Raw genomic sequence first — 54,928 nt, 5'->3', positions numbered from 1 at the left:
CGCGGGATCGACGGCGTCCTCGTGCGGTGTGCCGATGATCCGGGTGCGGCCGGTCGCGGTGTCCAGTTCGACGACCTCGTAGGCGCTGTACGGGCCGGCGGCGATACCGATGACGCGGCTGCCGTGCACGGCGAGCGACTCGGCCCATTCGGTCCAGGGACCGGCGACGTCGACGAGTTCGCCGGTCTCCGGATCGAGGATGCCGAGCGTGGTGGTGCCCCGGCCGTGGACGGTGGCGATCAGACCGTTCTCCAGGGGCCTGAACCAGCTGAGGCCGATCTTCCAGAGCGGTCCGGCGAACTCCTGTTCCCGGGGGCAGAGCTCCACCGCGCCCCGGTGCGGGTCGGCGCGGTACAGGTTCCACCAGCCGCTTCGGTCACTGGCGAAGAGCAGTTGTCCGTCGGCACCCCACTCGATCTGCGGCACCGACTCCTCGGGGCCGCCGCCGAAACTCCGGGCCTGCTGGAACGTACCGTCCTCGGCGACGTCCGCGAGCATCACCTCGGTGCCGTCCCACGGCATGCGCGGGTGGTCCCAGGCGACCCAGGCCGCCCGCCGGCCGTCGGGCGAGAGCTTCGGTCCGGTGACGAACCGGTGACTGTCGTCCGAGAGTTCACGCACCGCCGAACGGTCGTCGGCCGCGGAGCCGTCCAGGGGCACGGCGGCGAGCACCCGGCGCAGTTCGGTGGGTGCCTCGCCGGTGAACTCCTCCAGGACGCACCAGACCTCGCCCCGGTCGAGGTGGAGCTGCGGGTCGACCCAGCGCAGCCCCCCGCCGACGGACGAGACCGGCGTCAGTGGCCGCGGTTCGCCGGATCCGTCGGGGGCGTAGGCGTACAGCCGCTGGTCGGCGAAGTCGACGAAGACGATCAGCGGGCCCTCCTCGGCGCGTTCGGCCCCGGCCCAGGGCTGTCCGCCGTACTCGACGACGCGGCTCCGTACGTTCCATGGAGCGGGCAGCGCGGTGGCGGTGGTCCCGTCCGCCCGGCGGCGGATCAGGGCGCGGCGGCCCGCCTCGGCAGGGCGCGGCTCCGTCCACCACACCTCGTCGCCGACCACGCCGACATACTCGGGGCGGCCGTCGTGCGACGCCGCGAGCCGTGCGTCGATCGGTGACGGCCATGTTCCGTAGGCCCCTGTGGACACCATGATGAATTCCCCCCGTAGTGGGTCAGGCCGTGCGCAGATAGTGATCGAGGACGCGGACGCCGAAGTGCAGCGCTTCGACGGGGACGCGTTCGTCGACGCCGTGGAACAGCGCCTGGTAGTCGAAGCCGACGGGCAGCTTCAGCGGCGAGAAGCCGTAGCCCGCGATGCCGAGCCGGGAGAACTGCTTGGCGTCCGTGCCGCCCGACATGCAGTACGGCACGACATGGCCGTCCGGATCGAAGCGCTCGATCGCGGCACGCAGCTTCGCGAAGGTCGGCGAGTCGACCGGCGCCTCCAGCGGGACCTCGCGGTGGTGGAACTCCCAGTCGACATCGGGTCCGGTCAGCCGGTCCAGAGTGGCGTGGAACTCGTCCTCGCCGCCGGGCACCATCCGGCCGTCGATGTACGCGGTGGCGTGGCCCGGGATCACGTTGACCTTGTACCCGGCCTCCAGCATGGTCGGGTTGGAGCTGTTGCGGACGGTCGGCTCGACCAGGGCGGCGGCCGGGCCCAGCTTGTCGAGCAGTTCGTCGACGTCGAAACCGGGGGCGTCGAGGTCGGGGTGGATGCCGTGCAGCGCGGCGATCTCGGTGAGCGCGGCGCGGACCGTCGGGGTGAGCCTGACCGGCCATGCGTGCTGGCCGATCCGGGCGACGGCGGAGGCGAGTGCGCTGACCGCGTTGGCCTTGTTGACCTTGGAGCCGTGCCCCGCCTTGCCGTGTGCGGTGAGCTTCAGCCAGGCGGTGCCGCGCTCGCCCGCGGCGATCGGGTAGAGCGGCATGGAGGGTCCGGCGTGGAAGGTGAAGGCACCGGACTCGCTGATCCCCTCCGTGCACCCTTCGAAGAGTCCGGCGTGCTGGTCGGCGAGGAAGCCGGAGCCGTCCTCGGCGCTGGCCTCCTCGTCGGCGGTGTACGCGATCACGATGTCGCGACGGGGCCGGACACCGGCCCGCGCCCAGGCCCGGACGACGGCCAGGACCATCGCGTCCATGTTCTTCATGTCGATGGCGCCGCGCCCCCAGACGACGCCGTCGCGCACCTCTCCGGAGAAGGGGTGCACGGTCCAGTCGTCGGCCTCGGCCGGGACGACATCGAGATGGCCGTGTACGAGCAGGGCGTCGGCGGACGGATCGGTGCCAGCGATCCGGGCCACCACGTTGGTGCGTCCCGGGGTGCGCTCCAGGAGGGTGGGTTCGAGTCCGGCGTCGGCCAGCCGCTCGGCGACGTACTCGGCGGCCGGGCGTTCCCGGCAGTCGCCGCCGCCGCGGTTGGTGGTGTCGATCCGGATCAGCTCGGAGGTGAACGTCACCGATTCCTCGAGCGCCCTGTCGTCGACGCCCTGTCGGGGGTCGGTCGCCTCAGCCATACTGTTCCTCCACGGCGGACGACACGATGGTCGTCACGGCCTTGAACGTGCGGATAGCTTCGTACATCGTCCCGCTGGTGTAGGCGACGCGCCGTTCGCCTCCGGGTGCCACGCCGGGGACGACGGTGGCCGCGCCGGCCAGGTGCTCGGCGTCGAACTCCAGCTCGACGGTGAAGGGACCGCCCTCCACCGGGGTGTGACGTACCGCCAGCGCGGTCGCTTCCTTGGCCGCCGCACGGATGTCGGCGGCGGTACGGGCCGGGGTGCGGCACACCGCGGCGTAGCGCGACACATAGTCCTTCACGGCGACCTTGCGGGCCTGCGGGGCGTACCCCTGCGCGTCCGCACAGGTCAGGTCGTCGCCCGTGACGAGGACGACGGGAACGCCGTACTCGGCCACGACATGCGCGTTGAGCAGCCCCTCGCTCGCCCGGACGCCGTTGAGCCAGACCCCGGTGAGGGAGTTCGCGAGATAGGTGTGGGCGAGCACCCCCTCCGTACCGGCGCCCGTGTGGTAGCCCACGAAGGCGATGGCGTCGACGTCGCCGTGCTGGACGCCTTCCACCATGGAGAGGGACTTGTGCCTGCCGGTGAGCATCTGGACCCGGTCGTCGAGCCGCTCCAGCAGAAGGTTGCGCATGGACCAGTGGGCCTCGTTGACGAGCACCTCGTCGGCGCCGCCGTCGTAGAAGCCGAGCGCCGCCGCGTTCACGTCGGAGGTGAACATGGCGCGGCATCGCTCCCACTGCGGGGTGCCCGGCAGCACATCGGCCGGCCAGGTCACGCCGGTGGCGCCTTCCATGTCCGCGCTGATCAGGATCTTCATGCGGGGTCACGCTACGCGCCGAAGAACCTCCAGGCCAGAGCCACAGAGACGTTCAATGGTCCAGTCCTCCGAAGAGAGCGCGACCCACACCCCCATCAGGAGCATTCCGGACACGTCACGTCCGGCCGCCGGCCGGGTCGGCCCTCTTCGCCTTGACAGCCTTCCCGCGCCAAGACCATGATTCCATTAATTGACTAATGGAATTGAGGCGAAGTGCATGGCAGACGTATTCACTCCGGACGGCGCGTCCGGCGCATGGGCCCTGGAGGCCCGCGGCCTGGGTAAGCGCTACCGGCGCGGCTGGGCGCTGCAGGACATCTCGTTCCGGCTGCCGGCCGGCCGGATCTGCGGCCTCGTCGGCCCCAACGGAGCCGGGAAGAGCACCCTGCTGAGGATCGCGACCCGTCAGGTGCAGCCCACGGAAGGCGATCTCAGGGTCTTCGGCGTGCCCGTGGACGACCCCGAGGTGATGCCCAAGTTCGCGTTCCTCGGGCAGGACAAGCCGCTGTTCAAGCGGTTCACCGTGGCCGAGACGCTGCGCATGGGCGCCGAGCTCAACCCCGGCTGGGACATGGCCGCGGCGGAGCGGATCGTGCGGTCGGGCCAGGTGGCGATGGACGCCCGCGTGGGCACTCTCTCCGGTGGGCAGCGCACCCGCGTCGCCTTCGCGCTGGCCTTCGGCAAGCGGCCCGACCTGCTGCTGCTCGACGAGCCGATGTCCGACCTCGACCCGCTGGCCCGCCACGACATGAGCACCCTGCTGATGTCGGAGGCCGTCGAGCGCGGCACCACGGTGGTGATGTCCTCCCACATGCTCACCGAGCTGGAGGACATGTGCGACTACCTGCTCGTCCTCGCGGGCGGCAGGATCCGGATGGCGGGCGACGCGGACGCGCTCGTCCCGGCCCACGCGCTGGTGACCGGGCTCGCCACGGACGGGGACCCGGCCGCCGCGCTGGCCCCGCACACCGTGATCGAGTGCCGCGTCCAAGGCCGGCAGTTCCACGCGCTGGTACGGACGAACGGCCCCCTGTCGGGTGACTGGGTGGTCTCCGAACCCAGCCTGGAGGAGGTGCTGCTGGCGCATCTCCGCTCGCCGGACGCGCCCTCGTTGTTCACACCCGGTGCCCGTACCGAGGCCGAAGGGAGCCACACCTCATGAGCACCACCCTGACCGACGCCCCCCGGACCGAGCGCACCCCGGGGCCCCGCATGCTGCACGGGCTGAGCTGGCTCGTGGTGCGCCAGCACCGGGCCGCGCTGCTCAGCCTGCTCGCCGTGGCGGTCCTCGGCTCGATCTGGATCGTCTACGAGCGCAGCCGCATGAAGGACCTCCTGGACGCCGCGGGCTGGCCGGGGAAGGAACTGGCGCAGCCGGCGTTCGACTCGGGCAGTGTGAGTCTCGTCATCACCGCACTGGGCGGGCTGCCGATGATCCTCGCCGTCTTCGTCGGCGCCCCGCTGATCGCGGGAGATCAGGAACAGGGCACCGCGCAGCTGGTCACCACCCAGTCGGTGTCACGCCGCCGCTGGATGGCGACGAAGTTCGCCTGGTGCTACGCGGCGGTGACCGTGACCGCCGCGTTGCTCTCGGCGCTGTTCACCTGGTGGTGGAAGCCCTACCGTTCGGTGTTCCCCGGCGAGTGGTGGGAGGGATCGGTCTTCGACAGCACCGGCCCGATGCTCCCCGCGTTGTGTCTCTTCACGACCGCCGCCGGCATCACCATCGGTGTGCTGGTCCGCCGCGTCGTCGCCTCCATGGCGATCACGTTCGTCTTCGCCGCGGCGGTCGGGGTCTTCTGGGACGAGATGCTCGTCCACCTCGCCCCGACCCGCACGATCGTCTACCCGCTCGACGCGGACATGCCCTCGCGGGTGAACGGGTCGTTCGAGGTGGACCGCTGGATCGGCTCCGCCGACGGCCGTCTCTACGGCTGGGGCCTGTGCGCCAAGCCCACCGAGGAGGCCTCGGACGCGTGCGTCAAGGAGCACGGCATCGTCAACAATGTGTACGAGTACCTCGGCTTCGACCAGATGCCGGCCATGCAGTGGACCGGGGCGGCCATCCTGCTCGCGGGTGCCGCCGTACTGACCGCGTTCGTCCTGTGGCGGGTGTCCCGTCGCCCCCTCTAGGACCTGCCGCCGCAGGTACATAGGGTTTCGGCAGTCGAACGGGAGGTGAAGGCAGTGGTCGTGTTCCGTATCGACCGGCGCAGCGGGGTGGCGACGTATCTCCAGATCGTGCGACAGGTCGAACAGGCACTGCGCATGGGCGCCCTGGAGGAGGGGGACCGCTTGCCCACGGCCGCTCAGGTCGCGGCCGAGACCAAGGTCAACCCGAACACCACCCTCAAGGCGTACCGGGAGCTGGAGCGCGCGGGCCTCGCCGAGGTCCGGCAGGGAGCGGGCACCTTCATCACCCGCTCCCTCGTCCCGCCCCAGGCGGGTGCCGACTCCCCGTTGCGCACATCGCTCGCCGAATGGCTGGACCAGGCAAGGGCGCAGGGGCTCAGCGGCCCGGAGGCCGACGCCCTGTTCCGGTCGGTCCACGCGGCCGTCTATCCGCCCGAGGCGGACACCGGCTGAGGCACGGCGCCGTACGCCTCGTCGACGAGGAGTGACCGGCCCCCGGTGGGGGCCGGTCACCGTCATGCCGGTGCGGGGTAGTCACCCGTGGCGCCGTCGGTCCGCTCGCGCAGCAGGTCCGCGTGACCGTTGTGGCGGGCGTACTCCTGGATCATCACCAGGTACACCCAGCGCAGGCTGACGGTGCGGCCGCGGGGGGCGTACACGAAGGTCTCGTCGAGGCCGCGCCCCGCCACGGCGGCCTCGCACGCCTCGATCTCGGCGCGGAAGGCGGCGAAGTCGCGCTCGGCGTGCGCGGCGTCGACGCCTTCGATCCCCTCGTCGCCGTCGCCCGGAGCGGTGAAGACATCACCGATCCGCTCGCCCGCGAAACCCCGGCGGAACCACCAGCGTTCGATCTCCGCCATGTGCCGCACCAGGCCGAGGAGGGTGAGGCCGGAGGGCGCGGCGGCGGTACGGGCGAGCTGTGCCGGAGTCAGCCCGGCGCACTTGGTGAGCAGCGTCTCGCGGTGCCACCGGAGCCATCCTTCCAGCATGACCCGCTCGTCCGCGGTGCTCGGGACGTTCAGCTGGTCCCCGTCGACCGTCGTACGTTCGATGTGAGGTGCCGTCCATGTCATGCAGGCCATCCTCACACCACCGGGCTCCCCGCTCAGATCAGTTCCCGCAGGAGCGGCTCCGGGTCCGCGAGCAGGAACAGGTGACCGCCGTCGGGGACGGTGCGCAGCTCGGCGCCCGGGATCTGCGCATGCGCCCAGCGCGCCACCTCGACGGGAACGTTGCCGTCCGCCTCGCCGTGGAGGAACAGGGTCGGTACGGAGACCGAGCCCAGGGGGTCCGGCAGCGGGCGCCCGTAGCCGGCGAGGTCGGTGACGACCGCGTCCATGCCCTGACGCCCGCCCTCGGTGGTGTCCACGTCGGACAGTGCCCGGAAGGCGGGAGTGCTCATGATCAGCCGATCGGAGCGGGGCCAGGCGTCGAGGTTCGGCTCGCGCCTCGCCTTCTTGAAGATCCCCTTCCCGGCGAGCATCGGCCGGGCGATCGCCGGGGCCCGGACGACGATCCGGTTCATCCACTTGACCAGCGGGATCCGGCGCGCGTAGGTCTCGCGGGGGGCTCCGGGGACGGCGGCGCACGCGAGGATCAGTCGTGTGACCCGCCCCGGGTGCTTCTGGGCCGCCGAGAGCGCGTACCCGCCGCCACCCGAGATCGCCACGAGTGTGGCCCGCTCGCGGCCGAGGTGGTCGAGCAGGGCCACGAAGTCGTCGTTCCAGCGGTGGAAGCCGCGACCGGGTACGGGATCGGTCTCGCCGTAGCCCGGACGGTCCGGGAAGACCAGATGCAGGCCCACGTCCGTCGCCGCCTGCCGCAGCGCGAGGCCCTCGTACCGGCTGCCGGGGGTGCCGTGGAGCACGATCACGGGCGGGGCGGCGGGGTCGCCGTACGAGCAGTACGCGATGCGACGCCCGCCCGGCGCCGTCAGGCGGTGCGTCTTCGGCAGTTCCGTCTCCGGCGTCTTCGGCTGGTCCCGGGGGGAGGGGGTCATCTCTGCTCCTCGTGGGATACGGGGGTGGCGGCAGCGGCGGCGATCCCGCCGATGACGAAGTCGAGGCCGAAGCTGAACCGGCGGTCGTAGTCGTGGTGGTCCGCGAACACCGACGCGGCCCGTCGCTCCGGCGGAAGATGGTGCAGTTCCAGATCGCCGCGGCCGAGGCGGATCGCCACATGGCCGGTGACGAAGTCGTGCAGGGTGCCGTACGCGTACGCGGCGGCCTCCTCGTCGAGCCCCGCGCTGCGCAGCGCCGCCACGACCCGGTACGCGACATCGTCCGCGCCGGGTCCGACGAGTGAGGCGCGGCGGTGCGCCTCCAGGATGACCGGGTGGCGCATGAGCAGGTCGTGCAGCGTGTCCGCGAACAGCCGGACGACGTCGCGCCACTCGTCCGGCCAGTCCACGGAGCGGGTCACCCCGCCGACGATCCGGGACACCAACGCGTGCTGGAGCGCGTCGATGCCGCCCGTCGTGCGGTGGATCGCCATCGGTGACACGTCCAGCCGCTCCGCCAGCGCCCGCAAGCTCACGGCATCGAGCCCCTGGTCGTCGGCCAGTTCGGTCGCCGCGTCCAGGATCGCGTCGAGCGTCACCGCCCGGGGACGGCCGTTCCTCGGAGTGCTTGTCTTCTCGACCACCATGCCCACACCATATCGATACGCGTAACGAAACAGCAATGGGAGCGCTCATGACGGAGTTGCACGACCTCACCGCTCTTCAACTGGCCGCCGCCTACCGGCGCGGTGAGACGAGCCCGACCGAGGTGGTGGACCACCTGCTGGCCCGGATCGGGCACGGCGACCGGGTGGGGGCGTTCACCACCGTGTCGGCCGACCTGGCCCGCACCGCGGCGGCCGAAGCCGAACGCGTCCTGCGCTCGGCGGACCGCACCGAACTGCCGCGCCTGTTCGGCGTACCCACCGCGATCAAGGACCTGGAGGCCACCGCGGGGGTGCGCACCACGCTGGGCTCCGCGCTGTTCCGCGACTGGATTCCCGGGCACAACGACGAGATCGTCGACGTCATGGCCGATGCAGGGCTGATCAGCCTCGGCAAGACCACCGTTCCCGAGTTCGGGGCGGCCTGCTACACCGAGCCCGAGGTCTCCGCCCCGGCGCGCAGCCCCTTCGACCTGAGCCGCAGCGCGGCCGGCAGCAGTGGCGGCGCGGCCGCGGCGGTCGGCGCACTGCTGGTGCCGATCGCGCAGGGCAGCGACACCGCCGGCTCGGTGCGCTCCCCCGCGAGCGCCTGCGGGGTGGTCGGGCTCAAACCCAGCCGCGGGCTCGTCACCGCGGGCCCGGCCGGCCATGACGGGATGGGGCTCTCCGTGCGGGGCCCGCTGGCCCGCACCGTCCGCGACACCGCCGCGTTCCTGGACGCACTGACCACCCGTACCGGGGCCGGTACGGTGCATCCGCCCCGCGCCGTCAGCCACGAGCGCGCCTGCGAGGCGCCGCTCCCCCGGCTCCGGGTGGCGCTCGCGCAGGGCTCGGTCTCGGGAGGACCCGTGGACGCCGAGGTCGCCGCCGCCGCCGAACTCACCGCGCGTGCGCTGGCCGGTCTCGGCCATGACGTCTTCACCCGTGACCAGGCGGCGGACCCCGAGTTCACCGAGAGCTTCCAGACGATGTTCACCGCACTGGTCGGGGCCAGGGCGATGGCGTTCGACGAGGCGGCATTGCGCCCGATAGTCCGCCATCTCCTTTGTCGGTCAAAGGAGTTGACCTCGGGCGAGCTGGCCGCCTCGATCGGTGTCGTCCAGGCCAGGGCGCGGGCCTGGACGTTCGGTTACGCGGACGCCGACATCGTGATCACCCCGACCGTAACGACCCCGCCGACGCTCATCGGTCAGCTGCGCGACGACACGGATCCGGCGGCCGAACTGGCCGCGATGACCGCCTTCACCGGCAACACCGTCCTCGGGAACGCCACCGGGTTCCCCGTCATCAGCCTTCCGCTGGGCTGGAGTTCCGGCGGCCTGCCGCTCGGGGTCTCCCTCACGGCCGGCTGGGGACGCGAGGACCTGTTGTTCGGAGTATCGGCGGCCCTGGAGGAGGCCATGCCGTGGGCCCACCGCTACACCGACCTCAGCGGCTGTCCGTGCCCTTGAGGATCTCCTCGATCCGGGTCAGTTCCTCGTCGCCGAACTCCAGATTGCGTACCGCCCCGACACTGTTCTCCAACTGGGTCACGCTGCTCGCCCCGACCACTGCGGAGGTGACCCGGCCGCCCCGCAGCACCCACGCCAGGGCCATCTGCGCAAGGGACTGCCCGCGTGCGGAAGCCACCTCGTCCAGCGCCCGCAGCCGGTCCACCAGCTCGGGGGTGACCGAATCGGGCGTCAGGAAGGGGCTGTTGCCCGCCGCGCGGGAGCCTTCCGGGATGCCGCGCAGATAGCGGTCGGAGAGGATGCCCTGCTCCAGCGGCGAGAAGGCGATCGAGCCGGTGCCCAGTTCGTCCAGCGTCGCGAGCAGACCGTCCTCCACCCAGCGGTCCAGCATCGAATAGCGCGGCTGGTGGATCAGGAGCGGGGTGCCCAGCTCCTGGAGGATCCGGGCTGCCTGTCGGGTCTGCTCCGGCGAGTAGTTGGAGACGCCGACGTAGAGCGCCTTGCCCTGTCGTACCGCCGAGTCGAGTGCGCCCATCGTCTCTTCGAGCGGGGTGTCCGGGTCGAAGCGGTGGGAGTAGAAGATGTCGACGTGGTCGAGCCCGAGCCGGGTCAGGCTCTGGTCCAGCGAGGAGAGCAGGCTCTTCCTGGACCCCGACTCCCCGTACGGGCCGTCCCACATCCGGTTGCCCGCCTTCGTCGAGATGACGAGTTCGTCCCGGAGCCGGGCGAAGTCCGTTCCCAGCGCGCGTCCCATCGCGATCTCGGCGGCGCCGGGCGGCGGTCCGTAGTTGTTGGCGAGATCGAAGTGGGTGATGCCGAGATCGAAGGCCCGGCGCAGGATCCGGCCCTGGCTCTCCGGCGTCCGGTCGCCGCCGAAGTTGTGCCACAGGCCGAGGGAGACCGCGGGAAGCAGCAGACCGCTGCGTCCGGTGCGCCGGTAGGGCATGGAGTGGTAGCGGTCGGCGGACGGCAGGTACATGCAGGCTCCACGGAAGAGGGGCGGTCGCGGTGGGCAGGGGTCCAGGTTCACCGACAACGATCCAGCAGTCCAACAGGAGATTCCGCTGGGATTCATCGACTACATTTCTCAATCGTGGAATTGCGCCAGCTGGAACATTTCGTCGCCGTCGCCGAGGAGCAGCACTTCACCCGTGCCGCCGAACGCCTCGCCGTGTCGCAGTCCGGCCTCTCCGCCTCCGTCCGGGCCCTGGAACAGGAGCTGAGGACCCCGCTCTTCAGCCGCACCACGCGCAGCGTTCGGCTGACCGAGGCGGGGCGCGCGCTGCTGGTCGAGGCCGAGCGCACACTGGCGGGCGCGCGGGCGGCCAAGGACGCCGTCGACGCGGTACGCGGACTGCTGCGCGGCACCTTGTCGGTGGGCGTCGAGCAGTGTGTGCCGGGGGTGCATCTTCCGCGTCTGCTGGCGGCGTTCCACCGCAGGCATCCGCTGATGGAGATCCGGCTCCGTCAGGAGGGCACCACGAGCCTGGTGGACGGGGTGGCCGGCGGACGGCTCGACGCCGCCTTCGCCGCGACCGTCAGCTCCGTCGAGTGGCGCGGTGAACTCCACCCGCTGGCACGTGAGCCCATGGTCGTGCTCTGCGCCCCCGGCCACCGGTTCACGGCGGCGGACCGCGTCGCGTGGGACGAGCTGACCGGTGAGTCCTTCATCGACTTCCATCCGGACTGGGGGCCGCGGCGAGCGGCGGACGGGGCGTTCGCCCAGGCGCGGGTGCGGCGCACGGTGGGTCTGGAGGTCAACGACGTGCACAGTTTGCTGGAGCTGGTCCACGAGGGGCTGGGGATCGCTCTGGTGCCCCATCACTTCTCCCGCAAGCCCGAGGCGCGGGGGCTGACGGCGGTCGGGCTCGAAGGGCCTCGGCAGCCTTGCTACGAGAGCGCCGTGGTGCTCCCGGCGGCCCGGGCCATGAGCCCGGGTGCACGGGAGTTGATGGCGCTGCTGCGGAGCGGCGAGGGGGTGTGACGGCGGTTCCGCCCGGCCCTCGGCCGACGGCGGTCGTGGCGGCCAGTACGAACCGGTGCGCGGGCAGGTCGAGACGGGTTCCGTCGGGCAGGTACGCGGTCTGGGCCAGGGCGGTGTCACCGTCGGCCAGCGTGGTCGGTCCGGCCGCCCGCAGCAGCCGGGGCACCTCCTCCACGGTGGCACTCGCCGGATTCAGCCCGTGGTCCAGCTCCCGCCGCAGCTTCTCCGGCGGACCGTCCGGGCCCTGCGCGATCCGCTGGAGCACCGCCTTGGAGTCCGGGGTCGGCTCGGCGACGAACGCCCGGCCCCGCTCCCCCAGCAGCGTCGTGACCGCCGCGGCGACGGCGGGCCTGGCCTCGGCATCGCTCTGGTGGATCACCGCACGCATGTAGACGTTCGCGTCGCCGATCCGCTCGTGCAGGGCCGCCACGGCCTCGGCGTCGGCCAGGTCGAGCTGGGCGAACTCGGCCACCCCCTCGGTGTCCGCGCGGCGTGCGTGCGCGATCGCCGCGTGCGAGAGGTCCACCCCTGTCCCGCGCGCGAAGCGGGTGGCGAGACAGCGGGTCTGGGTGCCGTTTCCGCAGCCGAGGTCGACGACGGGCAGCGAGGTGTCGGCGTACGGCAGGAGCAGTGCGCTGTGGGGGACTGAGCTGAGGGCCGGGTCGACGTCCCAGATCGCCTCGCCCGGCGTGTCCGAGGTGGCGGACCAGTAGCCCTCCCACGCATCGCGGTACCGCTCCGACACGCCCATGGGCACTCCCGAGTCCGTTGGTTGCGAGGGATGTTGCTCAGGTCCGGGCCACCCTCCCGGAGCCGTGGCGGCAAGACCACGCACACCGTCCACCCCGAAAACGGCATCCTTCACCAGAGGTGCGGCCTGCGATGTCCCGGCCGCGCACGGACCGGTCCGGATACGGGTGCCGGTCCGGCCGGTCGGGTTCCCGGCCGGCCGGCTGTTCCCCGGTCAGTCCTCGTGCCCCAGTTGGAGGTCGCGTTCGGTGCGTCCGCCGCCGGCCACCTGGAGGACGGTGGCCACGGGCGGATACCCGGCCGCGATCACCGTGTACTCACCGGTGGAGAGGTCCACGAACCGGAACGCCCCGTCGGGCCCGGTGGTGAGCGTGTCGACCACATTGCCCGCCGCGTCCAGCAGCGTGACCCGGGCGTCCTCGACGGGCCGGCCACCACTTGCCCGCACGATGCCGCGCAGCACCGCGCCCCCGGCGAGCTCGATGTCCTGCCGGGTCTCCCTGGCGGCCTGCACGCTCACCGGCAGTGCGGCGGGCCGGAAGGCGGGGGCGCTGGCGGCGAGGGTGTACTCGCCGGCCACCAACTCCGAGATCACATACCCTCCTTCGCGACCGCTGCGGGTGGAAGCGACCACTTCGCCGCGCACGTCGGTGAGGGTGACGGCGGCATCGCGCACGGGGATGCCGTCGGCGGTGACGACGGACCCGGCGAGGCGCCCGGCACCGCCGAGCATCACATCGAGCTCGACGGGCCGTTCGCCCACGGTGACGCTGACGGCCTGCGGCTGGTGCCCGCCCGCCGCGGCGATGAGGACGTACGCACCGGCGCCGGGCACGCTCAGCGCGTACCTCCCGTCCTCGCCGCTCGCGCCACGCCCGACCTGCTGCCCCTGGGCGTCGATGAGGGTGAGGGCGGCGCTCGGGACCTTGGTGCCGTCGGGGTGCTGGACGCTGCCGCTCACCGGCACGCCCGACAGGTACACGGGCGGCGGGGCGGCGGTGACGCGGGCTGCGGGGATCGGTGCGGACCCGGTGCTGGACTCGGCGTCGGTTTCGGGGCTGTGGTGGGACACCAGCGGTTTCTCCTTGAGGAAGAAGGCGAGGAACAGGCCGAGCACGAGCACCGGCACGAGGTAGAGGAAGATCCGCGGCATCGCGTCGGCGTACGCCCGGATATAGCTGTCGCGCAGCGCCGGCTCCATGGCATGGACCAGCTGCGGGGTGATCGACTCGGGGTCGGGGAGGTCGGCGCCGGACGGCAGGCGGGCGGCGAGCGCGTCCGCGAGGCGGCCCGCGAAGAGCGTCCCGAAGACGGCGGCGCCGACGCTGCCGCCGATCTGCCGGAAGTAGTTGTTGGCACTGGTGGCGGCGCCGAGGTCGGTGGGCTGAACGGAGTTCTGGACCGCGAGCACCAGCACCGGCATGATCAGACCGATCCCGATGCCGAGCACCGCCTGAGCGAAGCTGTATTCGAGGCGCGGGGTGTCCGTTTCCAGCCGGGAGAGCAGCCACATCCCGAGGACCGAGAACGCGCCGCCGAGGATCGGGTGGATGCGGTACCGGCCGGTGCGCGAGATCAACTGGCCGGAGACGATGGACGCCACGACGATGCCGCCCATCATCGGGAGCATCAGGAGGCCGGATTCGGTGGCCGACGCTCCGTCGACCATCTGCAGGAAGGTCGGCAGATAGCTCGCGGCGCCGAACAGCGCGACTCCGACCACCGCGCCGACGAGGGCGGTGACGTTGAAGACGGAGTCACGGAACAGCCGCAGCGGAATGATCGGTTCGGCTGCCCGGTGCTCGACGACGAGGAAGAGCAGGGCTGTTCCGGCGGCTCCGGCGGCGAGCCCCAGGATGGTGCGTGACCCCCAGGCGTACTCCGTCCCGCCCCAGCTGGTCAGCAGCACGAGACAGGTGGAGGCCGCCGCGAGCAGCAGGGCGCCCAGGATGTCGAGGCGGGGCCGGACGGTGGGCCGGGGGAGTTTGAGGACGACGGTGATGACGGCGAGGGTGATCAGGCCGAACGGCACATTGATGTAGAAGCACCAGCGCCAGGAGGCGTGGTCGGTGAAGAACCCGCCCAGCAGCGGCCCCGCGACCGAGGCGAGGCCGAAGGCGGCGCCGATCAGCCCCATGAACCGGCCGCGTTCCCGCGGCGGTACGACATCCGCGATGATCGCCTGGACACCGATCATGAGTCCGCCGCCGCCGATGCCCTGGACCGCCCGGAAGGCGATCAGCTCGTCCATCGTGCGGGACCAGCCGGCCAGCGCGGAACCGATGACGAAGACGACGATGGCGAACTGGAAGACGCCCTTGCGCCCGAAGAGATCGCCGAGCTTTCCGTAGATCGGCAGGCCGATGGTGGAGGCGAGGAGGTAGGCGGTGACGGCCCAGGACATCTTCTCCAGGCCGTGCAGCTCACCGACGATCTTCGGCAGTGCCGTGGCGACGATCATCTGGTCGAGCGCCGCGAGCAGCAGCGTCAGCATCAGTCCGAGGAAGACCAGCCGGATGTGGCGGGGACTGGTCGCCGGCTCGGCGGACGGGGCGGGGACGGCCTCCTCCCCGGCGGGCGGCGACGAGGGCGGCGGAATCGGCAGCGTCGTCGCCGCCTCGGTGGCGCCCGTACCGTTCGGCTCGTCCTCCAACAGAGTGATCCCACCCACCACGTGCCGCTCCCCTCGTCGCGTCTGCGCCGCCCATTTCTCGCATTGCGCGATAAGGGAGGGCAAACGCGAACGGGGGGCGCCGGCGGCGCACTCGGGGGGCTTAGCCCCCGGTCGGAGCCACTACGGCGCACCACCGGCGGGCCGAGAAGACCACCCGAACCGGTGAGGCCGGTCAAGCGCGCGTGGAGCTACTTCTCCACCTCGGCGGCGAGGTTGCGCAGCAGCTCGTCGTAGATCCGCCCAAGTCCCTTGGGCGCGAAGGTCTTCTCGAAGAATCCGCCGATGCCTCCGGCACCGTTCCAGACGGTCGACACGACCGCCTTCGACTTGCCCTCACCGGCCGGGGTGACGGTCCAGGTGGTGACCATCGAGGAGTTGCGGTCCTTCTCCACGAGCTGTCCGTCGGTGGGCTCGGTGACCTCCAGCAGGCAGTCGCGCACCCGCTTGCTGGTGGCCTGAAGCTTCCAGTGGACCAGCGTGCCCTCGCCGTCGCCGCCCTCGCGCACCTCGTACTCGCTGAACTGTCCGGGCATCACCTTGCGCCGGGCCTCCTGGTAGTCGGCCAGCGCGTCGAACACCGTCTCCGCGTCCGCCGCGATGACTCGCTCCGTCGTTGCCTCGACCTGCGCCATGGCTGTTCCTCCAGCACTCGGTTGTTCGGGGGTGTGCTGAGCCAACCACCTCGGGGAACCTCGTTCAAAATCCGGGCCGGGACGAAGGGGAGAAAACGATCAAGGGAACAAGTGTTCTATTCTCTGTCCAGTGCTACCGAGGAGGCGCCCATGCGCGCACCGTGGAGCCCGGCACCCCCTCCCCCGGGCGCCGCCTCGACGTCGTCCGCACCTTGAGCGAGAACGGCATCGACTGCGGCGTCCTGATGGCGCCCGTCGTCCCGTTCCTCGGCGACCATCCGGACCAGTTGCGCGCCACGGTCCGGGCGATCGCCGCGGCCGGGGCGACCTCGGTGACCCCGCTCGTGCTCCACCTGCGACCCGGCGCCCGGGAGTGGTACATGCGGTGGCTCGGGCAGCACCACCCCCGGCTGGTGCGGCGGTACGAGCGGCTGTACACCGAGGGCGCCTACGCGCCCAAGTGGTACCAGCGCCGCATCACCCGGTACGTCCACGAGCTGGCGACCGAGTTCGGCATCGGACCCTCGCATCGGGGCTCGGCCCGCCGGCTCCCCGTACGCCGGGAGCAGCGGCCGTCGCTCGACGACCCCGGGTCCACTCAGCTGACCCTCCTGTGACCCGCTGCCTCCGGCACGGGCGAGCCCGGCGCATCGGAGTCAGGCATATGGGTCAACTCTCAACGGAACATGTCCTCCCGGGCACGAATGCGGGGAGCATGCGGCGGGGGCTGCGCCACGCGCGGCCGTCTTTCCCCCACCACGGGAGGCCATATGACGAAACGTCCAGGAATTCTGTTCGCCGTCGGGGCGACGGTCGCCGGTCTGGTGACCGCCGCCCCTTCCCCGGCTACCGCCGACACCGGCGCGCGGCGCGACGCCGCCCAGCTCCGGTGGACCGACTGCGGCAGCGCGTCGTATCCGACGCTGCAGTGCTCATCGGTCAGCACACCGCTCGATCATGACGATCCGTCGGGCCGACGGATCACGCTCGCCCTGTCCCGGGTCCCGCACACCGCGAAGACCTTCCAGGGACCGCTGCTGGTCAACCCGGGCGGCCCCGGGGGCAGCGGCCTCTCGATGGCCGGCTTCGTCGCGTCCTCGCTGCCGAAAAAGGTGGCCGCGCAGTACGACGTGATCGGGTTCGACCCGCGCGGCGTCGGGAAGAGCGAGCCCGCGCTGGACTGCGTACCCAAGTACTTCGATCCGCTGCGTCCCGAATCGACCCCGGACTCGCCCGTGGTCGAGCAGGCCAACCGGAACCGGGCCGCCTCGTTCGCGAGGGCGTGCGGGGAGAAGTACCCGGATCTGCTGCCCCACATGGACACGGTCAGCGCCGCCAAGGACCTCGATGTGATCCGGGAGGCGACCGGCTCCCGGCAGCTCAACTACTTCGGCTACTCGTACGGGACCTACCTCGGCGCCGTGTACGCCAAGCTGTTCCCGGAGCGGGTGCGGCGCCTGGCGCTCGACTCGAACGTCGACCCCGAGGGCGTCTGGTACGACGACAACATCGGCCAGGACTACGCCTTCGACGCCCGCCACAAGGCGTTCGCCGCCTGGGTGGCGAAGCACGACACCACGTACGGGCTCGGCAGCGACCCGGCGAAGGTCGAGGAAGCCTGGTACGCGATGCGCGAAGCCGTCAAAACCCACCCCGCGGGCGGGAGGGTCGGAACGAGCGAGCTGGAGGACACCTTCCTGCCGGGCAGCTACTACAACGGCTACTGGCCCTACCTGGCCGACGCGTTCGCCGCGTACGTGCACGAGCATGACGAGGAAGCGCTCGTGAAGGCGTACAAGCGGTTCGGCGCGGTCGACGCGAAGGGCGACAACGGGTACTCCGTGTACTCGGCCGTGCAGTGCCGCGACACCCCGTGGCCCCGCGAGTGGAACACCTGGCGCAACGACAGCTGGAGGGTGCACGGGAAGGCACCCTTCTTCACCTGGAACAACACCTGGTACAACGCGCCGTGCGCCGACTGGCCGGTGGCACCGCTGAACCCGGTACGGGTCTCCAACAGCGACCTGCCGCCGGTACTGCTCTTCCAGGCCACCGAGGACGCGGCCACGCCGTACGAGGGCGGGGTCACCCTGCACCGCAAGCTGCGCGGCTCCAGCCTGGTCGTCGAGCAGGGCGGCGGAAATCATGGCATCACGCTGAGCGGCAACGACTGCCTGGACACCTATCTGGCCGACTATCTCGCCAAGGGCACCGTCCCGCGCGGCAGGGGCGGCCGGGACGACGCAGACGCGGTCTGCGCCAAGTCCGCCGACCCGCAGCCGCTGACCGGCAGGGCCGCGGCGAAGGCGGCCCGGGGAACGGGTTCCGGCAGCAGCGGCAGCACCCTGCACGGCCTGCTCGGCTTCCGCGGCTGACGGTCCGGGGACCGGGCCGATATTCGGTCGGGGTCATCCTGGCGCATGCGTCAGGATGACCCGCATGACGATACGGAACGCGCCCGACGTGCTCGTACGGGACATGACGGTCGACGACTGCGAGTCCGTCGCAAAGGTCCGGGTGCGGGGCTGGCAGGCCGCGTACGCCGGGCTGATGCCGCGGTCGTATCTGGACTCCATGAACGTCGCCGAGGACGCGGAACGGCGCCGTGGATTCTTCGACGAGGGCAGCACGGTGGTGAATGTGGTGGCCGAACGGGCGGGCCTCGGCGTGATCGACTGGGGCTGCTACGGCCCGTACCGCGAGGACGGCGGGCGACTGGACCGCGGTGAGCTGTACGCGATCTACGTGCTGCCCGAGCAGATCGGGACCGGGGCCGGGCACGCCCTGATGGCGAAGCTGCTCGCTCGCGCCGCCGCGGACGGCTTCCCGGACCTGGCGCTCTGGGTGCTGAGGGAGAACGCCCCGGCCCGCCGCTTCTACGAGCGCGCCGGCTTCCTTCCCGACGGCGCCGAGGAGTCCTTCGAGGTGGACGGTGTGCTCGTGCCCGAGCTGCGGTACGTACGCGCCCTCGGGCTCCCCGGCACCGACTGAACCCGTCCGCGCCGGTCCGGCACACGGGGACGGGCCCCGCCGGGGGACGACAAGGCATCCGCCCCCCGTCAGGCCCCCCGCAGTCGGCTGAGCGCGTCGCGGGCCGCGCCCCCCAGTCGCGGGTGCGGCAGCGCCGCCTCCAGGAGGGGACGGGCCCGCTCGTCCGCCAGCTGTCCGAGCCCTTCCACGCAGGCCAGCGCCACCCGCCAGTGCGGTTCCCCCGGAGCGAGGAGCCGCTCCAGGGTGGCCATCAACGCCGGCACGGACTCCGGGGCACGAAGCGTGGTCAGCAGCCGCACCGGGTGCAGGGCGTACGCGGTGCGCAGGGTGTTGGTCGCGAGGGCGGCGGCGGCCCTGGGGGTGCGTGGGTCGCCGAGGCGCTCCAGGGCGTGTGCGGCGCAGACACAGCGCTCCGGGTCGCGGTGGTTGAGCAGCAGGACCAGCGCCTCGAAGGCCCGCCGGTCACCGGCACAGCCGAGCCGGAACGCGGCGATCTCCCTTGCCCAGAGCGGGCGTTCGGCTTCCACCAGGACGCCGGCCAGTTCCTCGTCGTCGTCGGTGGCGAGCAGCCGGCGGAACGCCGCGGACTCACCCGCCTCGTCGGCCAGTCGGTCCGTCAGCGAACGGAACTCCTCATCCATGACCCTCAGCGTATCGACGGGAACTCTGTGTATCGAGAGCCTGGGTGAATGTGACATGGCGCACGACACCTCAGGACTGGTGCGCTCGTTACCGACCGGTTAACCTCATGTGAGCGGGACACACTCCCCGCTTGCTCCGGTGGCCTGGTGACGCAGCCACTCGGAGTGCTTGTCGGTTCGGCAGCTTCGCGAGACGTGACTCCGGGACAGAGTCCGTCGCCCCTTCCCGGTCCGGGTGTGCCCAGCACGCCCCGGCACCGCACACCACGACACGCAATTCCCGCGCACCTGGCGCCCCTTCGTCCCCCGACGCGCGCCGTGCTTCCTCACAGTCGTCACTCATTGTCTGGAGTCCCGTGATGGACATCCCGCTCAGCACCATCGCCGTCGTCGGTCTCGGCACCATGGGCACCGGCATCGCCGAGGTCCTCGCCCGCGCCGGCCACGAGGTCATCGGTATCGACATCAGCGAGGCGGCCGCCCGTCAGTCCGTCGCCTCCCTGGAAGCCGCGACCGCCCGCGCCGTGCGGCGCGAGCGGATCACGGAGCAGGAGCGGAGCGACGTCCTCGCCCGGTTCCGTACCTTCGGTGACCTCCGGGCCGCCGCGCGGGCGGAGCTGGTCATCGAGGTCGTTCCCGAGTCGTACGAGATCAAGCAGCAGGTCTTCCGGGAGCTCGACGCGGTCGTCTCCCCCACCGCGATCCTGGCGACCGGCACCAACGCCCTGTCGGTGACCCGGCTCGCCGCCGAGTCGCTGCGCCCCGAGCGCGTGCTCGGCCTGCACTTCTTCAATCCGGCGCCCGCGATGAAGCTGGTCGAGGTGGTCTCGTCGGTGCTGACCGCGCCGCCGGCCGTCGAGGCCGTCACCGAGCTGGCCCGCAGCCTGGGCAAGGAGCCGGTCGCGGTCGGCGACCGGCCGGGCTTCGTCGCCGACGGGCTGCTGTTCGGGTACCTCAACCAGGCCGCCGCGATGTACGAGGCGAACTACGCCTCCCGTGAGGACATCGACGCGGCGATGAAGCTGGGGTGCGGCCTGCCGATGGGCCCGCTCGCCCTCCTCGACCTGATCGGGATCGACACCGCCCGCACCGTCCTGGAGGCGATGTACTCCGCGTCGCACGACCGGTTGCACGCCCCCGCTCCCGTGCTCGGACAGCTCAGCGAGGCGGGGCTGACCGGCCGCAAGTCGGGCCGCGGCTTCTACACGTACACCGGACCCGGCAGCCAGACCGTGGTGCCGGACGCGCTGACCCCGCGGGAGAGCGCGGCGACGGCCACCGGGCGCACGGTGCGCTCGGTGGGGGTGGCGGGCTCCGGCACCATGGCCTCGGGGATCGCCGAGGTCTTCGCGAAGGCCGGTTACGACGTGGTGCTCGCCGGCCGCGGTCAGGAGAAGGCGGACACGGCGAAGGCCCGGATCGGCACGTCGCTGGAGCGATCCGTCTCCAAGGGGCGGCTGACGGCCGAGGCCCGGGACGAGACACTGGCCCGGATCACCGCGGCCGGTTCGCTCGACGCCCTCGCCGATGTCGATCTCGCGGTCGAGGCGGTCGCCGAGGAACTGGCGGTCAAGCAGCAGTTGTTCGGGACGCTGGACAAGGTCTGCAAGCCCGGTGCGGTGCTCGCCACCACCACCTCGTCGCTGCCCGTCGTGGCGATCGCGCGGGCCACCTCGCGTCCGCAGGACGTCGTCGGGATGCACTTCTTCAACCCGGCGCCCGCGATGAAGCTGGTCGAGGTCGTCCGTACGGTGCTCACCGCGGACGACGTCCACGCCACCGCCCGCGAGGTGTGCGTCAAGGTCCGCAAGCACCCGGTGGACTGCGGGGACCGGGCCGGTTTCATCGTCAACGCGTTGCTGTTCCCCTACCTCAACAACGCGATCAAGATGGTCGAGGAGCACTACGCGAGCCTCGACGACATCGACGCGGCGATGAAGCTGGGCGGCGGCTACCCGATGGGCCCGTTCGAACTGCTCGACGTCGTCGGCCTGGACGTCTCGCTCGCCATCGAGAAGGTTCTGCACAACGAGTTCCGCGACCCGGGCCTGGCCCCGGCGCCGCTGCTCGAACATCTGGTGGCCGCCGGCTGCCTCGGCCGAAAGACGGGGCGCGGCTTCCGCGAATATGCCCGGCGCTGAGCCGGGAGCCGGCTGGGGAGGGCTGCTCGACCCGTCGGGCGGCCCTCCCCCGCAGGCGCGGTCCCCCGCATCGATGCAGTACGTTCACACCATGTCCCAGCCCGCCAGGTCCCCCCGTGTCTCCGCCGCGTCCGACACCCCGGAGAGTGCCGCAGGCACCCGCGCCGCCGCCCAACGGCTCAAGATGCGCCGCGAACTGGCCGCCGCGGCGATGGAACTGTTCGCCACGAAGGGGTACGAGGCGACGACGGTCGACGAGATCGCGGGCGCCGCGGGCGTCGCCCGACGCACCTTCTTCCGGCATTTCCGCTCCAAGGAAGAGGCGATCTTCCCGGACCACGACGACACCCTCGTCAGGGCCGAGGCCGTCCTCAACGCGGCCCCCGCGCACGAGCACCCGCTCGACACCGTCTGCCGCGGCATCAAGGAAGTCATGAAGATGTACGCGGCGAAGCCCGCGGTCTCCGTGGCGCGTTACAAGCTGACCCGTGAGGTGCCCACGCTGCGCGAGGCCGAAATCGCCTCGGTGGCCCGCTACGAGCGGCTGTTCACGCGGTATCTGCTGGGCCATTTCGACGAGCGCGACCACCATGTCGGCAATGACGACCCCCTGCTCGCCGAGGTCGCGGCCTCCGCTGTCGTCACCGCGCACAACCATGTGCTGCGCCGCTGGCTGCGGGCGGGCGGCGAGGGCGACGTGGAGGCCCAGCTCGACCACGCCTTCTCGATCGTCCGCGACACGTTCGGGAGCGGTATCGGCGCGGGCCGGATCGCCGGCGTCGAACCGGCGCGGCAGCCGGCCGCCTCGGTGGCGTCCCAGGGCGAGGTACTGGTCGCGGTGGCGCGCACGGACGCGCCGCTCGACGAAGTGATGCGGACGATCCAGCAGGCGCTCGAGGACCGCTGAGCCCGGGGCGTGCCGGCCGGCCCCACCCGGCCGGCGCGCCCGACGGCCGGGTGGGGCAGAAACCCGGTTGCCGCGTCCGCATCCCGGTGCTGTGGTGTGCGGATGAATCATGATCGCGACACACTTCTGGCCCTTTTCGACCGCGAAATGCGCGAACACGCCCGCCCCGACGGCCCCGGCGTACGGGTCGAACGCACCGGTGGCGTCGTACGGCAGGTCGGCACGGCCCGCGACTGGAACGGTGTGGTCTGGTCGGCCCCGGACCTGGATGCCGCACGCGCGGACGCGGCGATCGCGGCGCAGGTGGCGCACTGCACGGCTCTCGGGTATGACGAGTTCGAGTGGAAGCTGTACGCGCACGACCGCCCGGCCGACCTGTCGGAGCGGCTTCTCGCCGCCGGTTTCGAGGCGGAGCAGCCGGAGACCCTGCTGGTCGCCCCGGTGGCGGACCTCTCGACGGCGGTGGAGCTCCCCGAGGGCATCCGGCTGCGCACCGTGAGCGACGCGGACGACGTGGAGCTGATGGCGCGCGCCCACGAGCAGGCCTTCGGCTCGGACTGGTCGCGGCTGCGGCATCAGGTGCTGGCCAGGCTGTCGGAGGATCCGGACGGTTTCGTGGGCGTCCTCGCGATGGCGGGCGACGAGCCGGTGAGCTCGGCCAGGATGGAGCTGTACCCGGGCACGGGCTTCGCGGGGCTCTGGGGCGGCGGAACGGTCCACTCGTGGCGCGGCAGGGGCATCTACCGCGCCCTGGTCGCCTTCCGCGCCCGGATCGCGGCGGAGCGCGGCTACGACTACCTTCAGGTCGACGCCTCCGACCAGAGCAGCCCGATCCTCCAGCGACTCGGATTCCAGGCCCTGAGCACCACGACCCCGTACGTGTACCGGCCCTCGCACTGATCACATCCAGCGGGACGTAACCACCCAGAACACCTCTCACCTTGCTCATGCGTGCCCGGCGGGTGACAAGTGAGAGAAATTGTTGGCACCGAGTGCCTTGCCAGGTGTCACGGAGTGCCATACGTTGAAGTTGTCCGGGCGGCCGGCGTGCTGAGACCTCACGTACGCCGGCTGTCCCCGCAAGCAGGATGCCTGCGCGCCCGGACGCCTGCGTCACAGGCAAACCCTTCTGCTCCACAGAGCAAGCCGCAGCCCCACCAGCCGAACCGACGGCAGCACCTCCACACCACACAGCTCCCCGTCTGCTTGCAGGGACTCTCAAGCGTTCCCTCAGCGCCCCCATCCGCCGGAGGCACACCGTGAAGGAAATCCTGGACGCGATCCGATCGCAGGACAGCACAGCCGCGGACTTCGCGGCCCTGTCCATCCCTGAGTCGTACCGCGCGGTGACCGTGCACAAGGACGAGACGGAGATGTTCGCCGGGCTCGAAACCCGCGACAAGGACCCCCGCAAGTCACTGCATCTCGACGAGGTCCCGGTACCCGAACTCGGACCCGGCGAGGCACTCGTCGCCGTCATGGCGAGCTCGGTCAACTACAACTCCGTGTGGACCTCGATCTTCGAGCCCATGTCCACCTTCGGCTTCCTGGAGCGCTACGGGAAGCTCAGCGAGCTCACCCGGCGCCACGACCTGCCGTACCACGTCATCGGCTCGGACCTCGCGGGCGTCGTCCTGCGCACCGGCCCCGGCGTCAACGCGTGGCACCCCGGTGACGAGGTCGTCGCGCACTGCCTCTCGGTCGAGCTGGAGTCCTCGGACGGCCACAACGACACGATGCTCGACCCCGAGCAGCGCATCTGGGGCTTCGAGACCAACTTCGGCGGTCTCGCGGAGATCGCGCTCGTCAAGTCCAATCAGCTGATGCCGAAGCCGCAGCACCTCAGCTGGGAGGAGGCCGCGGCCCCGGGCCTGGTCAACTCCACCGCGTACCGCCAGCTCGTCTCGCGCAACGGTGCGGGCATGAAGCAGGGCGACAATGTGCTGATCTGGGGCGCCAGCGGCGGACTCGGTTCATACGCCACGCAGTTCGCCCTGGCGGGCGGCGCCAACCCGGTCTGTGTCGTCTCCAGCGAGCAGAAGGCGGACATCTGCCGGCGGATGGGCGCCGAGGCGATCATCGACCGCAGCGCCGAGGGCTACGCGTTCTGGAAGGACGAGCACAACCAGGACCCGCGCGAATGGAAGCGGTTCGGCAAGCGCATCCGCGAGCTCACCGGCGGCGAGGACGTCGACATCGTCTTCGAGCACCCGGGCCGCGAGACGTTCGGCGCCTCGGTGTACGTGACCCGCAAGGGCGGCACCATCGTCACCTGCGCGTCCACGTCCGGCTACAACCACGAGTACGACAACCGCTATCTGTGGATGTCGCTGAAGAGGATCGTGGGCTCGCACTTCGCGAACTACCGCGAGGCGTGGGAGGCCAACCGGCTCGTGGCCAAGGGAAAGATCCACCCGACGCTGTCGAAGGTCTACTCCCTGGAGGAGACCGGCCAGGCCGCGTACGACGTCCACCGCAACCTCCACCAGGGCAAGGTCGGCGTGCTGGCGCTCGCCCCCCGCGAGGGCCTGGGCGTGCGCGACCACGAGCTGCGCGAGAAGCACCTCGACGCCATCAACCTCTTCCGTGACACGTCGGCGCAGCGGACCGACGAGCACAGCAGGAACGTCTGACATGACGGGCCGCCAGAAGGACCGCCCGTGGCTCATGCGGACGTACGCCGGCCACTCGACCGCCGAGGCGTCCAACGAGCTCTACCGGCGCAACCTCGCCAAGGGCCAGACGGGCCTGTCGGTCGCCTTCGACCTGCCGACGCAGACCGGTTACGACCCCGACCACGTCCTCGCCCGCGGCGAGGTCGGCCGGGTCGGTGTGCCGGTGTCGCACCTCGGTGACATGCGCGTGCTGTTCCGGGACATCCCCCTGGAACGGATGAACACCTCGATGACGATCAACGCCACCGCGATGTGGCTGCTGGCGCTCTACCAGGTGGTCGCGGAGGAACAGGGCGCCGACATCACCCGGCTCCAGGGCACCACGCAGAACGACATCGTCAAGGAGTACCTCTCGCGCGGGACGCACGTCTTCCCGCCCGGCCCTTCGCTGCGACTGACCACCGACATGATCACGTACACGGTCGCCCGCATCCCGAAATGGAACCCGATCAACATCTGCAGCTACCACCTGCAGGAGGCGGGAGCCACTCCGGTCCAGGAGATCGCGTACGCCCTGTCGACCGCCGTCGCGGTGCTGGACGCCGTGCGCGACTCCGGCCAGGTGTCCGAGGAGAAGTTCGGCGACGTGGTCGCGCGGATCTCCTTCTTCGTGAACGCGGGCGTCCGCTTCATCGAGGAGATGTGCAAGATGCGCGCCTTCGGCCGCATCTGGGACCGGATCACCCGCGAGCGGTACGGCATCGACGATGCCAGGCAGCGTCGCTTCCGCTACGGCGTCCAGGTCAACTCCCTCGGTCTGACCGAGGCGCAGCCGGAGAACAACGTCCAGCGCATCGTCCTGGAGATGCTGGCCGTCACCCTGTCCAAGGACGCCCGCGCCCGCGCCGTCCAGCTGCCCGCCTGGAACGAGGCGCTGGGGCTCCCCCGGCCCTGGGACCAGCAGTGGTCGCTGCGCATCCAGCAGGTGCTCGCGCACGAGAGCGATCTGCTGGAGTACGAGGACATCTTCGCCGGATCGCACGTCGTCGAGGCCAAGGTCGACGAGCTGGTGACGGAGTCGCTCGCCGAGATCGACCGGATCGAGGAGATGGGCGGCGCCATGGCAGCCGTCGAGTCCGGCTACCTGAAGTCGGAGCTGGTCTCCTCGCATGCCGCGCGCCGGGCCCGGATCGAGGACGGCGAGGAGAAGATCGTCGGCGTCAACATCTACGGGACGACGGAACCGAACCCGCTCACCGCGGACCTCGACGGGGCCATCATGACGGTCGACCCCGCCAACGAGGCCAGGGTCGTCACGGCCCTCCACGAGTGGCGCGACAACCGCGACGAGGCCCGCGCCACCGACGCGCTGGCCGCACTGAAGAAGGCCGCCGCGGGCACCGAGAACATGATGGAGGCGACCGTGGAGTGCGCCCGCGCGGGCGTCACCACCGGCGAGTGGTCCTGGGCGCTGCGCGACGTCTTCGGCGAGTTCCGGGCCCCGACGGGCGTCTCGTCCGCCCCGGTCGCGGTGACCGCGGAACCCGGCACACCGCTCGCCCTGGTCCGCGCGAAGGTCGCCCGCACGGCGGCCGACCTGGGTGCCGGACGGCTGCGGCTGCTGGTCGGCAAGCCGGGCCTGGACGGGCACTCCAACGGCGCCGAGCAGATCGCCGTACGGGCCCGTGACGCCGGATTCGAGGTCGTCTACCAGGGGATCAGGCTGACCCCCGAGCAGATCGTCTCGGCCGCCCTGGCCGAGGACGTGCACTGCGTCGGTCTGTCGATCCTGTCCGGCTCGCATGCCGAGCTCGTGCCGGACGTGCTCTCCCGGCTGCGCGAGGCGGGCGCCGCCGACATCCCGGTGATCGCCGGCGGGATCATTCCGCCCGCCGATGCCGCCGCCCTGGTCGGGGCCGGTGTCGCCGCCGTATTCACCCCGAAGGATTTCGGTATCACGGAGATCATCGGCCGTATCGTCGACGAGATCCGCAAAGCGAACAAGCTCGACCCTCTGGAGGTCCCCGCATGACTGCCGTCAACCACCTGCGTCCGCGCCGCTCGTGCCTGGCCGTGCCCGGCTCGAACCCGCGGTTCCTGGAGAAGGCCCAGGGCCTCCCGGCCGACCAGGTCTTCCTCGACCTGGAGGACGCCTGTGCGCCGCTCGCCAAGGAAGGCGCCCGGCACACCATCGTCGACGCACTGAACGACGGCGACTGGACGGGCAAGACCCGGGTCGTGCGGGTCAACGACTGGACGACCCACTGGACGTACCGCGATGTCATCACGGTCGTCGAGGGCGCCGGCCAGAACCTCGACTGCATCATGCTGCCCAAGGTCCAGGACGCCCAGCAGGTCGTCGCCCTCGATCTGCTGCTCACCCAGATCGAGAAGACGATGGGCTTCGAGGTCGGCAGGATCGGCATCGAGGCGCAGATCGAGAACGCCAAGGGCCTGGTGAACATCGACGACATCGCGGCAGCCTCGCCCCGCCTGGAGACGCTGATCTTCGGCCCGGCCGACTTCATGGCGTCGATCAACATGAAGACCCTGGTCGTCGGGCAGCAGCCGCCCGGCTACGGCGCGGACGCGTACCACTACATCCTGATGCGCATTCTGATGGCGGCCCGTACGCACGACCTCCAGGCGATCGACGGCCCCTTTCTGCAGATCCGCGACGTGGACGCGTACCGGGAGGTCGCGGGCCGTGCGGCGGCACTGGGCTTCGACGGCAAGTGGGTGCTGCACCCCGGTCAGGTCGACGCGGCCAACGAGGTGTTCTCGCCCTCGCAGGACGACTACGACCACGCGGAGCTGATTCTCGACGCGTACGAGTGGTGCACTTCCGAGGAGGGCGGCAAGAAGGGCTCGGCGATGCTGGGCGACGAGATGATCGACGAGGCGAGCCGCAAGATGGCACTCGTCGTCGCGGGCAAGGGCCGCGCGGCCGGTATGCAGCGCACCTCCAAGTTCGAAGCCCCGGAGGCCTGATCATGCAGTTCGGACGCACCTTTGAGGAGTTCGAGGTCGGTGCTGTCTACAAGCACTGGCCCGGAAAGACGGTCACCGAGTACGACGACCACCTTTTCTGCCTGCTGACCATGAATCATCACCCGCTGCACATGGACAGCAATTACGCGGAGAGGACGACCGACTTCGGAAAGAACGTCGTGGTCGGCAATTACATTTATTCTCTGCTGCTCGGCATGTCGGTTCCGGACGTCTCCGGAAAGGCGATCGCCAATCTTGAGGTCGAATCGCTGAAGCATGTCGCGCCGACCTTCCACGGCGACACGATCTACGGCGAGACCACCGTCCTGGACAAGATCCCGTCAAAATCCAGGAGCGACCGCGGAATCGTCCATGTGGAGACGAGGGGATACAAACACGACGGCACGCTCGTCTGTGTGTTCCGCCGCAAGGTGATGGTCCCCACCGAGACCTACATCAAGGAGCGCGGCGGAGAACAGCCCGGCCGCCCCGAGCCGACCCAGCCTTCGCAGAAGAACGTGGAGAAGCAGCCATGACACGACTCGCCCAGACCGCCGGCCTCGACGATGTCCAGCAGGAAATCCTCTCCACGGTCCGGGATTTCGTCGACAAGGAGATCATTCCGGTCGCGACCCAGCTGGAACACCGTGACGAGTACCCGACCGAGATCGTCGAGGGACTCAAGGAGCTCGGCCTCTTCGGGCTGATGATCCCCGAGGAGTACGGAGGCCTGGGCGAGTCGCTGCTCACCTACGCGCTGTGCGTGGAGGAAATCGCCCGCGGCTGGATGAGCGTGTCGGGAATCATCAACACGCACTTCATCGTGGCGTACATGCTCAAGCAGCACGGCACCCAGGAACAGAAGGACACGTTCCTGCCGCGGATGGCGCTGGGCGAGGTCCGGGGCGCGTTCTCGATGTCCGAGCCGGCACTGGGCTCGGACGTCTCGGCGATCACCTCCAAGGGCGTCAGGGACGGCGAGGAGTACGTCCTGAACGGCCAGAAGATGTGGCTGACGAACGGTGGCACGTCCTCGCTCGTCGCCGTTCTGTGCCGGAGTGACGAAGGCCACCCCGAGGGCACCGCCCCGCACAAGTCGATGACGACGTTCCTGGTGGAGAAGGAGCCCGGGTTCGGCGAGGTCCGCCCCGGCCTCACCATTCCCGGCAAAATCGACAAAATGGGTTACAAGGGTGTCGACACGACCGAACTCATCATGGACGGGCTACGCATTCCGGCCAATCGAGTGCTGGGCGGCACCACCGGCCGAGGGTTTTACCAAATGATGGACGGCGTCGAGGTCGGCCGGGTGAATGTGGCCGCGCGTGGCTGCGGTGTCGCTCAGCGTGCGTTCGAGCTGGGCGTTTCCTACGCCCAGCAACGCCAGACCTTCGGAAAGCCGATCGCCCAGCACCAGGCGATCCAGTTCAAGCTGGCCGAAATGGCCACCAAGGTCGAGGCCGCCCATGCGATGATGGTCAACGCAGCACGCAAAAAGGACTCCGGGGAGCGAAACGACCTGGAGGCAGGGATGGCGAAGTACCTCGCCTCCGAGTACTGCAAGGAAGTCGTCGAGGACGCCTTCCGAATCCATGGCGGCTACGGCTTCTCCAAGGAGTACGAGATCGAGCGCCTCTACCGGGAGGCCCCGATGCTGCTGATCGGTGAAGGTACCACCGAGATCCAGAAAATGATCATCGGGCGCCGACTCCTCGAGGAGTACCGGTTCCAGGGTTGATTGTCCCTTTCGAGGCGATTTGGCCGCGAAGAAGATCACACCCTGTCACCCTCAGGTGGTGCCTTCAAGCCGTCCGACTCGGCTGCTGGCTTGCCCAGTTGCTGCTCGCAACCGATAACATCGCCGGAAAAGCCGCCGTCCCCCGTTGCCAGCGCGGCATCATCCGCTACGAAGGTCATCCATGCCCGACAGCCAAACCTCTGCACCACGCGGCGGAGTCCGCCTTGCGCGCGGAGCTTCGCCGTGGCTCCTCCCGACTGTCGCCACCGCGGCACTCAGCCTCACCCGGGCCCGCAAGTCCGGACGCTGGGCCGCGGTGGCCGTGCCCACCACCGCGCTCGCGGCGGGCATGCTGTGGTTCTTCCGCGACCCCGAGCGTGAGATCACCCAGGGCCGGGTCATTTCGCCGGCCGACGGCGTGGTGCAGAGCATCATGCCGTGGAAGGACGGGCGCACCCGCGTCGCGATCTTCATGAGCCCGCTGAATGTCCACGTCAACCGTGCGCCCCTGGCCGGCACGGTGACCTCGGTCGAGCACGTCCCCGGTGGTTTCGTCCCGGCGTTCAACAAGGAGAGCGAGAACAACGAGCGCGTTGTCTGGCACTTCGACACCGAACTCGGTGACATCGAGATGGTGCAGATCGCGGGTGCGGTCGCCCGTCGTATCGTCCCCTACGTCCCGCAGGGCACGAAGGTGGAACAGGGCGAGCGCATCGGTCTGATCCGTTTCGGTTCCCGGGTCGACATCTACCTTCCGGAAGGTATCGATGTCGCGGTCGAGGTCGGCCAGGCCACTACCGCGGGGGTGACTCGAATTGACCGTGATTGATCCCGACACACAGGCCGGCTGGGTGCCGGAGGCGGAGTCCGAGGAGGACGCCGGCGAGGACATGCCGCTCTCTCTGCGGCTGTCGATAGCGGACACCCTCACTCTCGGCAACGCCACCTGCGGTTTCATGGCGGTGTACTTCACCACCACCGGAATCCTCATCCCGCACCTCACGGGCAGCGACGAGAGCGGCATGGCCCGGCACTCCGCGGCCACCGCGGTGATACTGATGCTCCTCGCCGCGGTGTTCGACCTCTTCGACGGGCTCGTGGCGCGCAAGCTGCGCTCCTCGCCGATGGGCGCCGAGCTGGACAACCTCTCGGACCTGATCAGCTTCGGGCTCGCCCCGGCGTACTTCGTCCTCGTCTACGGCATGGTCGCGGACGACGCACACCAGCGGGTGTCGGCGCTGGCGGCGATCGTGGTGCTGCTGGCGGTGGTGCTGAGGCTTGCCAGATTCTCCTGCGTGACCATGAAGGACGGCATGTTCCAGGGCATGCCGAGCCCCTTCGGAGCGCTCACGGTCGTCTCGATCGTCCTCCTGGAGCTGCCCTTCGTGCCGACGCTGCTCGCGATCGTCGGAGTGGCGTGGCTGATGGTCAGCCGGGTCGAGTACCCGAAGCCGCGGGGCGTCCTCGCGGTGGCCATGCTCAGCTGGATCGTGGCCGCGATGGGGCTCCTCGCCGCCTGGGCGTTCGACGCCCCCGGCGGTCAGCTGCTCCTCCAGACCGGCTGCGCGCTCCAGGTGGTCCTGGGAGCGGTCATCCCGCTCTTCGCGACGGCACGGAGGGTGAACACCTTCCGCGGCAACCGGCGTGAGGCACGGACGGCTCAGCTGCCGTAGCGGCACGGAAGCAGACACATACGGAAGGGCCCCGGGTGTTCCCCAGCACCCGGGGCCCTTCCGTCTTGCCGGGGCCGTCCCGCAGACGGCGTGGGTCGCGTGCCGCGGGTCCGGTCCGCGGACGGCCGGCGGGCGACCGACGGGCACCACCCGGTGTGCGGTCGGATGCCGGCGATCCGCGGGCAGGGCCCCTGTCGTTCGCCACCCCGGTCGTCAGCCGGGTACGAGCACGGCCGCCCCGTTCACGCGGTCGGCCGCCAGATCGTTCAGTGCCCGGTCCGCGCTGCTCAGCGGGTAGGTGCTCACCGTGGCACGGATGCCCACGCGCCGGGCCAGGGCGAGGAATGCCCGGCCGTCCTCACGGGTGTTGGAGGTGACGCTGCGCAGACTGCGCTCCTGGAACAGATGACGCTGGTAGTTCAGCACGGGAATGTCCGACAGATGGATCCCGGCGATGGCCAGGGTGCCCGACCTGTCCAGTGCCTCCATCGCCACCGGCACCAGGTCACCGACGGGTGCGAACAGGATGGCCGAGTCCAGGGGCTCCGGCGGGCGGTCGTAGGCACCGCCCGCCGACGTGGCACCGAGCTCCAGAGCCAGCGCACGCGCCGCCGGGGAGCGGGTGAGCACATGGACGGTGGCGCCCTCGGCAAGGGCCACCTGGGCCGCGAGGTGGGCCGACGCGCCGAATCCGTAGATCCCGAGCCGCCCGCCCTCCGGCAGTGCGCTGCGCCGGAGCGAGCGGTACCCGATGATCCCCGCGCAGAGGAGCGGTGCGAGCCGGGCGGCGTCCTGATCCTCCGGAAGCCGGTAGGCGAACGCCTCCGGGACCAGCGCGGTGTCGGCGAAGCCGCCGTCCGCGTCCCACCCCGTGTAGCTGGACCGCGGGCAGAGATTCTCCCGGCCGCCGCGGCAGTACCGGCAGCGTCCGCAGGTTCCGCGCAGCCAGGCTCCGCCCACCCGCTCACCGACACGGAACAGGCCGGTCCCGTCGCCGACCGCCGCCACCCGGCCGACGATCTCGTGGCCAGGAACCGTGGAGGGACGGTGCGGAAGGAGGTCGCCCTCCGCCAGGTGGAGGTCCGTGCGGCAGACACCGCACGCCTCGACGTTCAGCAGGAGCTCCCCCGGACCGGGGTCGGGCACCCTGCGGCGTACGTGCGTCAGCGGCCCGGTGCCGATCGGACCGGGTGTACGGACGGCCCAGACGCTCTGCTCGGCCGGGACGGACGCGGTGACTGCCACACATCCAGCCTGCGGCGGCGGCGCCGGGGCGGCAACAGGCCGTAAGGTTTCATCAGGGGCACACCCAGACGCCCAGGGACGTCATGCACCGACACCGCAGCGCACCGGACAATACCCAGGAGCTCCTGGTCACCCTCGGGCGTCTGGTCGATCAGGCGCTGGAGAACATCAGGATCCAGCGGGCCCGCGCGGAGCTGGGCATCGCGCTGCAGCGGCACATGCTCCCGGCCGAGCTGCCGCAGTTCCCCGGTATCCGGATCGCGGCCTGTTACACGCCCTCGCAGGACGGTCTGGCCGTCGGCGGTGACTTCTACGACGCGTTCGCGATGAAGGACGGGGTGGCGGGGATCGCGATCGGTGATGTGCAGGGGCACGGGGTGGAGGCCGCCGCCTTCATGGGCGAGGCCCGTGCCAGTCTCCGGGCCCTCGCCAGCGTCACGGTCGACCCCGGGGAAGTACTGGCCTGCGCCAACGATCTGCTGATCTCGCTGGGCTGTGACCTGTTCACGACCTGCTGTCTGCTGAGCATGGTCCCCGGGAGCGGCGAGCTCTCCATCGCCCGTGCCGGGCACGTCCCGATCATCTGGGGCACCGACTCGGGCGACTCGGGCGTCTCCCTGGACGCCGGCGGGGTGCCCCTCGGGATACTGCCCGGCCAGCAGTACCCCGTGACGCGTCGGCGGCTGGTGCAGCCCGGGTATCTGGTCCTGGTCACGGACGGCGTCGTGGAAGGCCCCGCCTACCCGATGGACGAGGGGCTGGCCGCCGTCTCCGGGCTGATCGCCTCGGCGGACGGGAGCGATCCCGGGGAGCTGGCTTCGAGGGTGATCCAGGTGGCGGACCTGACCGGTCATGAGGACGACGCCGCCGTCCTCGTCATCCGCTGCGACGGCACACCGGGCGCCGGGCGGGACCTGTCAGGAGGACCGTGGCCACGTCCGTGATCCGCCGGACGGGCCCCGGCGGCGAGTACGCCCAGGTGCCCCGTTCGCCGGTTCGGTGGCCGCCCTCCGCACGTCGGACCAAGGGCGTGCCCGTAGACGTCACGCGTTCGTCCGCTCCATCGGCGGGGCGTCGGCGCGCCTGACCGCTCGGGACGCCTCGGCCTGGTGTCTGATGCTGCTGTGGTGGACAACGCACGGCTCCGGCAGCGCACGGCCACGGTCCTGACGTTCGTGGCGGTGGCCGTCTGCTACTACGCGACGGGCCGCCTGGGACTGCTCCAGCAACTGGTGCGCGGGCAGGTCACGCCCCTGTGGCCGCCGACCGGGATCGCGGTCGCGGCACTGCTCCTGTTCGGTGTGCGGGTCTGGCCCGGAATCGCGATCGGCGCTCTCGCCGTCAACATCTTCCTCGGGCCTTCCGCGGTTACCGTACTGCTCATCGCGGCCGGGAACACCCTGGCTCCGCTCTGCTCCTACCTGATGCTGCGCCGGGCCGGCTTCCACAACGATCTCGACCGTCTGCGGGACGCGCTGTCGCTGGTCTTCCTCGGTGCGCTGGGCGGCATGTTGATCAGCTCGACCGTGGGCACCGCCACCCTGGTCCTGTCGGGGGCGCTCCGGCCCGGTGAGTTCTGGCCGACGTGGTCGGTGTGGTGGACGGGCGACGCCATGGGCGTCATGGTCGTCACGCCGTTCCTGCTCGTCGTGCGAAGGTTCCGGTGGCCGCGCGGCGCCGGCCTGGCCAGATGGGCCGAGGCGGCAGCCCTGGTGGCGTGCGCGCTGATCGTCACCGGCGTGACGACCGACACCCGTGCCTCCCTGCTCTTCCTCGTGTTCCCCATCCTGATCTGGGCCGCCTTCCGCTTCGAGCGGGCCGGCGCCGCGTGCTGCGCACTGGGCATGTCCCTCATCGCGATCCTCGCCGCCGGACGGATGGCCGGCCCCTTCGCCCATCGCAGTCTTCTCACCAACATGATCACGCTCCAGGCTTTCAACGGAGCCGTGTCGCTCACGGCTCTGCTGCTCGCGGCGGTCGTCACCGAGCGGAACCGCACTTATCAGGAAATCAAGCGGCTCTGTGTGCAGCTCACCGAGAAAGTGGCACGACAGGACATCTGAATCACTCGATCGGCCGTGCGAAGGGTGCGCGCCCCCGCGATCCGACGCAGGCTGATGGTCGAACGGCACCGCGACGAAGGCAACCGGACGCCGACACTCGGGCGGACGGGCGCCGTAAGAGGTGGAGCCATGCCCCGTGTGTCTGCGAATGTCCATGTGCCCCGCCCCGCCGACGAGATCTTCTCGTTCCTCCGGGATCCGCGGAATCTGGCCGTGTGGTCATCGACCATAGATCACGTGATCGAGGGACCGATCAGCACGGAATTCGGTGACGCGTACACCTGCAAGTTTCCGGGCCGGCGCCGGGCGCACCGTCTCACGTGCACCGCGAGCGCACCCGTCGAGTACCTGGCCTTCCGCGGGGCGTGCATGTGGACCCCGCTGGGCCGTCACTCGCCGGAACTCGAATTCCGGCTGAGTCCGAGCCGCCGGGGAACGATGGTCGATGTGTCGGTCAAGCCCCATCTGGACGGCGGCATGATCATTCTTGCCCCGTTCGTGACGATGGCGTGGCGTCGTGATCTGCCGTCGGAGCTCGGGTGTCTGGCGGAGCTGCTCACCGATGGCGACCTCACCGGCGAAGGGCGTGACGGGGCTGCCGGAGCGGGCCCCGACACCGGGCTGAGCGGCGGTCAGGATGCGGAGCCCTCCGTGGGCTGATGCGGTGAGGGTGGGACGGGCCCCGGATCCCCGGATCCCCTCCGGATCGCGACCCTCGCACGCCGGGCGGGCCCGGTGGCCGAGGGTCGCGATCCGGAGGGGCCGGTGCTGTGGCCGGAAAGGCTTGGCGGGAGGCTCGCCGCGTCCGGTGCGGTGCGTCGCGAGGCGGAGGATCGCCCTCGTGCCGGACGCACTCGGGTGATGCGACAACGCGGCGAGGTGCCGTACCGGGCGTCGCGAGCCGGTGAACCTCTCCGGTCACAGCACTACAGCAGGAAGTCGCGCGCGAGCGCCTCCGACGCGCGTTCCAGCAGGGGGCCCGCCTGGGCCATGGAGACCGCGGGGTCCGGTTCCAGGTCGGTGAGCGCGTACGCCCGGCTGATACCCGCGGCGGTCAGTGCTTCCGGTGGCAGGGCGAGGCGGCCGCAGACCGCCACCACCTCGATGCCCGCGGCGCGGGCGGCCGCGGCCACGCCTGCCGGGGCCTTGCCGTGGAGGGTCTGCTCGTCGAGCGATCCCTCCCCGGTGATCACCAACGTGGCCCGCGCCAGCGCCGGGGCGAAGCCGAGGACGTCGAGCATCACCTCGATACCGGGGCGGAACCGGGCGCCGAGGGCGACCAGCGCCCCGTAGCCGATGCCGCCCGCCGCACCCGCGCCGGGCAGCGCGGCGTGTTCCGGGCCGAGGACGGACGCGTAGTGGGCGAGCGCGGCGTCGAGGGTCGCGATGTCCTCCTCCGTCGCACCCTTCTGCCGGCCGTACACCTCCGGGGCGCCCTTCGGGCCCGTCAGCGGGTTGTCGACGTCGCTGGCGAGGATGAGGTCCACGTCGGCCATGCGCGGGTCGAGGCCGGACAGGTCCGCCTCGGCCAGGTCGGCGAGCCCTCCGCCGCCGGGACCGACGGGCTTGCCGTCCGCGTCCAGGAAGCGGGCCCCGAGCGCGGCCAGCATGCCCGCACCGCCGTCCGTGGTCGCGCTGCCGCCGACACCGAACACGATCGTCCGGGCACCCGCGTCGAGCGCGGCGGCCAGCAGTTCGCCGGAGCCGTACGTCGTGGCCGTGAGCGGGGCGAACGTCCCTGCGGGGAGGTGCTGGAGGCCGGAGGCCTCGGCCATCTCCACCACCGCGGTGGTGTCGCGCAGCGCGTACGCCGCGGTCACCGCCTCTCCGAGCGGCCCGGTGACCCGCGCCTCACGGCGCTCGAACCCCGCGGCCACCGCCGCCGCCACCGTGCCGTCGCCACCGTCCGCCACGGGCAGGGTCTCGACGCCCACATCGGGGACGACGCGCCGCAGCCCGGCCGTCACCCGCTCCGCGACCTGCACGGCCGTGAGCGAGCCCTTGAACTTGTCCGCCGCGACGAGCACGCGTGCGGTCTCCATCACTGCTCCGTCCGCCACCTTGAATCCCTTGCTTTCGAACAGGCAGTCGCGCCGCCCCCGACCCTATCCGCAGCGCATACCCGCTGCCCAGAGTCGTCTCACCCCGGCGCCTGCCCACTACGCTGCCCGCGTGACCACCACTGACTACGCCACCTACATCGCGGGGCTCCCCCGGGTGCTGGCCGCCGCCGCCACCGTGTTCCGGGACGCCCGGGGGCACGTGCTGCTCGTCGAGCCGAACTACCGGGAGGGCTGGGCGCTGCCCGGCGGGACCGTCGAGTCCGACACCGGCGAGAGCCCCCGGCAGGCCGCGCACCGCGAGACGGTCGAGGAGATCGGTCTCGACCTGAAGCCGGGACGGCTGCTCGCGATCGACTGGGCGCGCGGCCCGGAGCGGCCCCCCATCGCCGCCTATCTGTACGACGGCGGAGTGCTGGACGAGGCCGCCCTGAAGGCGATCCGGCTGCAGGAGGCGGAACTCCTGTCCTGGGAGCTGGTCGGGCGCGACGACCTCGGCCGTTATCTGCGCGACGGTCTCGCGATGCGTCTGAGGGCGGCACTGGACGTGCTCGACTCCGGCGGCGGCGCGGTGGAACTGGAGGACGGCCGCCCGGTCGCCGGCTGAGCCGCGGGCCCGCTCGCGTCCCAGGCGTATCGCTCGATACTTTCAGCCGGTATTCCCGTTGTGTCCCGTTGTCCTGACGGGCCGTCGGCTGATAGTCCGGTCGTCTGCTGCCGGACACCCTCGTTCATGTGTCATTGGTCCGCAGTGCACGCTCGACCGGCATCATCCGAACTCCACGACAGCGGAGGGATCATGCGCACGCACACGGGACACCTCGGCGGACTGCCGGCCACGATCGTCGCAGCGTTCGCCTGCACGGCGGTGGTCGCCACCGCGTCGACCGCCACGGCGGAGCCGGCCCCGGCCCCGGCCGTACACCGCGAAATGCCGCTGTCGGTCGACGGCGGCGCCTGGAAGTCGGGCCATGTCCAGGGCATGGCCATCGACCGCCGCAAGGGTTTCATGTACTTCTCGATGACCAATCTGCTGGTCAAGACCGACCTCAAGGGCAGGCCGGTCGGCTCGGTCACCGGCTTCACCGGCCATCTCGGCGATCTGGACTTCAACGAGAAGGACGGCAGGGTCTACGGCTCGCTGGAGTACAAGGAGGCGAAGTCCTTCTACATCGCGATCCTCGACGTCGACCGCATCACCCGGATGGACATGGACGCCCAGTCCACGGGGGTCGTCTCCACCGTCTACCTCAAGGAGGTCGTGAAGGACTTCACCGCCGACATGAACGGCGACGGCGTCTTCGACGGCGACACGGGCAACACACCCGACCACCGGTACGGCTGCAGCGGCATCGACGGTGTCGCGTTCGGACCGGCGTTCGGCGACCGGCGCGGCAGTCGCGGCGAGCGCAGGCTGACGGTGGCGTACGGCGTGTACGCCAACGCCGGCCGTACGGACAACGACCACCAGGTGCTGCTCCAGTACGACGTCGCGCGGTGGAAGAAGTACGAACGCCCGCTGACCGAGTCCGCCCCGCACACCAGCGGACCCGCCCATGTCGACGGCAAGTTCTTCGCCTACACCGGGAACACCACGTACGGCGTGCAGAACCTGGAGTACGACGGGTACAGCGGCAACTGGCTGATGGCCGTCTACAAGGGCACCAAGCCCGGCTTCCCCAACTACTCCGTCTTCGCGCTGGACGGTACGAGGAAGCCGGTGCGCGGCACCGTCCGCGGGCAGCAGAAGCCGGAGCGAGGTCTGCTGCTCCCCCTGCTGCGTGCGGGGGCGCACGACGCCGCGACGGACACCTACGGGTGGCCGGCGCCCGGGCAGTACGGACAGTACGGGCTCATCTCGCTCGACGACGGCCGGTTCTACGTCGCGCTCAGCGGCACGGTCCGGGACGGCGGCGTCACCAGGCAGACCGCCCGTGCCGTGCTGAACACCTGGACCGGCCGGACACCGTCGCCGTTCACCCCGGTGCCGGATCCCGCCGTACCCCCGGGATCCGGCACCGGGTGAAATGGCCTCGCAGGTGATGGCCGGTGCTGCATAGGCTCGTTCCATGACTCTCGTCGCGATCCTGAGCGGCGCCGGCATCTCCACGGACTCCGGCATCCCCGACTACCGCGGGCCCAACGGGCTCTGGCGCAAGGACCCGGAGGCCGAGAAGCTCGTCACGTACGACTTCTACATGGCCGATCCGGAGATCCGCCGCCGCTCCTGGCAGCTGCGCCGTACCAGCGCGACCTGGGGCGCGGAGCCGAACGCGGCCCACCGTGCGGTCGCGGAGCTGGAGCGCTCCGGCGCCCCGGTGCGGGTCATCACCCAGAACGTCGACGGTCTGCATCAGCTCGCCGGTCTCCCCGCCCGCAAGGTCCTCGAACTGCACGGAACCGCGCGCGAGACGGTCTGCACCCGCTGCCGTGCCCGCTCCCCGATGGCCGAGGCACTGGCCCGGGTCGAGGCGGGCGAGGCCGACCCGCCGTGCGCGGCCTGCGGAGGCATCCTGAAGTCGGCGACGGTCATGTTCGGTGAGCGGCTCGATCCGGTGGTGCTCGGCGAGGCGATGTCGATCGCCAAGGCGTGCGAGGTGTTCATCGCGGTCGGTACGACGCTGCAGGTGCAGCCCGCCGCCTCGCTGGCGGGGATCGCGGTGGACAACGGGGCGCGGCTGATCGTCGTGAACGCGGAACCCACGCCGTACGACGAACTGGCCGACGAGACCATCCGCGAGCCCATCGGCACGGCGCTGCCGGCACTGCTGAAGCGGCTGACCGCCGCTCCGGACACGAGCGCGAGCCCCCGCGGAACGGACTCGTCCGGCTGAGGGCCGACACGGCCGAAGGGCGACGCCCGTCCGGTCACGGCATCGGCAGACCGACGACGAAGTGGTGGGCACCGCCTCGTCGCCCGTCGGACAGCCCTCAGTGATCGAGTTCCTGCTGCACGCGGCGCGAGGGACGGAAGGTGTACAGGTCGAGGATCTCGGGCGGGTCCACCAGCCCGGGGCCGCCCGCCTCGACCCAGGCGGCGATGTCCCGCACGGCGTCCTGGTCGTTGACCAGGCCGAGCCAGACGGGACGGCCGCCCGCCCTGCGCCCCTGTGCCGAGGGCTGTACGACGACGACGTCGGCCTGCTCACAGGCGTCCAGGCACTGCACGACTCGGACCGTGGCCCTTTCGCCGAGCGTGCGGCGCAGCTCGGCGAGCTGAGCGGCGTGGTCCACATCCGGAATCTTCGGTGTGCCGCAGCAGCAGCCGCGGCAGACACTGACCGTGGGCCGGGGCGTGCCCTGGGCGGGAACGGCCTTGCGGGCGCGGCGGCTCATGCGGGGGTACTTCCGGTGCGGGCACGAATGATCACCGTGGGACTGTATCGATCCCGCCTCCGGATCGAACACCTGCACTGCACCGTCGGCCGATGCGGTAGTGTTGACGGCTGCGAAGGGGAGTAGCCCCGCAAACCGGTCGTCGACACACTGGAACCTTCGGGTTCCCGGTGGCCGGGCTCGTAGAACGGTACGGGCGGGCGAGACCTTCGGTCAGGTATGACACGCCCGCGCCCCGTGGGCGCTGACGTCATGCCGGGCCGAGTGGTCCTCCGAAAGCCCGAGTGGCGCTTCGCGAAGGCCCGGGGCCCGGCTCTCACAGAAAGCCACCCGGAATGCACCTCGACCCCCTGGCGATCCTCACCGCCTTCGGGCTGATCTTTCTCGCGGAACTCCCCGACAAGACGATGTTCGCGTCGCTTGCCATGGGCACCCGCATGCGTCCGCTGTACGTCTGGTTCGGTACGTCGTCCGCGTTCATCGTGCACGTCGCCATCGCCGTCGGGGCGGGCAGCCTGATCGGACTGCTGCCCGACTGGATCGTCAAGCTCGTCTCGGCCTCCCTCTTCGCGTTCGGGGCGTTCATGCTGCTGCGCAACGGCGGCGGCGATGACGAGGACGAGGGCGGCACCAAGACGGTGACCGGCTTCTGGCCGGTCTACTCGACGGCGTTCATGGCTGTCTTCATCAGTGAGTGGGGCGACCTCACCCAGATCACCACGGCCAACCTGGCCGCGAGCAACGGCACCTGGTCCACGGCCATCGGGTCCGCCGCCGCCCTGATGTCCGTCTCGGCACTGGCACTGCTCGCGGGGCAGTTCATCGCGAAGCGGGTGCCGCTCAAGACGGTTCAGCGGATCGGCGGGCTCTGCATGCTGGGACTGGCGATCTGGACCCTGGTGGAGATCTTCGTCGGCTGACGTCATCGCCGCATCGGTCCGCTCCCGAGCGGCTTTTGGACGGGCTCGGTCCTCCGAGCCCGTCCTCGCGTTTCCGGACCCGTTCTCGCGTTTCTTGGCATGGGCGTCGTGGGTGGCGTCGCACGGCGTGGGCGGCGTGACGCGGTGTGGGCGGCATCGCACGGTGTGGGCTGTGTCATGCGCCGACGGTGTCAGAAGAGCGCCGGGGTGGAGTCCTGCGTGCCGTTCTCGAAGGCCAGCAGCCGCTGCTTGCGGTCGAGCCCGCCGCCGTAGCCGGTGAGGCTGCCCGAGGCGCCGATGACCCGGTGGCAGGGGACGATGATGCCCACCGGGTTCTTGCCGTTGGCGAGGCCCACCGCACGCGAGGCGCCGGGTTTGCCGAGGATCTCGGCCAGTTCGCCGTACGAGCGGGTCTCGCCGTACGGGATCAGCTGGAGCTGCGCCCATACGCTGCGCTGGAACGGGGTGCCGTCCAGGTGCAGCGGGAGGTCGAACTCGCGCAGTTCCCCGGCGAAGTAGGCGTCCAGCTGGCGGATCGTCTCCGTGAAGGGGCGCGGGTCGGGGTCGCCGAAGGTCTCCTCGGGCGGGCGGTGCCGCTGGTCGGTCATGTAGAGGCCCGCGAGGACGCCGTCGGTGGCGACGAGGGTGAGCGGACCGTACGGGCTGTCGACGACCGTGTGCTGCCGGGTCGCCTTGCGCGTATGCGTCGCGGTCATGGGTGAACTTCCCAACTTGCTTATACGGGCAGGTGGTTGATGGGGTGATCATCCACGGTCCAAAGATACTGGACCGCGTAGGCCCGCCAGGGCCGCCAGGCGGCCGCGCGGGCGGTGAGCGCCGCGGGCGTCGACGGGAGGCCGAGTTCCTCGGCGGCGCGCCGGATGCCGAGATCGGTGGGAAGGAAGGCGTCCGGGTCGCCGAGCGCCCGCATCGCGATCACGTCGACGGTCCAGGGGCCGAAGCCGGGAAGGGCGGCCAGTTCGACCCTCGCCTCCTCCCAGTCGGTGTCGGTGCCGAGCCGCAGTGCGCCGTCGGCGAGTGCGGTGACCAGCGTGGTGAGGGTGGTGCGGCGACTGCGCGGCAGGGCGAGCTGTTCGGGGTCGAGCCCGGCGAGGGCCTCGGGCGTCGGGAAGAGGTGGCTGAGGCCGCCCTCCGGGTCGTCGACCGGGAGGCCGTGCGCGGCGACCAGCCGGGCCGCGTGGGTCCGGGCGGCGGCGGTCGAGACCTGCTGGCCGAGTACCGCCCGTACGGCGAATTCCGCACCGTCGACGGTCCGCGGCACCCGTCGGCCCGGGGCCTTGTCGACCAGCGGGGCGAGCAAGGGATCGGAGCGGAGTTGGTCGTCGACGGCCACCGGGTCGGCGTCCAGGTCGAGCAGCCAGCGGCAGCGGCTGATCGCGAGGGTGAGATCGCGTGGATCGGTGAGGAGGAGCCGGCAGCCGATGTGGTCGGGGTGCGGGGTGAGGGCGACGATGCCGTGTCCGTGCCCGAGGGTGAGCGTGCGGCGGTAGGCGCCGTCGCGCCACTCCTCGACGCCGGGGACCGCGGTCGCGGCGAGGTGGCCGAAGAGGTTGGTGGGGTTGAGCGGGGCCCGGTACGGCAGCCGCAGCGCTATCACGCCGGGCGTGGGCGACGGTGTCGTGGACCTGGCGGCACGACTGCGCAGTTCACCCGGGGCGAGCGCGAAGACCTCACGGACGGTGTCGTTGAAGGTGCGGATCGAGGAGAACCCGGCGGCGAAGGCGACCTCGGCCATGGGGAGCCCGGTCGTCTCGATGAGCAGCCGCGCGGTCTGGGCGCGTTGCGCGCGGGCCAGGGCGAGCGGGCCGGCGCCCAGCTCGGCGAGCAATTGGCGCTCGATCTGCCGGGCGGAGTAGCCCAGCCGGGCCGCGAGTCCGGGGACGCCCTCACGGTCGACGACACCGTCCCGGATCAGCCGCATCGCGCGGGCGACGGAGTCGGCGCGCGCGTTCCACTCCGGGGAGCCGGGGGTGGTGTCGGGCCGGCAGCGCTTGCAGGCCCGGAATCCGGCCTGCTGGCAGGCGGCGGCGCTGGGGTAGAAGGTCATGTTCTCGACCTTGGGCGGTACGACGGGGCAGCTGGGACGGCAGTAGATACGGGTGGTCAGGACAGCCGTGAAGAACCAGCCGTCGAAGCGGGCGTCCTTGGACTGGACGGCCCGCACGCAGCGCTCGGTGTCGGTGTGCATGGTTCAAGGATCGGTCACCGGCCACCTGCGAGCTGGCGAAAATCCGACATCAGCCTTCCACGGCCAGGAAGTCTTCGAATTCAAGCCATCTCGCGAACGAACACGAATGGATACGGATGAACCCGAAGGAACACTGATCACTCCTGAGCAGAATGATCACAAGGGCGATCAATGAGCACCAGCGGCGCCTGTCCGCCGGCGGGTGCTCGACCACGACGGCGAACGCGGCGAACACGGCGAACGGCGGGCGGGAACGGCGGGCGGCACGATCCTCGCCGATCCCGCTCGACGCGGCTCGCTGACCTCCGTACCACGACTCCGGTCCGGACGGTTGCGCCACGCCCGGACCGGAGCCGCGCAACACAGGCAGTTTGATAATGGGATCCATTTTCATGTAACTTGCGGAGCCGCCCACCGAACCAGGAGACCGACATGGCCGTCCCCAAGCGGAAGATGTCCCGCAGCAACACCCGCCACCGCCGCGCCCAGTGGAAGGCCGCGCCGGCGCAGCTGACGCCGATCACCGTCGACGGCGCCACCCATCTCGTACCGCAGCGGCTGGCCAAGGCCTACGAACGCGGGCTGCTGCGCCCCGAGGGCTGAGCCCTTCACGCACGACCGGCCGACCGCGAGCACGAGCACGAGCGCGAGCACCCCGAACTCGTACCGCAGGCCTGAAAGAACTCCGGGTCGGGCAGTGGTCGCAGCCACGGCACCGCCCGACCCGGTACGTACGACACGGGCCGCAGCGCCCCCGGCTCCACGGCCGCACAGACACACGGACACACGGCCCCGGTGAGCCGATTCGGCCACCGGGGCCGTGCCATGTCACACCTTCGATGCCGTGCCATGTCACACCGTCGGAGTCGCGCCATGTCACACCGTCGGAGTCGCGCCATGTCACATCGCCCCAGGGCCCTGCGGTGTCACACCTTCACACGGCTCACCACCGCAGCAGGGACGGCGCCGCGAACGGCATACGAAGGGCTGCTCCAACGGGCAGGGCGACGGGCCGGCCGCACCTCTCCCATCGGAGATCGCGACCGGCCGCCCCTGCCGACGGCCGCCTCACCAGGAGGACTTGGTGACTCCGGGGAGGAATCCGGCATGGGCCTGCTCACGCATGCGCACACGGGAGAGACCGAACTTCCGCAGATGTCCGCGCGGCCGCCCGTCCACGCCGTCCCGGTTCCGCAGCCGGGTCGCGCTGGCGTCGCGCGGCTGACGCCGGAGCTCGTCGACGGCGGCGCGGCGCTCGGCATCCGTCGAGGACGGGCGGCGGGCGATCTCCTTCAACTCGGCGCGACGGGCGGCGTACCGCTCGACGATCACCTTGCGCTTCTCGTTCTGCGCGATCTTGCTCTTCTTGGCCATCAGACCTTCACCCCTCTGGCACGGATCCGGGCGACGGCCGCCTCGATCCCGATGTCGTCGATCGTCCTGATCGCCTTGGCGCTGAGCGTCAGCCGGATGTTCCGGCCCTCACTCGGCAACCAGTACCTCTTGCGCTGGATGTTGGGGTCGAACCGACGCGAGGTGCGCCGGTGCGAGTGGGAGATGTTGTTGCCGAACCCCGGCCGGGCGCCGGTCAGTTGGCAGTGGGCGGACATGGCGTCACCTGCTCTCCACGGCGAACCGCGTATTGGAAATGGAAATCATTGCCATATAGTAGCGCCCATGGCACGCAACGAACTACGCCCGGTCGTCAAGCTCCGCTCCACCGCCGGGACCGGCTACAACTACGTCACCCGCAAGAACCGTCGGAACGATCCCGAGCGCATGGTTCTGCGCAAGTACGACCCGGTCGCCCGCGAGCACGTCGACTTCCGCGAAGAGCGCTGACCGATCCCCCGCCCGAACCGGAAGGACACCTCATGAAGCCCGAAATCCATTCCGCGTACGGTCCCGTCGTCTTCCGCGACAAGGCCGCCGGTTCCGCCTTCCTCACCCGTTCCACCGCGACCAGCGACAGGACCGTCGAGTGGGAGGACGGCAACACCTATCCCGTCGTCGATGTCGAGATCTCCTCCGCGAGCCACCCCTTCTGCACGGGTACCGCCCGCGTGCTGGACACCGCCGGCCGCGTCGAGCGGTTCGAGCGCCGCTACGGCCGCCGCGGGGCGAACTGATGCGGAACCGTTCCCGGTTGCCCGTCGTGATCGTGGGCGGACTCCACTCCGACGCCCGCAAGGAGGTCGTGGAGGAACTGCTGCGCACCGTCCCCGGCAGCGTCGCCCTCCACCACGATCTGGCCACCGCCGCCGAAGGCATCGTGCGGCGCGTCGTGCGGGACGCGTCGGGCGAGCTGTCCCGCGGTGACGCCCCGCTCGTCGACGACTGCGCCTGCTGTGCGCTGCGCGAGGACCTGGTCCCCGAGCTGGAGCGGCTGGCCGACAGCGGTACGGCCGGGCTGGCGATCGTCGAGCTGTGGGACTCCGTGGAGCCCCGGGCGATGGCCGAGGTCGTCGTCGCGCACGGCGGTCACGTACTGGAACTCACCAATGTCATCACCGCCGTCGACCCCGCGCTCGTGCTGCCCTGCCTGGGGAACGGCGACGATCTGGCCGAGGCGGGGCTCGCCGCCGCCACCACCGACCGGCGGACCGTGGGTGACACCTGGGCACGACAGCTGGAGTACGCGCCCGTACTCGCTCTCGTCGACGGCGAAGCGGCCGACGACCAGGACCGCGCGCTGCTCACCCAGCTCCACCCCACCGCGCTCCAGGTGCCCGCCGGTTCGGGCGAACTCGGCCGACTGGCCTTCGCCGGCTTCGACGTGGAGACGGCGGCCGCGGCCCAGCACCCCGCCTGCGCCCTGTTGCCGCAGGAGGCGGACGAGGCCGGGGTCGCCACGCTCGTCTGGCGTCGCCGCCGTCCCTTCCACCCCGAACGGCTCTACCAGGCGCTGGAGGATCTGTGCTGCGCGGCCGCACGCAGCCGTGGCCGGTTCTGGCTCGCCGACCGTCCCGACACCTTGCTGGCCTGGGACGCCGCCGGTGGTGCGCTCTGTGTGGAGAACGCCGGACCGTGGCTGGCCTCCCTGCCGGACGCGGCCTGGGACCTGGTGCCCCCGATGCGCAGGGCGGCGGCCTCGCTCGACTGGGACCCCGAGCACGGCGACCGCTGCCAGCACCTCGTCTTCACCTCCCCGGGCCTCGACCGCGACGGGCTGACCCGACTCCTCGAATCCTGTCTGCTCACCGACACCGAATACGCCGCGGGACCCGAGGCCTGGAAGCGGCTTCCGGCCCCCTTCGACTCGATCCTCGACCCGGTCTCCTGACCACCTTTCAGCTGCGAGCGGCTCTTCGGCCGCTCCCCTCGCCGATCGATCCCCAAGGAACGCACATGGCACGACGCACCGACCCGCACAAGCCGCTGAAGTCCCGCCCCAATCCGCTGGACACGGCCGGGATCACCTACATCGACTACAAGGACACCGACCTGCTGCGGAAGTTCATCTCGGACCGAGGCAAGATCCGCAGCCGTCGCGTGACCCGGGTGACCGCCCAGCAGCAGCGGCAGCTCGCACGGGCGATCAGGAACGCCCGCGAGATGGCCCTGCTGCCCTACGCCCACCGGTGACCACGCGCGCCGCGTACGGCCGGCGGGCCTTCCCCGCCCGTCGGACGCACGCGGCGTCCGACGGACTCGCCCCCGGGCAAGAAGACATCACGCCGGTGACGGTCACGTAGATCCGGCGCACACGGACCAGATGTCCTGAAGGAGCGCCGGACAGTCCTCGCCGTACGTGACCACGGCTGCGAAGACCGCGTCCAGAGCCGCGCGGAGCGGATCGGCTTCGGCGGCACCGAGCAGCGCGGGAACGGCCATGTGCGGCTGCGACATCCGCAGGGACGGGTCGGGTGCGCCGACAGTGACCTTCAGGGTGCGGGATCCAGGGCCGGGAGGGTTCGACGTCCCCAGCGGTTCTGCCGACCACATCGCCGTGGTTGCGGGGCCCGTCACCGCATGGGACGCCTGCTGCGATTCCGGCGTGGACGCGCCCGGGGTCGCGGGCGGCTGGAAGGGAGGCCTTTCGGGTGGAACGGCCCGGCCGACCGTCCCGTTCGGAACCCGCGGATCGGACTCCAGCGTCTGCCACACGCGTTCCGGATCGTCGAAGGGAGCCGGCAGAGGGCGGCCTTCGGCGAGGGCGGTGAGCGCCGCGGTGATCCAGTCGAGGCGGGTGAGACCAGCCGCCTCGCATGCGCGACGGGCCGCGAGCAGAGCCACCGCGCGCTGGGTTCCGGGGCCCGCGGCATCGATCGCGTGTACCAGGTCGGCGTCGAACTCCAGCAGGCCGCGGACGTTGCCGCCGACCTCGCGCAGGGCCTGGCCGGGGAGTCTGCCGCCCCACTCCCACTGCTCGAATGCGAGCTCCCGTTCCCGGTCGGCCCGTTCCTGCGCGAGAGCGGCCGAACACTCGGTTTCGGCACGTTCGGCAGGCGTGGCGGGCGGTGGCTGCCGACGGGCGTGTTCGTGCCAGTAGGCGGCGATCTCCGCGCTCTGCCGCAGTACGCGGTCCGCTTCGGGCGGGGCGGGCCAGAACTGCAGGAGGTACCGGTCCACCTGTGGTTCCTCGTCCAGCCTGGTGTCCTGCTGAAATGCCCGGTCCATCCCCTGGGCGCAGTACCGCACCCGGTAGTCGGTCATCTCCAGATCCAGCTCCCAGGTGTCCTCGCCCGCCCACTCCATGAGCGCGCTGTCCGCCGAGAGCGGGCGGAAGGACACCTCCACGACGTCCTCCCACGGCGGATCCAGCGGCGGGACCCGGTCGTGCACTTCGACGGTGAAGCCGACGTTGCCCGTGTGCAGCCCGGTGGTCAGCCACAGCGCGCCGGGTATGGCGGCGCCGCACAGTCCCGCCGTCTGGCCGGCGAACGCCTCGTCGAGGCCGGGGCCGAAACCGTCCGGGGCGCTCTCGACGTAGATCTGGCCGTAGTGCACATGCACCTCGCCGTCGACCGGTCTGCGCACCATCACTTCCTCCTCCACCGGGGAGTACGGGACACCCCTTGAAAAGAGCACCACTGACGGTCCCGCTCCCCCGGTGTGCGGCGGGCGACGTCGGTCCCGGGGGAACCCCGGACGGCGGCCCCGGAGTTGTGAAGGCCCGGGCCCTGCGACGCTCAGGCCGCCCGCAGGCGCCTCCAGACCGCCTTCGCCGCATGATGGCCGGACATGCCGTGCACCCCCGGGCCGGGCGGAGTGGCCGAGGAGCACAGGAACACCGCCGGGTGCGCGGTCGCGTACGGCACGCGTGCGAGCTTCGGCCGGATCACCGTCTGCAGCCCGGCGAACGCTCCGCACGCGATGTCGCCGCCGACGTAATTGGCGTTGCGCAGGGCCAGTTGGGGCGGCCCCGCGACCGCTCGGGCGAGCACCAGGTCGCGGAAGCCGGGGGCGAAGCGCTCCAGTTGCCGCTCGATGACGTCGGTGGCATCGCCTTCCCAGCCTGCCGGGACATGTCCGTAGGCCCAGAAGACATGACGGCCCTCGGGCGCGCGGGACGGATCGACGAGGCTGGGCTGAGCGGTGATCAGGAACGGGACACTGGGGTCGCGGCCGGCCACCGCGGCGCTCAGCGCGGCGTCGATCTCACCGGCCGTGGGGCCGACGTGGACCGTTCCGGCACGGCGGGCCTCCTCCGCGGTCCAGGGGACGGGGCCCGAGAGCGCGTAGTCGATCTTGAAACAGGACGCGCCGTACCGGTAGCCGCGATAGGCGTTGCCCAGCCCCGCGATACGGGCGAGTGCCGTCGGCGAGGTGTCGAACACGTAGGCGCGGGCGGGCGGGAGCTCGTCGAGGCGCTTGACCTCCGTACCGGTTCGGATCGCGCCGCCCTGTTCGCGTATGTACGAGGCGAGGGCGTCGGAGATGGCCTGCGACCCGCCGCGCGGCACCGGCCAGCCCTTCTCGTGCGCGGCGAGGGCGAACAGCAGGGCGATCCCTCCGGTGGCCACGCCGCTGACGGGGGCTATGGCATGGGCGGCGAGCCCGGCGACCAGGCCGCGTGCCTTCGCGCCGCGGAAGCGGCGGGCGAGCAGCGTCGCGGGCTGGAGCGCGTCGAGACCGAAGCGCACCCAGCGGTACGGGTCACGGGGCAGTCCGTCCCACGGAGTGCGCAGGAAGTCCTCGGCGAGAGTGTCCCAGTGGCCGAGGAACGGGGCGACGAGCCTGCGGTAGGCCCCCGCGTCCTGGGCGCCCAGCGACATGGCGCTCTCCCCCACCGACCCGGTGAGCACGGCGGCCGAGCCGTCCGGAAAGGGGTGGGCGAGCGCCAGCTCGGGGTGCAGCCATTCCAGGCCGTGGCGGGCGAGCGGCATCGCGGCGAACGCGGGTGAGCCGATGCCCAGCGGGTGGACCGCGGAACAGGGGTCGTGACGGAAGCCGGGGAGGGTGAGCTCTTCGGTGCGGGCACCGCCCCCGACCGTCCCGGCCGCTTCGAAGACCTCCACGGCGAAGCCACGGCGGGCCAGTTCGGCCGCGGCGGTCAGTCCGTTGGGCCCCGCCCCCACGACGACGGCATCAAGCATCGACGGCACCTTCGGACTCCTTCGTCAGCCGACGGCCAGGACACCCAGGATATTCCGAGGCACCGACAGCGACGTCGCGGGTAGGGTCGCCGCGCGATGAACACACCGGCCCCTTCCTCGCCGCCCTGCCGTCCGCTCCGCCCGCACCGCGCGTCGCGCGAACAGGACCCGGGGGTCCGGCCATGATCGCCGAACTGCAGTGCGTGGTGCTCGACTGCCCCGATCCCGTACGCCTCGCCGGGTTCTATCACCACCTGCTCGGCGGAGAGGTCGATCGGCCGGACGCGCGGTGGGCGGTGGGTGACGGGTGGGCGACGCTCCACACGGCTGCCGGGCCGGTCCTCGCCTTCCAGCGGGTGGCGGACCACCGGCCGCCTCGATGGCCGGACCCGGCACACCCCCAGCAGTTCCATCTGGACTTCGGTGTCCCGGATCTGGACGCGGCGCAGACCCGGGTCGTGGCGGCGGGAGCGACGGTCCTCGACGACGGCGCCGGGTCGGGGGCGGCCGTGGCGGATCTACGCGGACCCGGCGGGGCATCCGTTCTGCCTGGTCAGGCACGGCAACGGCGCGGTGTGACCGTACCCCTGACCCTCAGTCCCGCTGGATGGCCGTGAGACGACCGGGCGTCGCGCCGGTCGGGCTGCGCACCCGCCGGACGGTGTCCCGGTCGAGCCGAGCTCCGGTCAGGCTTCGCCGCCCAGCACCTGAAGGATGCGTTCCGCGGTCGCCGCGTCACGGGCCGCCGTGAACGGCATGGCGTTATCGCCGGATATGCGGAACGGGGCGCCGGAGAGCGTGGCCTGGGCGCCGCCTGCCTCGGTGACCAGGAGCAGCCCCGCCGCATGGTCCCAGGCGTACTCCCAGGTGAAGGCGACCGCGTCCTGGTCGCCGCGCGCGACGGCGAGGTATTCGAGACCGGCCGAGCCGCAGGGGCGGGCGTCGACGCCCTCGGCGCCCAGGCCGAGCAGGGAACGCTTCTGCTCATCCGTGGTGTAGTCGGGGTGCGACATGGCCACGCGCAGAACGGCGCCGGGCTCGGGTGAGCCGGAACGGATCGGCTTGCCGTTGAGCGTGGCGCCCCGGCCGCGGATCGCGACCGCCATGTCGTCGAGCGCCGCCGCGTACGTCCAGGAGGCGAGGAGTTCGCCACGGTGGGCGAGGGCGACCAGCGTGCAGAAGCCCGGTTCGCCCCGGACGAACTGGCGGGTGCCGTCGACGGGGTCGACGATCCACACCGGTGCGTCGCCGCCCAGGGCGTCGTACACCTTCGGATCCGCGTGGACCGCCTCCTCGCCGACGACCACCGAGCCGGGCAGGAGCCGGGTCAGGGACATGGTGAGGTGTTCCTCGGCAAGGCGGTCGGCGGTGGTGACGAGGTCGTGCGGGCCGCTCTTCTCGACGATCTCGTGCGCGGCCAGCTGCCGGTAGCGCGGCATGATCTCGGCGGCGGCCGCTGCGCGGACCGCGGCCTCGACCTCGGTCCGGCGTCCGGCGTCCCAGGTGTTCTCAGCGAGAAGGTCATCGATCACGACCCCAGCTAACCACGGCCCCCCGAGACGCCGATGACCTGGTCATTGCGGGAAGGTGACCGGTCAGCGTCCGACGGCGTACCCCTGCATGCCGCGCGGGTTCGCGGCCGCGGAGAGCACTCCCGTCCCGGGGTCGCGGGCCACGGCACACATCCGGCCCTCGGACCAGGGGTCGCCCACGGTGACGTCGTGGCCGCGGCGACGCAGCTCCGCGACGACCTCCGGGTCCGTGCGCTCCTCGACGGTGACGCTGCCGGGCCGCATCCCGCGCGGGAAGAAGGAGCCGGGGAAGCTGTCGTTGTGCCAGTTCGGGGCGTCGACGGCGCCTTGGAGGTCGAGGCCGCCGCGGACCTCGGCGCGCAGGGCGACCGCCAGGAAGAAGTGGACCTGCCACTGGTCCTGCTGGTCGCCGCCGGGGGTGCCGAACGCCATGACCGGGACACCGTCGCGCAGGGCGAGGGACGGGGTGAGGGTGGTGCGGGGGCGCCGTCCGGGGGTGAGGGAGTTCGGCAGGCCCTCGTCGAGCCAGGCCATCTGGAGGCGGGTGCCGAGCGGGAAGCCGAGCTCCGGCACGACGGGGTTGGACTGCAGCCAGCCGCCGCTGGGGGTGGCGGAGACCATGTTGCCCCAGCGGTCGACCACGTCGACATGGCAGGTGTCGCCACGGGTCGTACCGTCGGCGTCGACGGTCGGCTCCCCGATTCCGGCGCGGGTCTCCGTCGCGGTCGGCTCCCCTGCCCCGGAACCGTTCCTCGCCACCGTCGGTTCACCGACGCCCGCAGTCGGGATGCCCAGGGCGTCGAAACCGGCTGCGCCGACGGCGGCGGAACGGGCGTGTCCGCTGAGGACGGGGGTGCGGCCGTCCGGACTGCCGGGCCGCAGTTCGTGCGAGGCCCGGTCGGTGATGAGGGCACGGCGTTCGGCGTTGTAGGGCTCGGAGAGCAGCGTGTCGAGGGGTACGTCGGCCGCGTCGCCGTACCAGGCCTCGCGGTCGGCCATCGCGAGCTTGCAGCCCTCGATGAGCAGGTGGACGTATTCGGCGGAGCCGTACCGCGGCAGCTCGGCGGGGAGCAGCGCGAGCTGCTGGAGGAAGGCGGGGCCCTGGCTCCAGCCGCCCGCCTTGGCGAGCGTCCAGCCGTTCCAGTCGTACGTGGCGGGTGCCTCATAGGACGCGGACCAGTCGGCCAGGTCGCCGGCGGTGAGGGTGCCGGTGTGGCGGGAGCCGCTGGTGTCCATGGTGGGGCGGGCGGCCTGGCGGACCAGGGCCTCGGCGATGAAGCCCTCGCTCCAGATCTTGCGCGCGGCGTCGATCCGGGCGATGCGGTCCTCGCCGCCGGCGTCCTCCGCCTCGGCGATCAGCCGGCGCCAGGTGGCGGCGAGTGCGGGGTTGCGGAACAGTTCGCCCGGCTGCGGCGACCTGCCACCGGGCAGGTACACGTCGGCGGAGGACCGCCACTCGGTCTCGAAGAGTTCGCGTACGGTCTCGACGGTCTGACCGACCCGCTCGACGGGGGCGTGGCCGTCCTCGGCGTACCCGATCGCGTAGCGCAGCACCTCGGCGACGGACTTGGTGCCGTGGTCGCGCAGCAGCAGCATCCAGGCGTCGAAGGCGCCCGGCACGGCCGCGGCGAGCGGTCCGGTGCCGGGGACCAGGTCGAGGCCGAGGGAGCGGTAGTGCGCGACGGTGGCGCCGGCCGGGGCCGGACCCTGGCCGCACAGCACCTGCACCTCGCCGTCCTTCGGCGCCAGGATCATCGGCACCTCACCGGCCGGCCCGTTGAGGTGGGGTTCGACGACATGCAGGACGAACCCGGCGGCGACGGCGGCGTCGAACGCGTTGCCGCCGTCCTCCAGGACAGCCATCGCGGACTGCGAGGCGAGCCAGTGGGTCGAGGACACCATGCCGAACGTGCCCTGGAGAGTGGGCCGGGTGGTGAACACGGGTGCGGCTCCTTGCTGCGGCGTGCGAGGTTCTGGAGTTCGGTTCGAAGGGGTCCCGGGCCGGGGCCGGCCCGCAACGAATGTACGGGCATCGGCCGGCCGCGCCGGGGGCGGTGCCGTCGTCCTCGACGAGATGACGGGAAACCTGTCGGCTGCCGCGCAGTTCACGCAGGTCCGGCACCTCCGCGCGGCACCGGTCGGTGGAGAGCGGACAACGGCCCACCGGAAAGCGGCTGTTCGGGGCACCCGCGCGACGACGGACGTCGGCGCCGTCGCAGTTCATGGCCGCGGTGCCCCGCAGGCCGGACCTACGGCCTGATCCACTCTCTGTCGTGCACCAGGCCGTTACGGCGGCTCAGAACCAGTCGTCGCACCGGGGCGGTTCGCAGAGCTCGAAGACGACCTCTCCCGCCTCCGGATCATCGCCGGCGACCGGGCGCACTTGCGCGCCGACCGACACCAGATGCGGTGCGGCGCCGACGACTCTGCAGCGGAACACAAAGCCCTCGGGGAGCCGGACGAGGGACTCGTTGCGCGCCGCCTCCGTGTAGCGGTGCACGACACCGGACCTCACCACGACGCCCAGCCCGGCGCTGTGTTCGGGCTTCAGATCACTTGACGCGCACACCGGACACAGCAGCCTCCGGAAGGAGGCCGTGCCGCACCAGCGGCAGCGGTGGTAGTTCAGGCCGGCCTTCTCATGCACCGTCTGCACGGTGCCACTTGATGACTGGGACATGTTTCGACCCCCTGCGCTCGGCTCGGATGCGCCGCGGCTGCGCGTCGGCGCGTCCGCACCATAGGGCACTGAGTGTCGATACGTAAAGGCACTCAGTGCCAGAACATGGTGCGCCGGGCATCACACCTGACCGATGGCGGCCTCGACCTGCTGCACGACGCGCCACATCGGAGCGCCCTTCGCGGCAACCATGACCACCACGTCGCCTTCGGACGACGGCATGGACGCGCCCGCGGCGGCCGCACTCCCCCACACCTGGCGCACCAGTGCGAGGGCATGGTCGACCGCGGCCTCGGCGTCCCCCTCGCCGCCCGAACGCAGCCAGGTCCGCAGCCCGTTGTTGTGTGCGGCGACCACGGAGGCGGCTATCACCTCGGCCCGCAGCGCACCGTCCCCCGACTCGCCGTACCGGCCGCGGAGATGACCGGCCAGCGTCTGCTCGTACCGGCGCACCACGGACAGCTCGTACGTGCGCAGTCCGGGCACCTCCCGGGTGAGCCGGTAGCGCTGGACGGAGAACTCCGGGTTGGCGGAGTACATCCGCAGCACGAGCCGGGCCGCGTCGCACACCGCGTCGACCGGATCCATGTCACCGACCGTCGCGAGGAACGCGGTCATGTCGGCGAGGCAGCGTTCGTGATCCGGGAAGACCGCGTCCTCCTTGGAGGGGAAGTACCGGAAGAACGACCGGCGCCCGACCCCGGCCCGCGCCACGATGTCGTCCACCGTGGTCTGTTCGAAACCCCGCTCCAGGAAGAGTGCGAAGGCCGCCTCGGCGAGCACCTCCCGCATGGGGGCCTTCTTCGGTGGTCTGCGTGCGTCAGTCATGCGGGGAACGTAGCACCGGAGAGCCCTTTTTGGCACCAGGTTCCTTTACAGAGGGTACTGAGTGCCATATGGTCGTCCCTACGACCCACACCCAGGTAGGAGAGCCGGCGTGAGCTTGAGGATCGTTGTCTGTGTGAAGTACGTGCCCGACGCCACGGGTGACCGGCATTTCGCCGATGATCTGACGGTG

Annotated in this window: 53 protein-coding genes and 4 pseudogenes (1 of these 57 cut by a window edge); 32 read left to right on the top strand and 25 right to left on the bottom strand. The window is 71.0% G+C overall.

Going from position 1 to position 54,928, the window contains the following annotated elements; translation table 11 throughout:
- The 3 genes in view from ACIQCZ_RS37760 to ACIQCZ_RS37750 are tightly spaced (at most 22 nt apart) and all read right to left on the bottom strand, a layout consistent with a single transcriptional unit that may run on beyond the window.
- Positions 1-1,149, bottom strand: the 5' portion of a protein-coding gene (locus tag ACIQCZ_RS37760; protein WP_402289912.1) for a prolyl oligopeptidase family serine peptidase. Its footprint begins 831 nt before the window's first position; the window shows 1,149 of its 1,980 coding nt (coding positions 1-1,149); its start codon is at positions 1,147-1,149; its stop codon lies beyond the left edge, outside the window.
- Between the two features lie 22 nt (positions 1,150-1,171).
- Complete coding sequence (locus tag ACIQCZ_RS37755; protein WP_402289909.1) at positions 1,172-2,515, bottom strand: M20/M25/M40 family metallo-hydrolase; 1,344 nt, start codon at positions 2,513-2,515, stop codon at positions 1,172-1,174.
- Entirely contained in the window at positions 2,508-3,341 is an 834-nt protein-coding gene (locus ACIQCZ_RS37750) for a M55 family metallopeptidase (RefSeq protein ID WP_391746006.1), read from the bottom strand. Before ACIQCZ_RS37750 ends, ACIQCZ_RS37755 begins: the two co-directional genes overlap by 8 nt.
- A gap of 217 nt (positions 3,342-3,558) precedes the next feature.
- Here ACIQCZ_RS37750 and ACIQCZ_RS37745 point away from each other — a divergent pair, with 217 nt between their 5' ends.
- From ACIQCZ_RS37745 to ACIQCZ_RS37735, 3 genes are read left to right on the top strand one after another with little or no spacing between them, the layout of a single operon-like run.
- Positions 3,559-4,503, top strand: coding sequence for an ABC transporter ATP-binding protein (locus tag ACIQCZ_RS37745; protein ID WP_402289908.1), 945 nt, complete (start codon positions 3,559-3,561; stop codon positions 4,501-4,503).
- A complete protein-coding gene (locus ACIQCZ_RS37740) occupies positions 4,500-5,474 on the top strand; it encodes an ABC transporter permease (protein WP_402289907.1) in 975 nt (324 codons plus the stop codon). The genes ACIQCZ_RS37745 and ACIQCZ_RS37740 overlap by 4 nt, the downstream gene beginning before the upstream one ends.
- A 45-nt stretch (positions 5,475-5,519) precedes the next feature.
- Entirely contained in the window at positions 5,520-5,927 is a 408-nt protein-coding gene (locus ACIQCZ_RS37735; protein WP_402289904.1) for a GntR family transcriptional regulator, read from the top strand.
- A 62-nt stretch (positions 5,928-5,989) separates the two neighbouring features.
- On the opposite strand, the gene ACIQCZ_RS37730 is transcribed toward ACIQCZ_RS37735, so the two are convergent.
- The 3 genes from ACIQCZ_RS37730 to ACIQCZ_RS37720 are packed head-to-tail and all read right to left on the bottom strand — an operon-like array spanning position 5,990 to position 8,120.
- Entirely contained in the window at positions 5,990-6,547 is a 558-nt protein-coding gene (locus ACIQCZ_RS37730) for a DinB family protein (RefSeq protein ID WP_402289901.1), read from the bottom strand.
- 32 nt (positions 6,548-6,579) lie between these two features.
- On the bottom strand, positions 6,580-7,473 hold the full coding sequence (locus tag ACIQCZ_RS37725; protein ID WP_402289899.1) for an alpha/beta fold hydrolase: 894 nt from the start codon (positions 7,471-7,473) through the stop codon (positions 6,580-6,582).
- Positions 7,470-8,120: a TetR/AcrR family transcriptional regulator gene (locus tag ACIQCZ_RS37720; protein WP_376212764.1), complete on the bottom strand. Its 651-nt coding sequence runs from the start codon at positions 8,118-8,120 to the stop codon at positions 7,470-7,472. Before ACIQCZ_RS37720 ends, ACIQCZ_RS37725 begins: the two co-directional genes overlap by 4 nt.
- 47 nt (positions 8,121-8,167) lie before the next feature.
- On the opposite strand from ACIQCZ_RS37720, the gene ACIQCZ_RS37715 reads away from it, so the two are divergent.
- A complete protein-coding gene (locus tag ACIQCZ_RS37715) occupies positions 8,168-9,589 on the top strand; it encodes an amidase (protein ID WP_402289896.1) in 1,422 nt (473 codons plus the stop codon).
- Here ACIQCZ_RS37715 and ACIQCZ_RS37710 read toward each other — a convergent pair.
- On the bottom strand, positions 9,567-10,568 hold the full coding sequence (locus ACIQCZ_RS37710; protein ID WP_402289894.1) for an aldo/keto reductase: 1,002 nt from the start codon (positions 10,566-10,568) through the stop codon (positions 9,567-9,569). The genes ACIQCZ_RS37715 and ACIQCZ_RS37710 overlap by 23 nt on opposite strands.
- A 114-nt stretch (positions 10,569-10,682) precedes the next feature.
- On the opposite strand from ACIQCZ_RS37710, the gene ACIQCZ_RS37705 reads away from it, so the two are divergent.
- Positions 10,683-11,573 carry a LysR family transcriptional regulator gene (locus ACIQCZ_RS37705; protein WP_402289891.1) on the top strand — a complete coding sequence of 297 codons (891 nt, stop codon included), beginning with the start codon at positions 10,683-10,685 and terminating at the stop codon, positions 11,571-11,573.
- A 40-nt stretch (positions 11,574-11,613) separates the two neighbouring features.
- Here ACIQCZ_RS37705 and ACIQCZ_RS37700 read toward each other — a convergent pair.
- From ACIQCZ_RS37700 to ACIQCZ_RS37690, 3 genes and pseudogenes are all read right to left on the bottom strand, one after another.
- A pseudogene (locus tag ACIQCZ_RS37700) lies at positions 11,614-12,324 on the bottom strand (methyltransferase domain-containing protein); the annotation flags it as partial.
- A gap of 213 nt (positions 12,325-12,537) precedes the next feature.
- A complete protein-coding gene (locus ACIQCZ_RS37695) occupies positions 12,538-14,997 on the bottom strand; it encodes an MFS transporter (protein WP_402289889.1) in 2,460 nt (819 codons plus the stop codon).
- A 188-nt stretch (positions 14,998-15,185) separates the two neighbouring features.
- Positions 15,186-15,629, bottom strand: a complete 444-nt coding sequence (locus tag ACIQCZ_RS37690; RefSeq protein WP_351080595.1) for an SRPBCC family protein — start codon at positions 15,627-15,629, stop codon at positions 15,186-15,188.
- 155 nt (positions 15,630-15,784) lie between these two features.
- Between ACIQCZ_RS37690 and ACIQCZ_RS37685 the strand changes: the two are divergent.
- The 3 genes and pseudogenes from ACIQCZ_RS37685 to ACIQCZ_RS37675 all read left to right on the top strand — a co-directional run.
- Positions 15,785-16,246: pseudogene (locus ACIQCZ_RS37685) on the top strand (radical SAM protein); the annotation flags it as partial.
- A gap of 153 nt (positions 16,247-16,399) precedes the next feature.
- Positions 16,400-18,004, top strand: coding sequence for an alpha/beta hydrolase (locus tag ACIQCZ_RS37680; RefSeq protein ID WP_402289886.1), 1,605 nt, complete (start codon positions 16,400-16,402; stop codon positions 18,002-18,004).
- A gap of 64 nt (positions 18,005-18,068) precedes the next feature.
- Complete coding sequence (locus tag ACIQCZ_RS37675; RefSeq protein ID WP_402289884.1) at positions 18,069-18,620, top strand: GNAT family N-acetyltransferase; 552 nt, start codon at positions 18,069-18,071, stop codon at positions 18,618-18,620.
- A gap of 68 nt (positions 18,621-18,688) precedes the next feature.
- Here the strand turns inward: ACIQCZ_RS37675 and ACIQCZ_RS37670 are convergent, their stop codons facing one another.
- Positions 18,689-19,261, bottom strand: a complete 573-nt coding sequence (locus ACIQCZ_RS37670) for an adenylosuccinate lyase (protein ID WP_402289881.1) — start codon at positions 19,259-19,261, stop codon at positions 18,689-18,691.
- A 359-nt stretch (positions 19,262-19,620) separates the two neighbouring features.
- Here ACIQCZ_RS37670 and ACIQCZ_RS37665 point away from each other — a divergent pair, with 359 nt between their 5' ends.
- From ACIQCZ_RS37665 to pssA, 10 genes are all read left to right on the top strand, one after another.
- Positions 19,621-21,402 carry a 3-hydroxyacyl-CoA dehydrogenase family protein gene (locus ACIQCZ_RS37665; protein ID WP_402289879.1) on the top strand — a complete coding sequence of 594 codons (1,782 nt, stop codon included), beginning with the start codon at positions 19,621-19,623 and terminating at the stop codon, positions 21,400-21,402.
- Positions 21,403-21,493: 91 nt separating this feature from the next.
- Entirely contained in the window at positions 21,494-22,309 is an 816-nt protein-coding gene (locus ACIQCZ_RS37660) for a TetR family transcriptional regulator (RefSeq protein ID WP_402289876.1), read from the top strand.
- Between the two features lie 102 nt (positions 22,310-22,411).
- Positions 22,412-23,209 carry a GNAT family N-acetyltransferase gene (locus ACIQCZ_RS37655; RefSeq protein ID WP_402289874.1) on the top strand — a complete coding sequence of 266 codons (798 nt, stop codon included), beginning with the start codon at positions 22,412-22,414 and terminating at the stop codon, positions 23,207-23,209.
- Positions 23,210-23,568: 359 nt separating this feature from the next.
- Positions 23,569-24,942 carry a crotonyl-CoA carboxylase/reductase gene (gene ccrA, locus ACIQCZ_RS37650; RefSeq protein WP_402289872.1) on the top strand — a complete coding sequence of 458 codons (1,374 nt, stop codon included), beginning with the start codon at positions 23,569-23,571 and terminating at the stop codon, positions 24,940-24,942.
- A 1-nt stretch (position 24,943) separates the two neighbouring features.
- Positions 24,944-26,956 (top strand): protein meaA, encoded by a 2,013-nt coding sequence (locus ACIQCZ_RS37645; protein ID WP_402289869.1) that lies wholly within the window; start codon positions 24,944-24,946, stop codon positions 26,954-26,956.
- Positions 26,953-27,915: an HpcH/HpaI aldolase/citrate lyase family protein gene (locus ACIQCZ_RS37640; RefSeq protein ID WP_402289867.1), complete on the top strand. Its 963-nt coding sequence runs from the start codon at positions 26,953-26,955 to the stop codon at positions 27,913-27,915. Before ACIQCZ_RS37645 ends, ACIQCZ_RS37640 begins: the two co-directional genes overlap by 4 nt.
- A 2-nt stretch (positions 27,916-27,917) precedes the next feature.
- Positions 27,918-28,451: a MaoC family dehydratase gene (locus tag ACIQCZ_RS37635; protein ID WP_402289866.1), complete on the top strand. Its 534-nt coding sequence runs from the start codon at positions 27,918-27,920 to the stop codon at positions 28,449-28,451.
- Positions 28,448-29,653: an acyl-CoA dehydrogenase family protein gene (locus tag ACIQCZ_RS37630; RefSeq protein ID WP_402289864.1), complete on the top strand. Its 1,206-nt coding sequence runs from the start codon at positions 28,448-28,450 to the stop codon at positions 29,651-29,653. Before ACIQCZ_RS37635 ends, ACIQCZ_RS37630 begins: the two co-directional genes overlap by 4 nt.
- Before the next feature lie 181 nt (positions 29,654-29,834).
- Positions 29,835-30,482: a phosphatidylserine decarboxylase gene (locus ACIQCZ_RS37625; RefSeq protein WP_351080572.1), complete on the top strand. Its 648-nt coding sequence runs from the start codon at positions 29,835-29,837 to the stop codon at positions 30,480-30,482.
- Entirely contained in the window at positions 30,469-31,326 is an 858-nt protein-coding gene (gene pssA / locus ACIQCZ_RS37620; RefSeq protein ID WP_351080570.1) for a CDP-diacylglycerol--serine O-phosphatidyltransferase, read from the top strand. Before ACIQCZ_RS37625 ends, pssA begins: the two co-directional genes overlap by 14 nt.
- Before the next feature lie 213 nt (positions 31,327-31,539).
- Here the strand turns inward: pssA and ACIQCZ_RS37615 are convergent, their stop codons facing one another.
- Entirely contained in the window at positions 31,540-32,571 is a 1,032-nt protein-coding gene (locus ACIQCZ_RS37615; RefSeq protein WP_402289861.1) for a zinc-binding alcohol dehydrogenase family protein, read from the bottom strand.
- Between the two features lie 83 nt (positions 32,572-32,654).
- On the opposite strand from ACIQCZ_RS37615, the gene ACIQCZ_RS37610 reads away from it, so the two are divergent.
- From ACIQCZ_RS37610 to ACIQCZ_RS37600, 3 genes are all read left to right on the top strand, one after another.
- Positions 32,655-33,515 carry a PP2C family protein-serine/threonine phosphatase gene (locus ACIQCZ_RS37610; protein WP_402289858.1) on the top strand — a complete coding sequence of 287 codons (861 nt, stop codon included), beginning with the start codon at positions 32,655-32,657 and terminating at the stop codon, positions 33,513-33,515.
- Between the two features lie 165 nt (positions 33,516-33,680).
- Positions 33,681-34,634, top strand: a complete 954-nt coding sequence (locus tag ACIQCZ_RS37605; protein ID WP_402289856.1) for an MASE1 domain-containing protein — start codon at positions 33,681-33,683, stop codon at positions 34,632-34,634.
- A gap of 129 nt (positions 34,635-34,763) precedes the next feature.
- A complete protein-coding gene (locus ACIQCZ_RS37600; RefSeq protein ID WP_402289855.1) occupies positions 34,764-35,294 on the top strand; it encodes an SRPBCC family protein in 531 nt (176 codons plus the stop codon).
- Positions 35,295-35,560: 266 nt separating this feature from the next.
- Here the strand turns inward: ACIQCZ_RS37600 and ACIQCZ_RS37595 are convergent, their stop codons facing one another.
- Positions 35,561-36,676 carry a glycerate kinase gene (locus tag ACIQCZ_RS37595; RefSeq protein ID WP_402289852.1) on the bottom strand — a complete coding sequence of 372 codons (1,116 nt, stop codon included), beginning with the start codon at positions 36,674-36,676 and terminating at the stop codon, positions 35,561-35,563.
- Positions 36,677-36,806: 130 nt separating this feature from the next.
- Here ACIQCZ_RS37595 and ACIQCZ_RS37590 point away from each other — a divergent pair, with 130 nt between their 5' ends.
- The 3 genes from ACIQCZ_RS37590 to ACIQCZ_RS37580 all read left to right on the top strand — a co-directional run bounded on the left by ACIQCZ_RS37590 (position 36,807) and on the right by ACIQCZ_RS37580 (position 39,528).
- On the top strand, positions 36,807-37,301 hold the full coding sequence (locus tag ACIQCZ_RS37590) for an NUDIX domain-containing protein (RefSeq protein ID WP_402289851.1): 495 nt from the start codon (positions 36,807-36,809) through the stop codon (positions 37,299-37,301).
- A gap of 192 nt (positions 37,302-37,493) precedes the next feature.
- Positions 37,494-38,720: a hypothetical protein gene (locus ACIQCZ_RS37585; RefSeq protein WP_402289849.1), complete on the top strand. Its 1,227-nt coding sequence runs from the start codon at positions 37,494-37,496 to the stop codon at positions 38,718-38,720.
- 43 nt (positions 38,721-38,763) lie between these two features.
- Entirely contained in the window at positions 38,764-39,528 is a 765-nt protein-coding gene (locus tag ACIQCZ_RS37580; protein WP_402289845.1) for an SIR2 family NAD-dependent protein deacylase, read from the top strand.
- 97 nt (positions 39,529-39,625) lie between these two features.
- Here the strand turns inward: ACIQCZ_RS37580 and ACIQCZ_RS37575 are convergent, their stop codons facing one another.
- Positions 39,626-40,030 (bottom strand): (2Fe-2S) ferredoxin domain-containing protein, encoded by a 405-nt coding sequence (locus ACIQCZ_RS37575; protein ID WP_402289843.1) that lies wholly within the window; start codon positions 40,028-40,030, stop codon positions 39,626-39,628.
- A 335-nt stretch (positions 40,031-40,365) separates the two neighbouring features.
- Here ACIQCZ_RS37575 and ACIQCZ_RS37570 point away from each other — a divergent pair, with 335 nt between their 5' ends.
- A complete protein-coding gene (locus ACIQCZ_RS37570; protein ID WP_402289841.1) occupies positions 40,366-40,950 on the top strand; it encodes a TMEM165/GDT1 family protein in 585 nt (194 codons plus the stop codon).
- 191 nt (positions 40,951-41,141) lie between these two features.
- Here ACIQCZ_RS37570 and ACIQCZ_RS37565 read toward each other — a convergent pair whose 3' ends face one another.
- From ACIQCZ_RS37565 to ACIQCZ_RS37555, 3 genes are read right to left on the bottom strand one after another with little or no spacing between them, the layout of a single operon-like run.
- A complete protein-coding gene (locus ACIQCZ_RS37565; protein WP_402289840.1) occupies positions 41,142-41,666 on the bottom strand; it encodes a methylated-DNA--[protein]-cysteine S-methyltransferase in 525 nt (174 codons plus the stop codon).
- 20 nt (positions 41,667-41,686) lie between these two features.
- The gene (locus ACIQCZ_RS37560) at positions 41,687-43,159 is read right to left on the bottom strand and encodes an AlkA N-terminal domain-containing protein (RefSeq protein ID WP_402289837.1); all 1,473 of its coding nucleotides are present in this window, start codon (positions 43,157-43,159) and stop codon (positions 41,687-41,689) included.
- Between the two features lie 49 nt (positions 43,160-43,208).
- The gene (locus ACIQCZ_RS37555; protein WP_402289834.1) at positions 43,209-43,547 is read right to left on the bottom strand and encodes a hypothetical protein; all 339 of its coding nucleotides are present in this window, start codon (positions 43,545-43,547) and stop codon (positions 43,209-43,211) included.
- Positions 43,548-43,591: 44 nt separating this feature from the next.
- On the opposite strand from ACIQCZ_RS37555, the gene rpmF reads away from it, so the two are divergent.
- Positions 43,592-43,762, top strand: a complete 171-nt coding sequence (gene rpmF / locus ACIQCZ_RS37550; RefSeq protein ID WP_402289833.1) for a 50S ribosomal protein L32 — start codon at positions 43,592-43,594, stop codon at positions 43,760-43,762.
- 465 nt (positions 43,763-44,227) lie between these two features.
- On the opposite strand, the gene rpsN is transcribed toward rpmF, so the two are convergent.
- On the bottom strand, positions 44,228-44,533 hold the full coding sequence (gene rpsN, locus ACIQCZ_RS37545) for a 30S ribosomal protein S14 (RefSeq protein ID WP_383723096.1): 306 nt from the start codon (positions 44,531-44,533) through the stop codon (positions 44,228-44,230).
- Positions 44,533-44,769, bottom strand: coding sequence for a 50S ribosomal protein L28 (gene rpmB / locus ACIQCZ_RS37540; RefSeq protein WP_402289830.1), 237 nt, complete (start codon positions 44,767-44,769; stop codon positions 44,533-44,535). The genes rpsN and rpmB overlap by 1 nt, the downstream gene beginning before the upstream one ends.
- A 67-nt stretch (positions 44,770-44,836) precedes the next feature.
- On the opposite strand from rpmB, the gene rpmG reads away from it, so the two are divergent.
- The 4 genes from rpmG to rpsR all read left to right on the top strand — a co-directional run bounded on the left by rpmG (position 44,837) and on the right by rpsR (position 46,744).
- Positions 44,837-45,001, top strand: a complete 165-nt coding sequence (gene rpmG / locus ACIQCZ_RS37535) for a 50S ribosomal protein L33 (protein ID WP_402289828.1) — start codon at positions 44,837-44,839, stop codon at positions 44,999-45,001.
- A gap of 32 nt (positions 45,002-45,033) precedes the next feature.
- Positions 45,034-45,288, top strand: coding sequence for a type B 50S ribosomal protein L31 (locus tag ACIQCZ_RS37530; protein WP_402289826.1), 255 nt, complete (start codon positions 45,034-45,036; stop codon positions 45,286-45,288).
- Entirely contained in the window at positions 45,288-46,442 is a 1,155-nt protein-coding gene (locus ACIQCZ_RS37525) for a CobW family GTP-binding protein (RefSeq protein WP_402289824.1), read from the top strand. Before ACIQCZ_RS37530 ends, ACIQCZ_RS37525 begins: the two co-directional genes overlap by 1 nt.
- Before the next feature lie 65 nt (positions 46,443-46,507).
- Positions 46,508-46,744: a 30S ribosomal protein S18 gene (gene rpsR / locus ACIQCZ_RS37520; RefSeq protein WP_361449986.1), complete on the top strand. Its 237-nt coding sequence runs from the start codon at positions 46,508-46,510 to the stop codon at positions 46,742-46,744.
- A gap of 102 nt (positions 46,745-46,846) precedes the next feature.
- On the opposite strand, the gene ACIQCZ_RS37515 is transcribed toward rpsR, so the two are convergent.
- Complete coding sequence (locus tag ACIQCZ_RS37515; RefSeq protein ID WP_402289822.1) at positions 46,847-48,142, bottom strand: hypothetical protein; 1,296 nt, start codon at positions 48,140-48,142, stop codon at positions 46,847-46,849.
- Positions 48,143-48,291: 149 nt separating this feature from the next.
- Entirely contained in the window at positions 48,292-49,707 is a 1,416-nt protein-coding gene (locus ACIQCZ_RS37510; protein ID WP_402289820.1) for a phytoene desaturase family protein, read from the bottom strand.
- 173 nt (positions 49,708-49,880) lie between these two features.
- Between ACIQCZ_RS37510 and ACIQCZ_RS37505 the strand changes: the two are divergent.
- Positions 49,881-50,277: pseudogene (locus tag ACIQCZ_RS37505) on the top strand (VOC family protein).
- Between the two features lie 107 nt (positions 50,278-50,384).
- Here the strand turns inward: ACIQCZ_RS37505 and ACIQCZ_RS37500 are convergent.
- The 4 genes from ACIQCZ_RS37500 to ACIQCZ_RS37485 all read right to left on the bottom strand — a co-directional run bounded on the left by ACIQCZ_RS37500 (position 50,385) and on the right by ACIQCZ_RS37485 (position 54,702).
- Complete coding sequence (locus ACIQCZ_RS37500; protein WP_402289817.1) at positions 50,385-51,230, bottom strand: inositol monophosphatase family protein; 846 nt, start codon at positions 51,228-51,230, stop codon at positions 50,385-50,387.
- Between the two features lie 63 nt (positions 51,231-51,293).
- Positions 51,294-53,171 (bottom strand): gamma-glutamyltransferase family protein, encoded by a 1,878-nt coding sequence (locus ACIQCZ_RS37495; protein WP_402289814.1) that lies wholly within the window; start codon positions 53,169-53,171, stop codon positions 51,294-51,296.
- 355 nt (positions 53,172-53,526) lie between these two features.
- On the bottom strand, positions 53,527-53,910 hold the full coding sequence (locus tag ACIQCZ_RS37490) for a Zn-ribbon domain-containing OB-fold protein (RefSeq protein WP_402289811.1): 384 nt from the start codon (positions 53,908-53,910) through the stop codon (positions 53,527-53,529).
- 120 nt (positions 53,911-54,030) lie between these two features.
- The gene (locus tag ACIQCZ_RS37485) at positions 54,031-54,702 is read right to left on the bottom strand and encodes a TetR family transcriptional regulator (RefSeq protein WP_402289921.1); all 672 of its coding nucleotides are present in this window, start codon (positions 54,700-54,702) and stop codon (positions 54,031-54,033) included.
- Positions 54,703-54,847: 145 nt separating this feature from the next.
- Here ACIQCZ_RS37485 and ACIQCZ_RS37480 point away from each other — a divergent pair.
- A pseudogene (locus ACIQCZ_RS37480) lies at positions 54,848-54,928 on the top strand (electron transfer flavoprotein subunit beta); the annotation flags it as partial.

This window comes from Streptomyces sp. NPDC093149 (genome assembly GCF_044754145.1).
GTDB lineage: Bacteria > Actinomycetota > Actinomycetes > Streptomycetales > Streptomycetaceae > Streptomyces.
The sequence above is the reverse complement of the archived record's forward strand: the minus strand, read 5'-3'. Positions and strand labels throughout refer to the sequence as shown.

Coding starts and splice junctions, on each gene's coding strand:
- ACIQCZ_RS37755 (WP_402289909.1), bottom strand. CDS start 2,515: ATGGCTGAGGCGACCGACCCCCGACAGGGCGTCGACGACAGGGCGCTC.
- ACIQCZ_RS37750 (WP_391746006.1), bottom strand. CDS start 3,341: ATGAAGATCCTGATCAGCGCGGACATGGAAGGCGCCACCGGCGTGACC.
- ACIQCZ_RS37745 (WP_402289908.1), top strand. CDS start 3,559: ATGGCAGACGTATTCACTCCGGACGGCGCGTCCGGCGCATGGGCCCTG.
- ACIQCZ_RS37740 (WP_402289907.1), top strand. CDS start 4,500: ATGAGCACCACCCTGACCGACGCCCCCCGGACCGAGCGCACCCCGGGG.
- ACIQCZ_RS37730 (WP_402289901.1), bottom strand. CDS start 6,547: ATGACATGGACGGCACCTCACATCGAACGTACGACGGTCGACGGGGAC.
- ACIQCZ_RS37725 (WP_402289899.1), bottom strand. CDS start 7,473: ATGACCCCCTCCCCCCGGGACCAGCCGAAGACGCCGGAGACGGAACTG.
- ACIQCZ_RS37720 (WP_376212764.1), bottom strand. CDS start 8,120: ATGGTGGTCGAGAAGACAAGCACTCCGAGGAACGGCCGTCCCCGGGCG.
- ACIQCZ_RS37715 (WP_402289896.1), top strand. CDS start 8,168: ATGACGGAGTTGCACGACCTCACCGCTCTTCAACTGGCCGCCGCCTAC.
- ACIQCZ_RS37710 (WP_402289894.1), bottom strand. CDS start 10,568: ATGTACCTGCCGTCCGCCGACCGCTACCACTCCATGCCCTACCGGCGC.
- ACIQCZ_RS37690 (WP_351080595.1), bottom strand. CDS start 15,629: ATGGCGCAGGTCGAGGCAACGACGGAGCGAGTCATCGCGGCGGACGCG.
- ACIQCZ_RS37680 (WP_402289886.1), top strand. CDS start 16,400: ATGACGAAACGTCCAGGAATTCTGTTCGCCGTCGGGGCGACGGTCGCC.
- ACIQCZ_RS37675 (WP_402289884.1), top strand. CDS start 18,069: ATGACGATACGGAACGCGCCCGACGTGCTCGTACGGGACATGACGGTC.
- ACIQCZ_RS37670 (WP_402289881.1), bottom strand. CDS start 19,261: ATGGATGAGGAGTTCCGTTCGCTGACGGACCGACTGGCCGACGAGGCG.
- ACIQCZ_RS37665 (WP_402289879.1), top strand. CDS start 19,621: ATGGACATCCCGCTCAGCACCATCGCCGTCGTCGGTCTCGGCACCATG.
- ACIQCZ_RS37660 (WP_402289876.1), top strand. CDS start 21,494: ATGTCCCAGCCCGCCAGGTCCCCCCGTGTCTCCGCCGCGTCCGACACC.
- ACIQCZ_RS37655 (WP_402289874.1), top strand. CDS start 22,412: ATGAATCATGATCGCGACACACTTCTGGCCCTTTTCGACCGCGAAATG.
- ACIQCZ_RS37645 (WP_402289869.1), top strand. CDS start 24,944: ATGACGGGCCGCCAGAAGGACCGCCCGTGGCTCATGCGGACGTACGCC.
- ACIQCZ_RS37640 (WP_402289867.1), top strand. CDS start 26,953: ATGACTGCCGTCAACCACCTGCGTCCGCGCCGCTCGTGCCTGGCCGTG.
- ACIQCZ_RS37635 (WP_402289866.1), top strand. CDS start 27,918: ATGCAGTTCGGACGCACCTTTGAGGAGTTCGAGGTCGGTGCTGTCTAC.
- ACIQCZ_RS37630 (WP_402289864.1), top strand. CDS start 28,448: ATGACACGACTCGCCCAGACCGCCGGCCTCGACGATGTCCAGCAGGAA.
- ACIQCZ_RS37625 (WP_351080572.1), top strand. CDS start 29,835: ATGCCCGACAGCCAAACCTCTGCACCACGCGGCGGAGTCCGCCTTGCG.
- ACIQCZ_RS37610 (WP_402289858.1), top strand. CDS start 32,655: ATGCACCGACACCGCAGCGCACCGGACAATACCCAGGAGCTCCTGGTC.
- ACIQCZ_RS37600 (WP_402289855.1), top strand. CDS start 34,764: ATGCCCCGTGTGTCTGCGAATGTCCATGTGCCCCGCCCCGCCGACGAG.
- ACIQCZ_RS37595 (WP_402289852.1), bottom strand. CDS start 36,676: ATGGAGACCGCACGCGTGCTCGTCGCGGCGGACAAGTTCAAGGGCTCG.
- ACIQCZ_RS37585 (WP_402289849.1), top strand. CDS start 37,494: ATGCGCACGCACACGGGACACCTCGGCGGACTGCCGGCCACGATCGTC.
- ACIQCZ_RS37580 (WP_402289845.1), top strand. CDS start 38,764: ATGACTCTCGTCGCGATCCTGAGCGGCGCCGGCATCTCCACGGACTCC.
- ACIQCZ_RS37575 (WP_402289843.1), bottom strand. CDS start 40,030: ATGAGCCGCCGCGCCCGCAAGGCCGTTCCCGCCCAGGGCACGCCCCGG.
- ACIQCZ_RS37570 (WP_402289841.1), top strand. CDS start 40,366: ATGCACCTCGACCCCCTGGCGATCCTCACCGCCTTCGGGCTGATCTTT.
- ACIQCZ_RS37565 (WP_402289840.1), bottom strand. CDS start 41,666: ATGACCGCGACGCATACGCGCAAGGCGACCCGGCAGCACACGGTCGTC.
- ACIQCZ_RS37560 (WP_402289837.1), bottom strand. CDS start 43,159: ATGCACACCGACACCGAGCGCTGCGTGCGGGCCGTCCAGTCCAAGGAC.
- ACIQCZ_RS37555 (WP_402289834.1), bottom strand. CDS start 43,547: ATGGATCCCATTATCAAACTGCCTGTGTTGCGCGGCTCCGGTCCGGGC.
- rpmF (WP_402289833.1), top strand. CDS start 43,592: ATGGCCGTCCCCAAGCGGAAGATGTCCCGCAGCAACACCCGCCACCGC.
- rpsN (WP_383723096.1), bottom strand. CDS start 44,533: ATGGCCAAGAAGAGCAAGATCGCGCAGAACGAGAAGCGCAAGGTGATC.
- rpmB (WP_402289830.1), bottom strand. CDS start 44,769: ATGTCCGCCCACTGCCAACTGACCGGCGCCCGGCCGGGGTTCGGCAAC.
- rpmG (WP_402289828.1), top strand. CDS start 44,837: ATGGCACGCAACGAACTACGCCCGGTCGTCAAGCTCCGCTCCACCGCC.
- ACIQCZ_RS37530 (WP_402289826.1), top strand. CDS start 45,034: ATGAAGCCCGAAATCCATTCCGCGTACGGTCCCGTCGTCTTCCGCGAC.
- ACIQCZ_RS37525 (WP_402289824.1), top strand. CDS start 45,288: ATGCGGAACCGTTCCCGGTTGCCCGTCGTGATCGTGGGCGGACTCCAC.
- rpsR (WP_361449986.1), top strand. CDS start 46,508: ATGGCACGACGCACCGACCCGCACAAGCCGCTGAAGTCCCGCCCCAAT.
- ACIQCZ_RS37515 (WP_402289822.1), bottom strand. CDS start 48,142: ATGGTGCGCAGACCGGTCGACGGCGAGGTGCATGTGCACTACGGCCAG.
- ACIQCZ_RS37490 (WP_402289811.1), bottom strand. CDS start 53,910: ATGTCCCAGTCATCAAGTGGCACCGTGCAGACGGTGCATGAGAAGGCC.
- ACIQCZ_RS37485 (WP_402289921.1), bottom strand. CDS start 54,702: ATGCGGGAGGTGCTCGCCGAGGCGGCCTTCGCACTCTTCCTGGAGCGG.